The sequence below is a fragment of the Flavobacterium sp. ACAM 123 genome (assembly GCF_000264055.1).
Lineage (GTDB): Bacteria > Bacteroidota > Bacteroidia > Flavobacteriales > Flavobacteriaceae > Flavobacterium.
This window is the reverse complement of the sequence record NZ_AJXL01000004.1, coordinates 1-57,671: the sequence shown is the minus strand read 5'-3', so window position 1 is coordinate 57,671 and position 57,671 is coordinate 1. Positions and strand designations below refer to the sequence as shown.

The window sequence follows — 57,671 nt, the reverse complement described above, 5'->3', positions numbered from 1 at the left end:
CAGTCCGGCGATATCAACAACCGTCGATAGCGAACCTCCTCCATCGTCACGAACATCAAGTACAATTCCGTCTACATTTGCCATTTTAAGTCTCTCCACTTCTAATGCTATGTCTTTTCCAGCATCTCTCCCGTCTTTGTTTTCAAAATCAATGTAAAATTTAGGCAGATAAATCACACCGTATTTCAACCCGTCTTTCATAACAACGCTAGACTTAGCATAAGTTTCTTCAATCTCTACAACATCTCGAATAATAGAAATAACTTTAATCGTTCCATCCACTTTTTTCACAGTAAGACGAACTTCAGTACCTTTCGGACCTTTAATTTTTTTCACGACATCATCAAGTCGCATTCCCACTACATCTACAGGTAGTCCATTTCCTTGCGCCACTTTCATCACTAAATCTCCCGCTTCGAGCTGTTTTCCTCTCCACGCTGGACCACCAGAAATCAGTTCGGATATTTCGGTGAAATCGTTTTTCTTTTGAAGACGCGCTCCAATACCTTCTAATTTTCCACTAATGCTAACATCAAAACGCTCTTTTTCTTCAGGTGCAAAATAGTTGGTATGAGGGTCATACCCCGCAGTTATGGAATTGATATAAACTGAAAACCAATCATCTCTGTCCAAATCATTCATGAAACCAAAATATTCATCCAACGATTTTTTTGCGCTTTCACGTGTTTCTTTTTCTAATTCCGCAAAAGATTTATTTTTATCGTCATTAGAAGCTTCTTTTGCTGTTTTGTTAGCATCATCAAGATTAATTGTTTCACCGCCCTTAGCCTCTTCGGCTACATTCACATCTTCATTATCTTCAACTCCGTTATTTTTCTTCTCTTGAACTCTCAAGCGCTCCGTTAAAGAAGAAAGCGCAGATAATTTGATTTGCTTTCTCCATCTTTCGGTAAGTTCTGTAGTATTTTTTGCATAAGGTGCTTTATCATAATCGGTGTTAAAACTCTCATCTATCGAATAGTCAAAAGGAACATTCATAATCCCTTTATATATTGCTTTACTTTCTTCCATTCTTTTCATCAAACGGACATAAGTGAGATTGAAAAAAGTCAGATCTTTATTAATCAATTGATCATCTAATTCTGTTTCAAATTTTGAAAATTCATCAATGTCAGATTGCAGGAAAAATCGTTTAGACGGGTCTAAAGCCTGAACATAATCTTTATACAACCCCTTTGAAAAAGCATCATCTATAGTAGCAGGACTATAGTGTCCTTTTTCAAGCACAAACGTCAACAATTCTAATAGTAACTTGTCTTTATCAGGATTAGAATCAACCCCTGATTTCAAATTAAATGCAAATAATGTCGCCGATAGCAACACAATAACACCTAATATTTTATAATTTCTTTTCATAAAGTTAAGAATAGTATTCATCCAAATTTTTGAACTAAAGTACGGTAAAAACTATGCCAACAATCGTAAATTCTACCTAAATTTTTGTTAAAGGTATAAAAATGTTTTTTTTGTTTTCCTTTAATCTTTCAAGTTCATTAAATTTGTTTTCTTTGTTTTAAATATATAAATCAGCCTTATCTAATTTGCTTGCAAAAGTGACATTAAAGGCTCAAACAATAATAGAAATATGGCTACAGTGAAACCTTTAATTTTGATAACGAACGACGATGGCGTTTCGGCCCCGGGACTTCGGGCATTAATCGCTGTTATGGCAGAAATAGGCGACATTTTAGTTGTGGCGCCAGACAAACCTCAGAGCGGTATGGGTCATGCCATAACGACAAACAGCACCTTGTATTTAAACAAAATTTCGAAAGAAAATGATGTTATACAAGAGTATAGCTGTTCTGGAACCCCAGTGGATTGCGTTAAATTAGCGGTAAATGAAATCCTAAAAAGAAAGCCAGATTTATGCGTGTCAGGAGTAAATCACGGCTCTAACTCATCCATAAACGTCATCTATTCAGGAACGATGAGTGCCGCCGTCGAGGCAGGAATTGAAGGAATTCCCGCAATAGGATTTTCCCTTTTAGACTTCGAATGGAACGCTGATTTTGAAACTATGAAACCTTTTATTCGCAAAATCACTTTAGAAGTTTTAGAAAACAAACTGCCCAAAGGAGTTGTTCTAAACGTGAATTTTCCAAAATTGACAAAAGAAAACATTAAAGGAATAAAGATATGCCGCCAAGCCAAAGCCCGTTGGGTAGAAAAATTTGACAAACGACAAACACCACAAGGACGAGATTACTATTGGCTTGCTGGAGAGTTTGTAAACCAAGACAAAGGTGAAGATACTGACGAATGGGCTCTTGGAAACGGATACATTTCTGTGGTCCCAGTTCAATTTGATTTAACGGCCCATCATGCCACGCAAGAACTCAACACCTGGAAGTGGAATGAATGAAATAGCATTGTTAAAAGGATTTATACTTGGAATTATGGCATCTGCATTGGGTGCTTTTATTTTTATACTCTTGTTTTCCCCTTATAATTTTATATCGGGAATTCAAATTATGAAATCTCAGGGTTCACTTGGTAAATTAATTACGCTTGGTTCAATTCTTGACTTACTTCTCTTTGCTGTTTTATTAAAAATGAACAAAGATAGTATCGCGCGAGGGGTTGTATTGGCAGTGATTATTTTAACCGTATTGACTTTGTTTATTTAAAAATAACGACCGATTTGCTTGATTGATGAACATTCAATACCTAATTTTGAATACAGAAGTTTTTTTAAACTAATCCACACCCTCAAAAATGAAATATTACATTATAGCCGGAGAGGCGTCAGGCGATTTGCATGGTTCTAATCTAATGAAAGCTTTATATAGAAAAGATATTGATGCAGAAATTCGCTTTTGGGGTGGCGATTTAATGCAAAAAGTAGGCGGCACGTTAGTCAAACATTATCGGGAACTAGCTTTCATGGGTTTTATAGAAGTCCTATTTAACTTAAAAACTATCTTAGGTAATATTAAAATATGCAAAAGAGACATAGCTGAATCCCAACCTGACGTTATTATTTTTATTGACTATCCTGGTTTTAATATGCGAATTGCAAAATGGGCCAAAGAAAAAGGCATCCCAACACACTATTACATCTCACCCCAAATATGGGCTTGGAAAGAAAATAGAATTAATGATATCAAAAGAGATGTAGATAAAATGTATGTTATTTTGCCCTTCGAAAAAGCATTTTATGAAGAAAAACATAATTTCCCAGTACAATTTGTAGGTCACCCCCTAATCGATGCGATACAGAGCCAACCGGTACTAGATTCTTCCCTATTTAAGATCGAAAATCAGCTAGATGACAAACCTATAATCGCATTGCTTCCCGGCAGTAGGAAACAAGAAATAACTAAAATGCTTGGAGTGATGTTAAGTGTTGTAGAAGAATTTCCAGATTACCAATTTGTAATTGCGGGTGCTCCAAGTCAAGAGTTCTCCTTTTATGAAAGTTTCATAACTAACGGAAACATTAAATTCATCTCTAATAAAACTTATGATTTATTAAAAATAGCAACAGCAGCATTAGTGACTTCCGGAACGGCAACATTAGAAACTGCTCTTTTCAAAGTTCCAGAGGTAGTGTGTTACAAAGGAAGTTGGGCTTCGTACCAAATTGCAAAAAGAATTATAACCCTAAAATATATTTCCCTTGTCAATTTAATTATGGACGAGGAAGTAGTGACTGAACTAATTCAGCACGATTTTAACACGAAGAACCTCAAAAAAGAATTACATAAAATATTAGAACCCAACCATCGTGCCCAACTATTGCAAAAGTATGATTTATTAGAAAAAAAACTGGGGGGTACTGGAGCAAGCGAGCAAACAGCCAAGCTTATTGTTGCCGCCTTAAACTAACACTATTCACAATCGGTAGCGATTGAATACCTATAAGCCAAAGTCATTTGAAAAAGTCATTTTACCTACTATCATTAATTGCTTTATTTGCCTCTTGCAAATCTTCCTCCGTCATTACTAGCTCGTCTGCTGAAAACAAAAAGGAAAGTGCAAATCAAATTATTGACAAAATAATAAGCACTGCAACAGAAAACATTGGGGTTCGCTATAAAACGGCAGGCACAACAAAATCAGGTTATGATTGCTCCGGCTTAGTGTACTCGTGTTTTGGTTTACATGACGTCAAACTTCCTCGGTCATCTTATGAACAATCTAAAATAGGAATTGAATTAGGACAGAACCTAAAAAACGCGAAAAAAGGCGATTTGATTTTTTTTAAAACAAATAGAAGATCCCAAATTAATCATGTAGGAATCGTGACGGAAGTACATGACGGTGACGTACAATTTATCCATGCCTCTACTTCAAAAGGAGTCATTATTTCTTCTCTAAAACAAACCTATTACCAGAATACTTTTGTTCAATTAAATCGTATTCTAAAATAAAGCGCAAAATACTTTCCTTTTTCACTTAGCAAAAAAGACCTTTTTCAAATCCTAAATTAAACAAGTTATTTATTGTTAAAATTCTGTACTTTAGGACTATGAAAGTGCTACAGTTTCCTTTAGCGAGAATTACAATAGGCTTTGTGTTGGGGATTGCGATCCCCTTTTACATAAATCCAGATCCAGCAATCGTTTTTGGGTTGTTCGCTGCTGCTTTGTTGTTCTTTGTCACAAGTTATTTTTTACAAAAAAATATTCTTAAAGAAACCATGTGCTTTGGGTTAAGCACGTATCTACTAACCTTTTTGATAGGAGCTGTCACACTCCTTGTCCATACTGACTCTTATCAACAAAATAACTACAGCCACAATAGTAGTGTTTTTCAAAAACAGCAACTTTTGTCTCTCGTAGTGAGAGAAAAATTAAAAGGAAGCAATTCTAACGACCGCTATATTGCAGTCCTTAATCAAATTGGTTCTAAAAACAGCTCCGGAAAAATACTTTTGAATATTTATAAAGACAGCGTGCATCCTACATTTGAAACTGGAACTCTATTGCGCATAAAAGGAATGCTCTATAAAAATAAACTTCCTAATAATCCGAACCAATTCGATTATGGCGCCTACCTGTCTAAAAAACAAATCTATGCCCAACTTTACGCAGACACAGATCAGATCAGTGTTAGTAACACGTTTAAAAAAGATATCTGGTATTATGCTGCCAAATTACGAACAACCATTATTCATAATCTGGAGAAAAAAGAATTCCACAAGAAAGAATTAAGTGTGGCCATCGCACTAATTTTGGGTCAAAAACAAGATATTTCACCTGAAATTATCCAAGATTACCAATATGCCGGAGCCATTCATCTTTTATCAGTTTCAGGCTTACATGTAGGGTTCTTGTTACTATTTATAAACTTTATCCTTGCACCCATTCCCAATACAAAAAGAGGGGCAATACTCAAATTAAGTCTAATACTGTCCTCTTTGGCCGCTTTTGCACTAATCGCAGGTCTTGCACCTTCTGTGGTCCGTTCAGTAACCATGTTCTCTTTCGTTGCCATCGGGTATCAGTTGCGACGGAGTGTAAATGTCTACCATACGCTCTTAGTTTCAATACTGCTGATCTTACTTTTCCAACCTTCATTTCTGTTTGACGTTGGTTTTCAGCTGAGTTACATCGCTTTGTTTTTTATAATTTGGCTGCAACCGCTACTAACTTCCGTTTGGCAGCCAAAAAGCAAACCATTAAAATACATATGGGGAATTGTCACTGTTTCCTTTGCTGCACAAATTGGCACGATGCCCTTGAGCATCTACTATTTTCACCAGTTTCCTGGTTTGTTTTTTATCACTAACCTAGCAGTCATTCCATTACTGAGTTTCATAATGACATTAGGCGTCTTGGTTATGGTATTAGCCTCTTTTAATTATGTTCCTCTTTTTCTTTTAAAGCCGTTAGAATGGAGCATTCATTATCTTAACAAAATAATCAACTCGATAGCCTCATTTGAACAATTTATAATTCGGGACATTCCATTTAATACCTATCTACTACTCAGCTCCTACTTAATAATTACGGCGACTATAATTTGGTTCAAGAAACCTACTTTCAATAAACTTATTGTAGTACTACTGTCTGTAATAGCCGTTCAGGCTGTATATATGCAAACCAAGTGGAAACTACAAAACCAGCACGAATGGGTAATTTTTAATCTAAAAAGGAACACTATGATAACGGAGCGCAATGGAGCCAAGGTAACCCTATATGCAAATGACAGTATTATCAAGGCATCCCGAAACAATAGTGTTCTTAAATCGTATTTAACGGCTAATTTCAGTGTCTTGAGTAGCAAAGAAAAAATTAAAAATACCGCTTTCTTTAACAAAAATAGGATTCTTATTTTAGATAGTACCGGCATGTATCCAAAGGATTTACGTCCAAGTATAATTCTCCTCACGCAATCCCCTAAGATAAATCTGGACCGAATGCTGCAACTACTAAAGCCAAAAATGGTGGTGGCAGATGCATCTAATTATAAAACCATACCAAAAACATTAGGAAAAAGAGTTGTAGAAAAACAAAAAATCCCTTTTCACGCTATTGGTAGAAAGGGATTTTATAAACTAAATTGAGTACTATTTCTTTTTAAGAATTTGATTTGCGACAGCCAACCAAGCTGTGGCTCCGCCAGCAACATAACCGGTATTACCTAAACCTTCAAAATTTACTTTCCCTCCGGCATCTGTACCATTGGCAAAATAAATCGTTGGAAACCCTTGTATTCCGAAAGCTTGCTGCAATTCGTCATTCTGCTTTTTCACTTCAGGAGTTTGAGGAGTTCTCCTTGGATAATCTAACTCTACAAGAATAACGTTATCGACTGCCCATTTTGCAAATTCTGGTGTCAATAATACTTCTTTTTGCAATCTAATACACCATCCACACCAATCGCTGCCCGTAAAAAACATCATCAACGGCTTGTGTTCTTTATTTCCAATGGAAATAGCTTCTTTAACATTGGTATGCCATTTCAGTTCTTGTGAATGAAGCGTTTGCATCCCTATAAATAAAACGAATAGTAAAAGTATTTTTTTCATCTTTACTTCTTTTAACATGTCTATAACAAATATAATGCCTTAAAACTATTTTACACCATGCATTAACTTTTTCATAAGAGGTGATAATAGTATCATTATTAAACCCGCTCCAACGGGAACTATTGTAAAAATCATGAAAAAAGTCGATAAGCTATACTGGGCAGTAATTGTTTCGATCATTCCTCCCATAGAACCTGCCAGTTTATTACCCATTCCAATAAATAAATAATACACTCCAAACATAATGCCTATCCAAGCTGCGGGAACTAATTTGCTCACATAAGACAAGCCTACTGGAGAAATACATAATTCACCCAAAGTGTGAAATAAATAAGCCGCTATCAGCCAAAACATGCTTACTCTCACGACTGAGTCCGTATCAATACCCATACTTCCATATGCTAAGAATCCAAAACCTAATCCCAACAAGGTAAGTCCTAATCCAAATTTCATTGGACCTGAAATATTATATTTACTTTCCCACCATTTTGAAAAAGCCGGCGCAAAACCCACAATAAATAAAGAGTTTAAAATTCCAAACCATGTTGCTGGAACCTCTGTAGACTCAGCAGAATATTCTCTACCTACTTTCCATATTACGATACCCCATATTATTACAAAACTAACAGACAAAATAATATTACCCGTAGCGTACTTTTTGAAAGTTTGTTTAAACAATTTAATCAACACATAAGTAATAATGATCAAAGGGATAACTGTCAATAGTGCATCGGCAATTTTAAACAACGAGGCATTGCTCCCAAATAGCTTTCTTTGGGTAAATTTCTCCGCAAAGATGGTCATCGAGCCACCCGCTTGTTCGAATGCAGCCCAAAAGAACACGGTAAATACTGAAAAAATCAATACTGCAATAATTCGATCACGAACTACATTTGCAGGGGTATTCTCTGCCGACGCTTTTTCTTTCGATTTCTGCTTCGATGCAGCAGTTGGCTTCAAACCAATATCTCCAAATATATCCTGAGTAAAGTAAAACTGTAACATTCCGGACAACATAAAAACCCCTGCCAACCCAAAACCCCAACTCCAGGAAATTTTCTCCCCTATGTATCCACAAAGCATAATACCTAAGAACGCACCCGCATTCACGCCCATATAGTACATGGAATACGCACCGTCTTTTTTCTCGGGATGGTCATGATAGGCGTTAGAAATAATAGAGGTCATGTTGGGTTTAAATAAGCCATTCCCAATAATAAGAAACCCGATTCCAATATATAAAAACAAGGGTGTTTCTACTGCCATCGCGGCGTGACCCAAAGTCATAGCCAAAGCACCTAGCACTACAGCCCAACGATATCCCAAATAACGATCTGCTAAGAAGCCTCCGATTACGGGAGTGAAGTAAACCGACATAGTATAAGTACCATATAGCGCCATCGCATCCTCAATACTCCAAGCCCATCCTCCTTTTGCAAGTGACGATGTTAAAAACAACACGAGTAAGGCACGCATCCCGTAGTAAGAAAAGCGTTCCCACATTTCAGTAAAAAACAATACGAACAATCCTGCAGGATGTCCAAGAACAGGGTTTTTAAAAAACTCGTCGGTGGTATTTTGACTCATTTTATTTAAGTATTAGGGTAAATTTATTTTAAGCTATTATTTTTCGTTGTCTTCCGCACCATGAGTTAAACGATTTAAGGGCTTTAGCAGCACCATAAATATTCCTCCGATAATAACCGTAAATATTAAAATCCCTAAAAACACTGAATATTCACCAAGATCACTGGCAGATTCACCAATTATACCGGCCACTTTGTTCCCTAATCCTGTCGCTGCAAAATAAACTCCCATCATTAAAGAAGCATATTTTACCGGAGATAATTTTGTAATAAATGATAATGCTACAGGCGAAAGACAAAGTTCACCAATGGTATGAAACAAATAAGCCATAACTAACCATATCATACTTGAAGATCCTGATTTCTCAAACTCCATAGCAGCAAAAACCATAAATAGAAACCCGAAACCCATGATTATAATACCAATAGCCATTTTAAAAATAGAAGAAGCCTCTTTTCCTTTCAGCTTGCGCTTTGCCCAAAATCCAGCTACACCGGTTGCAAAAAGGATTATAAATCCTGCATTTAAACTCTGAAACATAACCGTAGGCACTTGCCAACCAAATAACATTCTGTCTGTTTTAGCATCCGTATATAAATTCATCAAACCTCCAGCTTGCTCAAACGCACCCCAGAAAATGATCACCATAATAAAAGACAACAACAAAACCACAAAACGATCTTTATCTTGTTGCGACGACAATTCTTTGTAAATCATCATCATTAAAGCTACTATTATCGTCAGAAATAGGAACAGTAAACCAAAAGCCCAACCTAAATTATACCATCCAAATAAGGATAAAGCAAAAAGCACTACGGTAAATAACAATTGAGTTTTAGACTTAAGAAGATCTCCAAAAAGACGCCCATAAGAAGACTCATCCACTTTATTTACTTCTTGCACTTCTAAATTACCAACATGGGTTAAATATTTTTGTCCCCAGATATACACAACAAGTCCTAAAAGCATGGCAATACCAGCTAAACCAAAGCCTGCATGCCAGCCCCATTCTACCACAACAAACCCAATTACCAATGTGGCTAATAAAGATCCTGTATTGATACCAATGTAGAAAATACTAAATCCTTTATCTCGTCGGATATCGCCTTGCGGATATAACCCTCCTACCATTGTTGAAATATTAGGCTTCAACAAACCTACCCCTAATATCACTAATCCTAACCCAGTATAAAAAGCCCAAGTATCTGTTAATACTAAAACACCATGTCCAATACAAAGGATTATCGCCCCTAAAAGAACGGCCTTTTTTTGTCCCAACAGCTTATCGGCGATCATTCCTCCAGGAATTGACATCACATAGACTAACATGGTATACCAACCGTATAATGCCAAAGCCTCTTGACTTGTCCATCCTAAACCTGCCCCTCTTGCATCATCCCCTAATGTTGAAGAAGTCATATACAAAACAAGTAATGCTCTCATTCCATAATACGAAAAACGCTCCCACATTTCTGTAAGAAATAATATAAATAACCCAATTGGATGACCAAAAAGATTCTTGTTTAAATGAGCGTCTGTAGTAGTTGTCGACATATAATTAAATTTGATTAATGTTAGTTTTTATTTGACTTCCTGCATTAATTTTCTAATTAGTGGAGAAACTACTATTAGTAGTAAACCAGCAATTAAAGCATATAATGCTAATTGATAATATCCTTCTGTATATCCCTGTAGCTTTGTGACTAAAGAGGCATTTTCATCCGGCGATGACATCCCCGCTCCAAGCAGTCCTGCAGCGTATTGCCCATAGGCACTTGCTAAAAACCACATTCCCATCATCATCCCCGATAATCTTTTTGGCGATAACTTTGTCATGATGGACAATCCGATTGGCGATAAGCTTAATTCCCCAAAGGTAATTACTAAATACGCCAAGGTAAAAACATTTAAAGAGGTTAAACCTTCCGCATCAGCAAAAAATCTGGTGTAATAAAACACATAAAAAGCAGCTGCTAAAAACAAGAAACCAATACCGAATTTTATGACCGTATTAGGTTCTATTTTCTTCTTTGCCATAGCCAACCAGATTAGCCCTACGATAGGACTAAAAATAATGACAAACAGTGAATTAGATGTATTGTTAACAATATTAGGATTGATTTCGAAAAACAACAAGTCATTATGCAAGTTGTCTTTTGCAAACAGCGCTAAAGAACCACCACTTTGCTCGTAAAATGCCCAAAAAACAATAGAGAAAAGAATGAATATAAAGGCGGCAATTAATTTTTTTCGTGACGCTTCCTCTTGCTCTTTAAAAGTTTCATATAAAAAATATAAAATAGCAAATGGACCAATGGCATACATGAAATAATCAGTATAATCGGTGTTTTTAATCATTATAAGAATAAGTGGAATGCTAAATAAAGCCCCTACATAAACAGCTACTTCCTTAGTAGTTCTTTTGGAAGAAGCCTGATCCAATAGCGGCGAATCCCCTATCGGCCCCAAGGAATGTTTCGTTATTATAAAAGTAACTAAGCCAATAACCATGACAATTGCAGCTGATAAAAAGGCATAACTCCAACCATAGTCAGGACTTGTTCCTAAATACACGCAAACAGCTCCTCCTAACAATGCTCCGATATTAATTCCCGAATAAAACAATCCAAAACCAGCATCTCTGCGACTGTCCCCTACTTTATATAGGTCCCCAACCATTGAAGAAATATTTGGCTTAAAGAAACCAGTCCCAATAATTGTAAGAGTAATTCCCAAATAGAAAAAATCTAGCGGAGAAGATGCGATTATCAGGTTCCCAAGAATCATGACGCTGGCGCCAAAAAGCAGTGATTTTTTAAAACCTAAAATCTTGTCGGCAAAGATCCCTCCAATAAAAGTAAAGGCATAGACAAAAGCTTGAATAGCCCCATATTTTAAATTCGCATCCCTATCTGATAAAGCCAAGCCCAAAATTTTATCTGCCATAAAAATGGCAAGCACCCCACGCATTCCATAGAAGCAAAAACGCTCCCACATTTCGACTAAAAACAAATACCATAATTGCTTCGGGTATTTGCCTTCAAAATTTTGAATTTCTTCTAACGTTGGAATCCTATTACGCATTTATGCTATTATAAGTTTTCTTTAATGAAATTAGTCATTTTTGTATATAATTGAATTCTCGTGTTCCCGCCGTAAATTCCGTGATTCTTGTCTGGATAAATTTGTGAATCAAACTGTTTATTCGCTTGAATCAATGCTTCTATCATTTGCATTGAATTTTGTAAATGAACATTATCATCTCCGCTACCATGAATCAAAAGAAATTTACCTTTCAACTTGTCTACATGGTTAATAGGTGAGTTTTCATCATAACCACTCGGATTTTCTTGTGGAGTCTGCATGTATCGCTCTGTATAAATACTGTCATAAAACCTCCAGTTTGTTACCGGCGCGACGGCAATAGCCATTTTAAAAGTATCATTCCCTTTGAAAAGGCTATTAGAAGCCATGAATCCACCGTAAGACCAGCCAAATATACCTATTCTGGACTTATCTACAAACGAATAATTTCCAATCACTTTTGCGGCATCTATTTGATCTTCCACTTCGTACTTTCCTAATTCTAATTGAGTCACTTTCTTGAAGTCAGCTCCTTTAAAACCAGTCCCTCTACCATCGACACAAGCTACTATATATCCTTGTTGCGTAAGCATCATAAACCAGTAGTCATTTGATGAATTCCATTGATTGGCTACTTGCTGAGAACCGGGTCCTGAGTATTGATACATAAAAACAGGATATTTTTTTGAGGCGTCAAAATCTTTTGGTTCCATTATCCATGCATTCAGTTCGTGTCCTTTTTCGGTTTTTAGAACAAAAAACTCTTTCTCAGGTAAATTGTAGTCTTTAAGTTTTGTTACCAATGCAGCATTATTCTCAATAACTTTTATTTGCTTTCCCGTTTTAGCATCATTTAACGAATAGGTCGTTGCTTGAGCACTACTTGAAAACGTATTGATATAATATTGGTAATTAGGGCTAAAAGTGGCGTCATTTGTTCCTATCTCGTTGGATAAAGCTAACTTACTTTTTCCATTCAGCGCAATTCTATAAATGGCTCGGTTGATTGATCCGTTTTCGGTAGATTGATAAAAAACAGTATTTGTTTTTTCGTCAAAACCATAATAAGAAGTTACTTCCCAATTCCCTTTAGTAACTTGGTTGCGTAATCTTCCGTTCTTGTCATATAAATAAATATGATTAAAACCGTCTTTCTCACTAGTCCATATAAAACTGTTGTCGTTTAAGAACGTAAGATTATCCGTAACATCAACATATGCTTTATCTTTTTCATTTAATACTACTTTTGTTGCTCCAGTAGTCCCATCTATAAATAACAAATCTAGGTTGTCTTGGTGGCGGTTTAACACCTGCGCTGACAAAACATTGGCATCATTTGTCCATTCCATGCGGGCAATATAAAAATCATTATACTTGCCCAAATTGATTTCTTTGGTCGCGGTAGAAGCTGCATCATATATATGTAAAGAAACCAGAGAATTCTTCTCTCCAGCTTTTGGGTATTTAAACGTTTCTACTGTAGGGTACAAATCCTTGTTAAACATTGACATGGAGAATTCCGGAACCTGACTTTCGTCAAAACGAATATAGGCTAACTTTTTGCTGTCTTTACTCCAGTCAAATGCTCTTACAAAAGCAAATTCTTCTTCATAAACCCAGTCCGTGATACCATTAATGATCGCATTTTTCTTGCCGTCCGTAGTAATTTGAGTAGTTGCCTTTGCAGCTAAATCATAAACATAAAGATTGTTTTCCTTAGCATAGGCGATGTTTTTTCCATCAGGAGAAAAAGTAGGTTCCTGCACCTGAAAATCGAACAGCTTTGTCAGTGCTTTTGTTGCAATAGTATATAAATAGTAGTCAGCAGTAAAAGAATGACGAAAAATTTGATTTGAATTGCATGCGATTAAAATCATTTTTTCTTCCCCGTCAAAAGTATAACTGTCAATCATGGGCATGCCTTCATGATCTTTAGTGTCTATTAAAGTGGCCATTTTATTAAGACTAGCAAAATCATACAAATCTATTTGCATTGTTCTAGAAGCGCGATCTACGTTCAATACTGTGTATTGATTTGTATTTTTCATGGACTGTAATTCATCCATTCCTTGGGCACGAAAGGCACCATTATATATTTGCTCTACTGATATTTTTTGTTGTCCTAAAACCGTAAAACACAAAAATAAAAATAACACCGAAAATTGTTTATACTTCATACTATTAATTTAGATGTAAAAATGAGACCAATTTTAGTGAAAAAATTACAATTACGGTTCATTTAATATGTTAAATATTCGAAACAATATTTAAGAGATCGCGTTAATGACCATAATTTAATGGGTATAAAAGCACTAAAAATGTATCTTTGCAGCTAATTACACTATAATACATTGAGAATGAATAAGCCCGTTGCAGGATTTTCAAAATTATCCAAAGAAGAAAAAATAAACTGGATTGCCAAGGAATACTTTTCCACTCCTTCAGAAGCCATTGCTTTACTGAAAAATTATTGGAATACAGATGAAAAAATACAGAAACTGCATGATGAATTCATAGAAAACACCATCACTAATTTCTATATTCCCCTTGGCGTAGCGCCAAATTTTCTAATTAACGGAAAATACAGTACCATTCCAATGGCTATCGAAGAGAGCTCCGTTGTTGCCGCCGCCTCTAAATCTGCAAACTATTGGTCTACCAGAGGTGGTTTTAAAGCAACGGTGATCAACACGGAGAAAATAGGTCAAGTACACTTTCTTTATAAAGGCGATCTTTCAAAACTGCAATTATTTTTTGCTCAAAACAAGGCGAAATTCTTTTCTGACACAGAAAGCATCACAAAAAACATGCAAAAAAGAGGCGGAGGAATTCTGGATATTGTATTACAGGACAAAACAGACTTGCTTCCCAATTATTACCAACTTCATGCAACTTTCGAAACCAAAGACAGCATGGGCGCTAATTTCATTAATTCCTGTTTAGAGCAATTTGCCAAAACATTAAAGGAAGAATCACAGCACTACGCATTGTTTTCAGAATCAGAAAAAGAAATAACGGTCATCATGAGTATCCTTTCCAATTATGTGCCGAATTGCACCGTACGTGCCGAAGTTTCCTGTCCAGTGAACGAATTAGCCGAAAAACACATCCTCGATCCACAAGATTTTGCCGAGCGCTTTGTACAAGCAGTTCAAATTGCCGAAGTAGAACCTTTTAGAGCCGTAACCCACAATAAGGGAATTATGAACGGAGTCGACGCGGTAGTGCTTGCAACAGGTAATGATTTTCGTGCCGTAGAAGCCGGAATCCATGCTTATGCAGCAAAATCAGGTCAGTACTCTAGCTTGTCTCACGCTACAATTGAAAACGGTATATTCACATTCTGGTTAGAAATACCGTTGGCCTTGGGAACCGTTGGCGGCCTTACAACGTTACACCCCTTAGTCAAGCTATCATTAGAAATGCTTAAAAATCCTTCTGCCAAAGAATTAATGGAGGTTGTTGCAGTGGCTGGTTTAGCACAAAACTTTGCTGCTTTGCGTTCCTTAACTACAACAGGTATTCAAGACGGTCATATGAAAATGCATTTAAACAACATATTGAACCAGTTTGGAGCAAATGAGGACGAGCGCATCCTAATTAGAAAACACTTCAAACACAATACAGTATCGCACAGCGCCGTTGCTGACTACATTAACAATCTAAGAAAGTAATAATTAAAAGCTAATCCCGCTATACGCTCCATCTTTACTTGATTAAAGCAATCAAGTAAAGGATACCGCTTCTATCGGGGTTACAAAAAGGAATACTGCCATAAATTCAGCATAAATGAAAGAAAGATTTTACAGTAACGGGAAACTTTTGATTACCGCAGAATACCTGGTTTTGGACGGAGCGACAGCCTTTGCATTACCTACTAAATTTGGACAGGACTTAATTGTCGAAAAAAACGCTAATCATAGCATCCACTGGAAAAGCTTTGATGCTGACGGCCAAATCTGGTTTGAAGACTGCATTATGTTTTCAGAAATCAAGAGTCCAGTAGTAGTAGAACCCGAAACTATCAAGACTACTTTACTGTCCATTCTTCATGAAGCATTTCTTTTAAATTCTGACTTTATATCAGAAGAAACAGGATATACCGTTACTACCCATCTGAATTTTCCTAAAAAATGGGGACTCGGAACTTCTTCCACCTTAATAAACAACATTGCACAATGGCTGCAAATTGATGCTTTCACACTTCTTAATAATAGCTTTGGCGGCAGCGGTTATGATATTGCCTGCGCCCAAAACAACTGCCCTGTTCTTTACCATCTTGAAAAAGGAAAACCTATTGTACAGAAAGTAACGTTCAAACCGGCCTTCTCGCAGCATATTTACTTTGTTTATCTTAATAAAAAACAAAGTAGCAAAACTGCCATTGCTACATACCAAAATAACAAAACCAAGAATTTAAATAAAAGTATTGATGCAATCAACAAAATAACACTTGAAGTTCTAAACGCTAACAGCCTTCCCGCTTTTGCGCAAGCAATAGAAAAGCACGAGTACAAAATGAGCACTATTTTAGAAATAACTACGGTTAAAGAGCTGTTGTTTTCTGATTTTAAAAGTCAAGTAAAAAGCTTAGGCGCCTGGGGTGGTGATTTTGTGATGGTTCTCTCTGAGTCAGATCCTACAGCCTATTTTAAAGAAAATGGTTTCGAGACTATTATCCCTTATGATGAAATGATATTAAGTTAATCGCTCTGTCATCGTTACTATTCTAAGAGACAACGTAGACCATTTATAACTCATGTTATAGATGGTCTACGTTGTCTCTTAACAAACCACGACACTACGTTCGTCTATCTGAACGCGTCTCAAATAGTACAACTGCTTGTTAACAAACTAAATTGGACTATAAAATATTATGATTGGCATAACTTATTAACAATCAACAACGGTCTCTTATGATGTCCAAAAGCAACCCAATTTAAAATAAAAAACCCGATACGATGTATCGGGTTTTTTATGAAATTAATAATTACTTAAAATAAACTAGTAATTAAATTGTTTTCTATTGTCTTCAATTGTTGCCTTATCTTTTAGCGCTGGCAAAACTCTGTTTACATCTCCAGCAGACTGTGCTTTAACTTTAGCTACATAAGGAGAAAAATCTTTTAAAGCCGGTGCTTTCAATGTGTTTCCGTTTTTCACAACATATACTCCAGTATTCCCTTCTATTGGTGCAGACATTTTATTTGCTCCCAAAGCGAATGCATTTCCAACAACTTTTGGCTCTAATCCAACACCAGTTAACGTTGGGTTCTCCATAGTCACATCCGTTGCTTGCAGGACAGTGGAACCTACTGCTTTAGCAACTGCTTCCATAGAATCCCCTGCCATTTTAGCTTTGATTAATTCCGCTTTTTTCTTGTTTTTAAGAATTGGCTCCACATAGGGTTTAGCTTGCGTTAAAGCTACTAAACCAGAATCATCAATAACTTTAACTCTTGCAATAACATGACCTACATTAGCTACTTCAAATCTCTTTATTGTACCAACCTCAGAATCATCTTCAAAAGCCCATCTTACAATAGATCTTTGAGTCCCTAACGGTCCAAAATTTTCATCCATCGCTTTAACACTAACTTCAGGAACAACTGTAAGACCCATCTCTTTTGCGACGGCACTGAAATCTTTTTCGGTTGCATCCATTTCAAATTTAGTGGCTTTTGTAAACGCTTTGTCTGACGTTGATTCTGAAGCTTCTAACTTTAACGCTACAGTTGCCAAACGAATACCATCTTGCTTATCAGCAACTTTAATAATGTGGAATCCAAAAGGAGTTTCCACTAAACCAATTGCACCAATACTGTTATTAAAAACAAAATCGTTAAATGGTTTTACCATTTGATTTTGGCTGAAATAACCTAAATCTCCACCTTGTTGAGCAGATGAATCATCCGAATTAGAAAAAGCCAACATCATGAAACTATCAGGATTTGCTTTTACCTGAGCTAATAAAATCTCCGCTTTTGCTTTCGCTTCTTCTTTAGTTCTTTGTTCTTTTTTATTTGGAACTTGTGTTCCTTCATAACTGATTAAGATATGACTTGCTTTTGCATTCACCCCTAATTTTTTACCCATCGATTTTGAAACAGCATAGTAGCTTCCAAAAACGTATGGTCCATAAACTTCTCCCGGAGCAAGATTAAATAATTGATCCGCATCAACAGCAGGCAAATCTTTCTTAGCGATATAAGTTGAATCGTAAGGAACATCTGAATTTCTATTTACAAATTCAATCGTGTTTTTAGCACTTCTGAATCCTGCCAAAGTATCATTTTTACCAGTTTCCTGATTGTAAACTACGCTTCCCCCTAATAATCCACTTATTCTTTCTTTGACTCCAGCCTCGTCTTCTTTTGAAGCTTCATCTGCAATTAAAACATATTCCACTTCGCGAGTTTCATCTGCTTTAAATTTCTTTTCATTTTTCTTCATGTAATCCATTATCTCAGCATCAGTTACTTTTACATCACTGTCCTTAATAGTGGAATATAAACCGGCAACATAAGCAAAATTTACTTTATTGGCTTCCATTTCATATTTCAACTTACCTTCACTCTGCGTCGTATAAACACCTGATTTTATCAAAGTGTTGTATATTTGATATTTAGCATTAAGCTCCGCATCCACTTCTCTGTCTTTTAGGAATTGTGCTTGCGCCGGATTTGCCTTAAAGTATTCTTTGAATTTTGCAATATCAAACATACCCGCAGCATTCAAGAACATTGGATTTTTGCCAATATTAGGATCTGCCTGTAACACTGCCAATAAATGCTTCTCTCCTACTCTTAAACCTAATTTATCAAATTCAGAAGTTAACAAAGCTACAGAAACTTCTTGATCCCAAACTCTGTTTGCCGCAGCTGTAGAAGTGATTCCTTGCTGACTTTTTTCAACATTGCTTACTTTGATTCTGAAATCTTCAAATGAAATATCTTTTCCATCGATGCTTCCCACATCTTTTGATGTACTGCTAAAGCCACCACTGTTGAATAAATCGCCGATGATAAATGCAAATAGTGCAAATGCGATTACCGCAATCATTAAAGCGGAACGTTGTCTAATATTTGATAAAACTGCCATTTTTATTGTTGTTAATTTTACATTCAGTTTGCGAAAATACAATTATCTACTTAATAATTATAATCGTACCGTTTTATTTTAACAAAAAAAATATTTTTACGAAATAAATCACTCTTTTACGGTTAATTTAACTAATTCAATTTTCTTATTTGTTGCCTCTTCTATTACAAAATGATACATACCAATGGTAATCACCTCCCCTTTTAACGGTATATCGTTCGTAAAATCAACTATAAAACCGCCCAAGGTCCCATAAGAATCGCTTTCAGGTATATTGAGCTTGTAGGCTTGATTCAGATATTCCACATCAAATCGAGCCGAAAAAAGATACGTATCATCCCCCAGTTCCTTTTCAATAAGTTCCTCATCTGAATCGTGTTCGTCTTCAATCTCTCCAAAAAGCTCTTCCACAATATCTTCAATAGTAATGATACCAGACGTCCCGCCATATTCATCCAGCACCACAGCTACACTTTTTCGCTTTTTAGTAAGCAAATTCATAACGTCTTTGATATAAATTGTTTCTGGAACAAATTCCACAGGAATAACTACCGCTTTAATGCTTTTTGGTTTCTTAAACAAATCAAAGGAATGTACGTAACCTATAATATCATCTAATGAATTTTGATACACCACTACCTTAGAGTACCCCGTTTCTATGAACAATTCTTTAAGTTCGGCTATAGAGTCAAATAAATCAATGGCTATCAGTTCCGTCCTGGGACTCATTATATCTCTGGCCTTAACCCCTGAAAACTCTAAGGCATTCTGGAACATTTGTATTTCTGAATCCACCTCATCATCATCTTCCACGCTACTCATTTGCTCCGTAATGTAGTTCCCAAGCTCCACTTTACTAAAATAAAGCTGTATCTGGTCCCCATCGGTTCTGAAGAATTTTTTCAGTACAAAATCAGAAACCCAGATTAAGAACGAGGAAATAAAATAAACCAGCACATAAAAAACATATGCTGGAAGCGCGAAAAATTTAACTAGCACATTGGCATAAATTTGAAAAAAAACTTTTGGTAAAAATTCCGCTGTTATCAGAACAATGAGAGTAGAAAGTACCGTCTGAATGAGCAAATTCAATAAATCAGAAAAATGATACCCTAGAGAATCAATCTTATTCACCAACAAATCACCCATAAAGAAACCATAAACCACTAACGCAATATTGTTCCCAATAAGCATAGCAGCAATGAATTTTGATGGTTTTTCAGTAAGTTTAGTGAGGATTTTCGAAAGAAAATTATCTTGTTTCTTCTCTATTTCCAGATAAATTTTATTCGAAGAAATGAATGCAATTTCCATCCCAGAAAAAAAGGCACTTAGTATTAGACATAATATAATAACACCAATTTCCATAGATTAGGATTGATTATTACGGTCTTGCATCTTCTTCGCATACTTTCTCCTGAAGAAAAACATAAAAATCGCCAGTCCGGCTATCATTACACTCAACCAAGGTGTAGCATCTGGATCATTCCATTTTACAATTGCCTCATAAATGAAATATAAAGCAAAAATAAGGTAAATGTAAGGCGTGTATTTTAAGTAACCCATAATATAATATTTGATATTTATTCTGCCGAATCAAATTCGCCAGTTAATCTTTGTGAATTGATAATCTTAAAATCTTTACTAAAATCTATTCCTTGTCCATTTGAAGATCCTTTTTCATCTGTAAATTTAAACCTTTTTTCAGTAAAAAACCACTCATTTTTTTGATCGTAGTACATTTGCTCCGTCTCGAGCATTTGACCTTTTTCAGAAACAATCTTTACTTTTCCCTGCAAATCAATTATACCAGTAACTTTATAAGAGATCGCATAATTTGAAGTCACGCGCGTCTTCTTACCTTTGTTATCATACAAAGTGACATCTATTCCCTTGGGAAATTCCGTAAAAGGAAAATCAATTGTAGAAAAGTCTAACATTTTAGGACTAAGTAAAACCACTTTTATAAACCCCGAATCAGTGTATTTTAAGTCCACATTATCCGCATCGCCGCTTGGTGTAAATTCCGTGACATTGATTTTTTGAACTTCTTTAAAATTACTTTCACACCCAAAAAACAGAGTCACAGCAAAAACTGTGACTAGGTTAAGTATTTTATGTCTTTTAAGTAAATTCATACGTCCATATTGGCAAATTGAAATGTATTGTGAAAGTTTATTATTGGAATTTCCTTTGTACGAACCACTTGTCATTTAGTGAAAACCCTATACTAATATTCGCGTAGTTTTCCTGAACTAGGTTGGACGATGTCGTTCCTCTTTTCCCCAATTCTAATCCAATATTTACATTTGAAAGAGTCCCCGATATTGGCAATCCAAATCCTAATGTTAGTCCCACATCATTTATAGATTCCCCATTAATAACAAGACCCGTTTTTTCATATTTCAAACCTCCTCGATAAACGATTCTTTTCAAATAATTTGAAAAAGAATTGTATTCTGGAATATAATACCCTCCTAAACTCACATTTCCGTACTTACCATAACCTACATTACTGAAATCATTATAAGTATTCGCTTGGCCTGAAGATTTTTGATAGGCTATTTTTCCACCAATCAACCACTTTTTTGATTCCCCAATACCTGCGCTTACTGTCAATTTACCAGGAAACTTCAAATTAACACTATTCCTTTGCTCTCCCAGAACATCTACAACCGCTAAATCAAATCCTAAATTATAAGCGACAGTCGCTATATTCCTTGTGTTTTGAGATGTCAAAGTATTATCAAATGCATAATTAACGCTGCTATAGACATTTAGTTTACTGTTTAGCTTCGCCTTGTACATCGCTCCAATATCAAAGTTGACTCCTGACAAATTAGCCGTATTACTCTCGCGAGTACCAACAGGAATATCTGTGATGAACTCTAAACTATTCGTTTCAATTTTCCCAAAATTATACTGCGCATCAGCCCCGATACTAAAATTAGGATTTATTTTATACCCAAGGCCAAGAAAGGCTTTATTCAATCCTCCTGAACCATTGTAGCGTCTGTTATTTGTATTGACATCTGCCGAAATTGATTCTATTTTATATCCTACAGAAGAATAAGGAATTAATCCAAATCCCACTCCTATTTTACCAAAAGGTAACCCAACCGCAAGGTAATCTAACGTTGTTCTTCTTGCATTTTCGCTTTCAGTACCTGATTTAAATGTAGTCGTATTATAAGTTCCTCCAAGAGCAAATGTGGTCATCTTTAGATTAGCAAAACTTGCAGGATTTTGTAAGTTGATATGAATACTATCTTGCTCTACAGCTACTCCTGCCATAGAACGATTTTCAACTGTTCCTTTAAATCTAATGTCTCCTATTCCATAATAAGAATAAGGTGACGCAGTCCCTTCTTGAGCAAAGGAAACTAATGACAAAAGCAAACAAGCGCTTACTACAATTTTTTAATTCATTTTTGATTTTATATTGAAATGTTTGATTCAGACTTTCTAAAAGAAAATTTGAATTGGCAAATATGGTATTTTTTAATCGTTTAGCCAAAAATTCTGTATCTCCACCCGTTAAAATTATTATAAAATTTGAATAAATAGTCCGATACTCATCAATGAAACCATCAATCTCATAGGCTAACCCATTTACAACTCCGGAATGAATTGATTCCTTGGTCGATTTACCAACTACCTCTTTGGGACTCTCCAAGGACAACAATGGCAACTTAGCAGTAAAGTCATGTAATGATTTATACCGCAATTGTAATCCGGGTGCAATCGCGCCTCCAAGATATTCGTCTCTCTCATTTATAAAATCAAATGTGACACAAGTTCCTGCATCGATGACTAATCGATTCTGCCCTGGAAACCGTAAAGTTGCCCCAGCAGCTAGAACCATCCTGTCAATTCCCAAAGTTTGTGGCGTTTCATAACCATTAACGAAAGGAAAGGAGTCATTATGAGAAACAAAATGAACTACCACCTCTTTTTCAAACTCCAAAAAAGACTCTTTTTCGATATTTCCAACCGATGCAACAACCAAATATGCAGTATTTGTAAAAATTTTTAAAATATTTTTAATGTTTTTTTGGAGCTCTTCTTTCACAAAAACAAAATGCCGCAAGAGGATATCCCCCTCAAAAACAGAAGCTTTAATTCTTGTGTTTCCCACATCAACTGTTAAAATCATAATTTGAATTTTGATTTTGCGAAGGTACGAATTGATTTTTTTAAAAAAATGTTTTGGATATACTAAAAATCATCCTATATTTGCACCCGCAATGAGCACGGTGCCTTAGCTCAGATGGTAGAGCAATGGACTGAAAATCCATGTGTCCCTGGTTCGATCCCTGGAGGCACCACTTTAAAACCCGAATAGAAATATTCGGGTTTTTTGTTTTAAAAATCTATTCTTTCATCATCTACATAGCATTCACGGTAATACATCTGACCTATTTTACGTTAGTGAGGCACATGATTTAAACGTCCGAGTAAAAATTCAACGAAAACGCAGCTACACAAATTCATATTCATAAATCGCTGTTGATGATATCTTAGTTTTAAAATTTGAATGCGACGAGAAAAAAATGCCTCCTTCCTAAAACCGTTCATTAAACAAATGAAAAGCAAAACGTTTACTAAGAAAATAATTCCTGACCCTTTAATACTAAATAATTTTTATTTCGAAAAAAACACATAATCCATCTATCTCAGGTTCTCCCGTCACGAAACATCGGTGTCGACGACTGCACACAACGCTTTAAAAACCAAATAGTTTAGACGCTTCTGGCTTCCGGTTTTTGTTTTAGAGCAAAAAAAAGAGCTAATGCTCTTTTTTTACTTCTCAGTTTGCTAACCCTATATTGCGTAGGGAATCTAACCTGTCTGAAACACAACCAAATAGAGTACAAAAGCTTAGCTATCAAAAGCAACAGTACCTTACAATTTATTAAACTCAAAACGCTGTCCACCCACCGATGCTTCATACATGAGCCCACCTTTCTGCATCGTATACACCATCACACCTTCAGCATACTTTATATTAGCAGAGGCTCCAGCAGTAACCGCTACTGCTGAAATTTGAGCGGCAAACTCAAATTGATTATTTTTAAACCGCTCCAGCTCAGTTTCCGACTCAAAAAAGATCACTTCCCGATACGCTTGTCCGCCTGCTTGGAACCCGATGCTCAGTTGCGACAGCTTTGCCATACCTACTAAATTATTGCGTTCATAGACAGCTCCGTTTCCAGCCGCTCCCCCTATAATAAATCCTGCCTTACCCACATTAGGAAATAAGACATAGCCATATGCTTCCTCAAAAAGTCCTCCCATGAGAGGATCCGCTTTAATGAATTCAATTTTTGCTGTCTTGCTGTCAGCAATAATTTTGTTCTTCTTAGCACGTGATTGCCCCACCATAGGCGATATGTTTATTGCACAAGCAATCATCACTATCCAAATAACATTTAATTTTTTCATAGCTCTCATTTTAAAATCGTTATCAAATAAACCAACTCAGAATACGAACACTTTCAATCATTAACTAAAAAGCGAAATATGGTTATTCAAATTTAAAATAAATTTCTTAAACAACAGTATAATAGTTTGATTTTCAATACTATAATTAATAACCGATGTGCTTAAAATATAAATACATTTCGACACAACACTACTACTTCCATTTATTTTTAAGTCGCAAATAAATTAACGCTGTTATGTACGCGTCACCAATTGCCGTATGTCGATCACTTTTTTGAATTTTAAAAATCCCGCATAATTCATCCAACCCAGAGTGTTGATCTTGCTGCAACCCTTTAAATTTTTGATACATCATATCAGTATCTATACTTCTGTTTTTGAGTTTCCCCAAACCCATCTTTTTTAATGCTTCATTTATCATTTTAACATCAAAACTCACATGATGACCCACAAGTACGGCATCCTTTATGAAGCCCAAAAATTGTATTATTGCTTCTACCTCCGTTATTTTTTCTTCTTTACCTTCCTTTAAAATCCCATGAATCGCAACTGTTTCTCTTTTAAAAACATCTTGTAGTAAAAACAACTCTAAATAATCCTTCACACGAATTGTGTTTTCATCAATACCGACAGCACCAATGGACAGAATTACATCCATTCGAAAATCCAATCCTGTAGTTTCCGTGTCAAAAGCCACAACCCGTTCCTCTCTAGTCTCTTTTAATTTAGCATCAAAACAAGACAAATAGCTTTGCCAAAATTCAGGATAGATTTTTTTATCTTTTTTAAACCAATTAAAAATTCCCATTTAAGTAAAATAAGTGAGTTGAAATCGAGTTTTGAGAATTTCCTGCACCTCGTGTATCGGCTGAAAAGCATTTTTAAGCTTTACCTTATCCAATTTTGACAATTTATTTAAGTCTAGATATCGTCCCGTGGAGTTACTAGCGAAACCTTCTTCGGTTCGAAATTTTTGCAATACAGAGAATGCCTCCGAACAAGCCTCATAAATCGCAGCGTTTTGCGGCTCTAAAGCTGCTAATTCTTTAAATCTTAAAAACGTATTGTTTAGCCCAATGATTTTTTGATTCAAACACAGCAATCTGGCCGCATCAATTAAAGGCATTAACCCACGACCTTTAACATCAAAACTATCTTTATATTCGCCATCTTTCTCTAATAAAAACTGCCTAAAAAAACCTAATGGAGGTGGACTTTTCATAGCATCTCCTCCTAAGTAAGCAAAGAAGATTTGATTATTATCTATATTTTTAAAAATAGCCTCCGTAATTGCGTCAACCAACGTTTTATCTCCATAAACAAAGTCATAATCAAAAAAAATGGAGCACATTAGAATCCCTTTCTCTCCCGGGCTGTGAATCCAAGTCACATACTGCTCCTTCCATTCTGTTACTGATTTGCACCATAAGGGATTACTGGCCATCATTTCAGCAGGACATAATTCATACCCGACTGTGCTTAATATGTGTATCACATTTTCCGCTAATCGAATAAAATATTTTTTAACCTCAACATATCTTTCAGCAGCTACATCTTCAAAAACCAAAGCATTATCTTGATCCGTCAATAGCAACTGTTCTTTTCTTCCCTGACTCCCTATATTTAACCACGCAAATCGAACAGGAGGTTGCTTTTTCATTTTTAAAATAGACAACTCAATCGCTCTTCTTGTAATGGACGTATTGATCTCCCCCGCAATCTGGCATATATGCGCGATAGGTATATTTTCATACAATGCATTCACAATCAATTTAGTTAGATTTTCTCTGATCGCTTTCAGTTCAACTGCAGTTCGTGCCCTTTTCGTTTGTTTTACAAGTACTCCCGGATTGTTAGCCTGAGCGGTAAAAACATCATGTTCAGAAATAATCCCTATAATTACTGATTGCGGAGTACCGTCTGAAGTCACACACAAATGACCAATATTATGCTGCATCATCAGCAACTGGATTTCAGCAACGGATCGGTTTGCAGGGACAGTAATTAACGGTGTTGACATAATTTGGTCCGCGGTATCGTTGATAGCAAATATTCCCGTAGCAATTTTAGAACGCAAATCTTTGTCGGTAATAATACCAATTGGCAATTGCTTCTCTTCAATAACAACGCTGCCTATTTTATACTTCACCATAATCTCAGCTATGCTTTTTACGGTTACTTTTCCGCTAGCCGTGATCGGGTTTTCAGTAAATGAAATGGGTTTGAAATACTGCATTGTAGTATCCTGTTCCTTATAAATCACATTTTCTGAAATCAATTTCCCCCTATTTTCTTTGTCATAAGGATTTCGCGTATTAGAAGCAAAGCTTTCCAATAAAAATGCTGAAACCTCTGGATTCCGAAAAACATAGGGTTTAAAAACGGCGATAGGAATAGCATAAACCAAACTTTCTTCATGAGCCATGGCGTCCATTAGATAATTATCCTTGGCAAAAAAAGGGCGCAGTCCCAGAATATCACCTTCATCACATTTGTCGATGAGAATTTGTTTTTCATCATAAGAAATCGACAGCCCCACCGCTCCATCCTTAACAACATAAAAAAAAGAATGCGGCTGATCATTAACATTAAAAAGCACTTGATTTTTCTCCAAGTAAACTACCTGAGATTCTTTAGAAATGGCAATCAAATCCGGCAAGCTAAGAACTTAAAAAAGGAGGATTTTTTTTTAAAAAATCAGCTATTCGCTCTGCTATTGAATTTTTCATAAACTGTTTATCATTAACTGAAATTACACAAAATAGAACAGATTTTGATCATAGACTAATTATACTCTGGAAAACCCAAAAGAAATAGCGCTTATAATTGCTGAAATTTTAACAAAACACTACTATAAATACGGCTTCAGTAAATTAACTGCTTTTTATTTACATTATTCTCTTAAAATAATTACTAATTTATTATATTTATGCAAAATTTATATACATGGAGATTTTAGCCTGCCCTAAATGCCAAGAAAATCAAATCATAAAAAGTGGTGTAATCAATAGTAAACAAAGGTATTTATGTAAAAAATGCAATTATTTTTTTACTGTTAATAAAATCGGAAAAAAGATAGATCAATACTACGTTACCAAGGCGTTACAACTCTATCTTGAAGGATTGAGCTATAGAGAGATTGAGCGTATTCTTGGGGTATCACATGTGACTGTTAGCAACTGGGTAAAGTCTTTTAATATACGTAAACCATCTCAAGGTAACTACCACCCCACCTATAGAATATTGAACCACTTAGAACTCGTAGCTTATATTAAAAACAAGGATTTACTGTCTGGCGCCGGCATGATAATAACTGAGCTAGGAGACAAGTTTATGCTTATAAAGTGGGAGCGTTTCAAAGATTAACTATAGTACTTTACACATAAATATATCTTACTTTTTTTTCTTAACAAAAAATTAGACTTTGGCACTCTAGAAACTAACCATTTCACTTAACCAAACTACTAATTAATTATGAAAAAATTTTATTTGATTACAGCAGTCCTGCTTTTATCTTTAAAAGGCTTTTCACAAGGCTCCCCTGATTATGGGGCCGGAATGAAATTTAACCTAAACGAGGATGGCTCGAAGTACCTTAGAGTAATATCTTGGGCGCAAATCTGGGGGCAATACAACTCAGATCGCCCGCTAGACGCCAACGGCAATGAACAAGCTGATCTGGATTTCAGCGTGAGGAGAGCCCGTGTGCTGGTATATGCACAAATTAATAAGGACTTTTTAATTCTAACGCATTGGGGACTTAACAGTCTAAACTCAGATACAATGAGTCCCACTGGATTAGGAGCTGGTTCACAAGTATTCATGCACGATGCTTGGGCTCAATACAGCCTTGGAAAAAACAATGCAATTGGAGGTGGATTACATTATTGGAATGGAATTTCTCGTTTGAATAACCAAAGTACTTTAAACCTGATGACACTGGACAACCAGAGACAATCATGGGCAACTTTAGGATTATCCGATCAATTTGCGAGACACATTGGAGTCTACGCTAAAGGAACTGTTGGAAAATTTCAATATCGCGTTGCCGTAAACGGTGCAGGAACTACTAATCTACAAGCAACTACAGTGCCTGCAAACAACGGTACAGCAACTTATACTGGTAAAAGATTATTAGGTTCAAAAGAGGCGGGAAGAACCTATGCCGGTTATTTTGAATATGGCTTTTTAGAGTCTGAGAGTAACTTTTTACCTTATAAAGTAGGGACTTATTTAGGAACAAAAAAGGTGTTTAATATTGGAGCTGGTTTCTTTTCACATCCTAACGGTTCTGTAATTGCTGATGCTGCTGGAAATTTAAGTGGCGAAAATGTTACTATTTTTGGACTGGATGCTTTTTATGATGTACCAGTAGGAACTCAAGGAGCGGCTCTTACCGCTTATGCCTTGTATCAAAACACAGATTACGGAAAAAACTACAGATTAGGTACCACTTATGAAACGGGATCAATGGTTCATGGGCACCTCGGTTACGTTCTCCCTGGAAAATCAAAAACTCGTTTTCAACCATATGTGTCTTATGATGAAAGACAAATAGATGCAATCAACGATAATGCTTCGCAATTGGGTATTGGCGCTAATGCCTTTTTTAGCGGTCATAATTCTAAACTAACTTTAGAATACCAAACTTTAAAATACGGAACAAATAAAGCAGTAAATACAGTCACGCTTCAAGCAATGATTTACCTATAATTCACTAACCTTTTTAATCCTATCTATCATGAGCGATAAACAAGACAACGCAACTGCGTATTGGAAGGAAAACCTAAGATACCTTCTGATATTATTAAGTATTTGGTTCGCTGTTTCCTACGGGGCAGGAATCCTTTTCAAACAAGCATTAGATTCCTTTAAATTAGGTGGCTTCCCACTTGGTTTCTGGTTTGCACAGCAAGGTTCAATTTATGTATTTGTCATCCTGATATTTGTTTATGTTCATTTAATGAACAAACTAGACAAGAAATACGGCTACGACGAATAATTTAAAAACGATTAAAAAAAATAAACATCATGGATTTACAAACTTGGACCTATATACTTGTTGGGGTTACATTTGCCCTCTATATTGGAATTGCAATCTGGTCGCGTGCGACCTCTACTAAAGAATTTTATGTTGCTGGTGGAGAAATTTCTCCATTAGCAAATGGTATGGCTACTGCCGCTGACTGGATGAGTGCTGCTTCTTTTATCTCTATGGCCGGAATTATCTCATTTGATGGATATGACGGTGCCGTTTACCTAATGGGATGGACCGGTGGATATGTATTACTAGCTCTTTTGCTAGCGCCTTACCTGCGAAAATTTGGAAAATTTACAGTGCCGGATTTCATTGGAGAACGTTACTATTCTAATAGTGCCAGAACCGTTGCTGTTATTTGTGCGCTAGTCGTTTCTTTTACCTACGTAGCGGGACAGATGCGAGGCGTAGGTCTCGTATTCTCTAAGTTTTTAGAAGTTGATATTAATACGGGTGTTATCATAGGTATGGTAATTGTTTTGTTTTACGCTACTCTAGGCGGTATGAAAGGGATCACTTATACCCAAGTAGCACAATATTGTGTTTTAATATTTGCCTTCATGGTTCCTGCGATCTTTATTTCTATACAAATGACAGGAAACCCAGTACCTCAAATCGGAATGGGAGGAACTGTTTTAGGAACTGATACGTATTTACTTGATAAGTTGAATGGTCTTTCTACAGATCTTGGTTTTGCAGTATATACTGATGGTACAAAATCAATGGTTGATGTCTTTGCAATCACACTAGCTTTAATGGTTGGTACCGCAGGATTACCTCACGTTATTGTTCGTTTCTTCACCGTAAAAAGAGTGAAGGATGCCAGAAAATCTGCTGGATACGCATTGATTTTAATTGCCATATTATATACGACGGCACCGGCAATTTCTGTTTTTGCAAAAACAAACTTAATTGAGACAGTTAACGGAAAAGACTATACTTCAATGCCAGCTTGGTTCACCAAATGGGAGAAGACCGGTTTATTGGCATTTGAAGACAAAAACGGAGATGGTAAAATTCAATATTACAATGACAAGTCTACAGATGCAGCGTTTTTAGCAGCTGAAGATGCAAAAGGAAATAAAGGAAGTGAGCTGACGATTGATAAAGACATCATGGTACTCGCTAATCCTGAAATTGCCAACTTGCCTAACTGGGTGATTGCATTAGTTGCAGCTGGAGCATTAGCCGCTGCCTTATCTACTGCTGCCGGTTTACTATTGGTTATTTCAGCTTCCGTGTCTCATGATATTATCAAAAAAATGATCAACCCAGATATTTCAGAAAAAGGGGAACTTTGGGCTGCTCGTGGAGCTGCAGCTGTTGCAGTGGTTATTGCAGGTTATTTTGGTATCAATCCTCCCGGCTTTGTCGCCGCCGTGGTAGCCCTCGCCTTTGGATTAGCCGCCGCATCTCTTTTTCCTGCAATCATCCTTGGTATTTTTGATAAGAAAATGAATAAAGAAGGAGCTATATCAGGGATGGTTATCGGACTTTTATTAATGCTTTTCTACATGTTGAAATTCAAATTTGGTCTTTTTGATGGTGGACAAGAAGCTGTTGCTAGTTTAAAAGATAGCTGGTGGTTTGGAATTTCTCCTGAAGGTTTTGGAACCATTGCAATGCTTGTAAACTTTGCTGTAGCATTTACAGTTAAAAGTTTTACACCAGCGCCTCCACAAGATGTTCAAGATATTGTAGAGCACATTAGAATTCCTTCTGGCGCTGGCGAAGCAACACATTAAAAATTATTAAATAAGTTATAAAAATTATTTTTAAACTATACAATCTCTACATTTTTTTGTAGAGATTGTATTATTTAACACCATGAAAAAAAGACACGAACAAAAGTTGGTTATCCTCTCAATGCTTTTATTATTAGCGCTGAATATACCGCTATTGCTGCTATTTGACAATTCAAAATCTTTTTTTGGCTTTCCAATTATCTACGTCTATATCTTTTCGGCATGGTTGTTCTCCATAGCGATCTCTTTCCTAATCATAAAAAAATATTATGAGTAGTATCGGTCTTTTATTGATTTTGGCTCTGTATGTATCGATTCCTTTTTACATAGCACATTGGGCAGAAAAAAGAAATAATTCTAAATGGACAACTAATCCGTATATCTATTCTTTTTCCTTAGCAGTATATTGCACCGCTTGGACTTATTACGGGAGCATTGGTGTTGCTGCACAATCCGGTTTAGGTTACCTACCAATCTATGTGGGCCCGATCATCATCATACCTACGTGGATGATTATCCTTAAGAGAATTGTCCGAATTTCAAGAGTTAATAAAATATCCAGTATTGCTGATTTTATTTCTTTGCGCTATGGCAATAGCCGATTTCTAGGAGCACTGGTAACTTTAATCTGTATTTTTGGAGTTTTACCCTATATTGCCTTACAACTTAAATCCATTTCAGACACCTTTAATATTGTCACCAATACACAATCGAGTTCCAATATTTTTAGTGACACCACCACTTATGTATGTATCGCACTCGCTTTGTTTGCCTCCTATTACGGGACAAAATATGTAGATGCTTCTGAAAAAAGGCGCGGCATTGTCACTGCAGTCGCGATGGAGTCTATTCTAAAATTAGTCTTCTTTTTAATCATTGGTATTTATGTAACCTACTTCGTGTTTGATGGTTTTGACGATATCTATGCGAAAGCAGCACTACTTGATAACTTTGATAAAAAAAATACTATTGGGGGACTAACGGAGGGAATGAATTGGTTTTTTCTTTGCGTTTTATCCATGTTTGCTATTTTTATTTTACCTAGACAATTTCACACTGCTATTGTTGAAAATAATAACGAAAAACACATTAGAACAGCACTATGGCTTTTCCCCTTGTATTTACTACTTTTTAATATTTTCGTTTTCCCAATTGCTTGGGGAGGCAATATCCTTTTTGACGGACAAGGATTAAATGCCGATACCTATTCTTTATTAATTCCACAATTTTTCAACAATAACACTTTGACCGTGATCGTCTTTCTTGGTGGGTTTTCGGCGGCAATTTCCATGATTATTATTTCGACCATTTCCTTATCCACCATGCTCAGTAACAACTTATTGATTCCCTATGGATTTGTAGGTTCATTAGAAAACACATCTCAAGAAAAAAACAATAAACGCATTTTAAATAGTAGAAAAATCGCTATTTTTTCATTAATAATTACAGCCTACTTCATCTACCGTTTTTTCGCTTTAGATTACTCTTTAGTTTCCATAGGATTGGTCTCCTTTGTCGTTATTGCGCAATTAGCCCCTTCTTTTTTTGGTGCTTTATTCTGGAAAAGAGGCTCTAAAAAAGGTGCTGTGACGGGAATTATTCTTGGTTTTTTTATCTGTTTTTATACCCTGTTACTCCCTTATGCTATAGGAATCACATCCACTTCCAGCACATTCCTTCAAGAAGGACCCTGGGCACTTGAGCTGTTAAAACCTTTCCAGCTTTTTGGACTAGATTATTTAGAGCCTATCCAGCATGCCTTTTTCTGGAGTATACTGTTTAACACGATGAGTTATCTCGCAGTTTCAGTGAGTTTCAAAGGGAATTATAGAGAGCGCAACTATGCTGAAATGTTTGTGGATATTGATAAATACATTACCAATCATGAGAATGCTTTTGTATGGAAAGGAACCGCCTACATCGCTGATATTCAAAAAGTGTTACAACGCTTCCTTGGCGAGGATAGGACAAAACGGGCTTTAAAAATTTTTAATCTAAAATACAATATCGACAAAAACATCAACACTGCCGATGCCCGATTTATAAAGTTTGCCGAGAATTTATTGACGGGTCATATTGGTACGGCTTCCGCCAAAATTTTAATTTCAAGTGTAATTCAAGAAGACAAAATTAGCCTTCCCGAAGTATTGCAAATCCTAGAAGAGTCGCAAGAAAATATTATTATCAACAAAAAGCTGACCGATACTTCAAAAGAGTTAAAGAAGATATCAGAACAGTTAAAACATGCCAATCAGGAGCTTATTAAAAAAGACCTCCAAAAAGATGAATTTCTAGACACCGTTACGCATGAACTCCGAACACCTATTACGGCGATACGTGCGGCAACCGAAATACTTCATGACGACGATGACGAAATCCCAAATGAGGTAAGAAAACAATTTCTAAAAAGTATTATATCCGAATCAGATCGACTGAATCGACTGATTAATAAAATTCTGGATTTAGAAAAATTTGAAACAGGTAAACATAAGATTTACCTATCAAAAAACGACATATCGAAGACCATAGAAAACACGATTGATTCCGTTAGCCAATTAATAAAGAATCAAAAAATTAGGGTAGTATTCGATGAGACTCCCCATGAAATAAAGGCATTTTATGACGAAGAAAGGATCGTTCAGGTAGTTCACAACTTATTATCAAATGCCATAAAGTTTTGCTCTGAAACCGATGGGGAAATCTCGATTACGATATCTGAGAATGACAAAGATATAGCAGTCCGCATTCACAACAACGGTAAAGGAATAAAAGGAGAAGAGTTTGAACCCATATTTGATAAGTTTTATCAATCTCGAAATCAAAATGTAAAAAAACCTGTGGGAAGCGGCTTAGGGCTTGCCATTTGCAAACAAATCATAGAACATCATAAAGGGAATATTTGGGTCGAAAGTACACTCGGAAATGGTGCGACATTTATTTTCACATTACCCAATTACAATACAACTGAGAAATAATAGCCATGAAGAAAATTTTAATTGTAGATGATGAACCCAATATTGTTATGTCACTCGAGTATACATTCAAGAAAAATAATTTCGAGGTTTTTATCGCACGTGACGGACAAGAAGCATTAGACATTCTAGAAAAACAACTTCCAGACGTTATCATCCTTGATGTAATGATGCCCATGGTTGACGGATTTGCCACATTGGAAAAAATAAAAAGTGACGAGCGATTACAACATTGCAAAGTTATTTTCTTATCGGCAAAGAATAAGGAGAAGGACATTGAAAAAGGACTTTCGTTAGGAGCAAATCTCTATGTGACAAAGCCCTTTTCATTAAAAAAATTAGTAGAACAAGTGCAGCAATTAATTCAATAATTTAGAATAGCCATATCATGAATTACAACGAATATTACTCAAAAAGTATCACTAATCCGGTAGAATTCTGGAAAGAACAAGCAAATGCAATCCAATGGTACAACAAACCTGAAATTACCTTATCAGAAGATGAGAACGGCTATCCTTTATGGTACAAGGACGGTGAATTAAATTTATGCTATCTCGCATTAGACAAACACATTGAGGACGGCTACGGTGATCAAGTGGCATTTATCTATGATTCACCAGTGACACAAACCATCACAAAATACACTTTTTTAGAGGCAAAAACTGAAGTGGCAAAACTCGCTGGAGGGATGCAATCCTTAGGATTAAAAAAAGGGGACATCGCAATAATTTACATGCCAATGATTCCACAAGCAGCCTTTACAATGCTAGCTTGTGCTAGAATTGGCGTCACCCATTCGGTAGTGTTTGGAGGTTTTGCGCCACATGAATTAGCAATCAGAATAGACGACTGTAAACCTCGCCTGATTATAACTGCCTCCTCCGGCATAGAAGTGGACAAATTAATCACTTACAAACCGTTAGTAGATGAGGCTATTGCCCTGGCCACCCACAGACCCAAAAAAGTCATTGTATTTAACAGAAAATTAGGAGCCAGAATTCCATTTAAAAAATACGATGTAGATTATAATGCTATAGTCTACGGCTCTGAAGAAACCCCTTGCGTACCTCTTAGCGCTACTCATCCCCTATATATTTTATATACTTCAGGAACAACCGGAAAACCAAAAGGAGTGGTTCGTGACACTGGTGGCAGCGGTGTTGCCCTAAAATTTTCGATGCAAAAAATATACAACATACAAGAAGGGGATGTTTTTTGGGCAGCATCGGATATGGGCTGGGTAGTAGGCCACAGCTTTATCGTTTATGGTCCTTTGATCAATAGAAACAGTACTGTCATTTTTGAAGGGAAACCTATAAAAACTCCCGACGCCAGTACCTTTTGGAGAATTATTGACGAACACAAAGTAAACGCAATGTTTACGGCGCCAACCGCTATTCGCGCCATTAGAAAAGAAGATCCAAATGGAGATTTCATAAAAAAATATGATCTGAGTTCTTTGAAAACGCAGTTTTTAGCCGGAGAACGGTGTGATCTTGCTACTTTAGCGTGGTATAACCAACATATTCCCATTCCGGCAATTGACCACTGGTGGCAAACTGAATCAGGATGGCCGATGATAGCGAACATGTTAGGAGTGGAAGCTTTACCCATAAAACCCGGTTCTGTGGGTAAGGCCGTTTGTGGTTATGACATTAAAATATTTGATGAAGAAGGGAATGAAGTACAAGCAAATCAACAAGGGTATGTGGTGATAAAACTCCCACTGCCTCCAGGAACACTGCTCGATTTATGGAAAGATAATCCCCGGTTTAAGGCGGGCTACTTAGAACAATATCCCGGCTATTACTTTTCAGGTGACGGAGGGTATAAAGACGAGGAGGATTATATTTATATCACCGGAAGAGTCGATGATGTTATCAATGTTGCAGGACATCGGCTTTCAACGGCTGAAATGGAAGAAATAGTTGCTTCACATCCGTCAGTAGCAGAATGTGCTGTTATTGGAATAAACGATGCCCTGAGAGGACAAATACCTCTTGCTCTAGTAGTTACTAAACTAAACGACGAAATAGAACATTTTCAATTAGAACATGAAATTACCCAGGTTGTACGACAGCAAATAGGTGCTGTCGCTTCCTTAAGAAATGTAGTTATCGTAAATCGGTTACCAAAAACCCGTTCCGGTAAAATTTTACGAAAGCTCATGCGAAGTATCGCAGATGGGGAACAGTTTCAAATCCCATCGACAATAGATGATGAAACCATTATTGAAGAAATCGAAGCCGTTTTAATAAAATATGAAATCGGTGCTTTTAACAAAAAAAATACGCTAAACAACTAAATACACCCAACAAACTATGAGCCGTTATAAAATTAATAATCTAGAAGAATACTTTAAAGAATATAAAAAATCAGTTCGTGAACCACGTAAATTTTGGGACAAAATTGCTTCCGAAAATTTCACTTGGTATCAAGAATGGGATAAAGTGGTTGATTTTAATATGGCGGAAGCCGATATAAAATGGTTTGTAGATGCTAAAGTAAACATCACCAAAAACTGTATTGACAGGCACCTTGCTAAAAAAGGAGATAAAACTGCCATCATTTTTGAACCGAACGATCCAAGCGAAGAAGCATTGCATATTTCCTATACTGAATTGCACCAACGCGTTTGTAAAATGGCAAACGTATTACGGAACCAAGGAGTAGAAAAAGGAGATCGCGTTTGTATCTATTTACCAATGATTCCTGAACTGGCGATTGCCACTTTGGCCTGTGCCAGGATTGGAGCTATCCACTCTGTTGTTTTCGCCGGATTTTCAGCATCAGCGGTGGCCACTAGGATAAATGATAGTGATTGTAAAATGGTCATCACTTCAGATGGTGGCTATCGCGGAAACAAAACGATTGACTTGAAAGGAATAATTGACGAGGCATTAGAAAACACTCCTTGCGTTGCTAACGTATTAGTGGTAAAAAGAACCAACGGCAGCATAAACATGAAGGAAGGACGTGACCAATGGTTGCAACCGCTTTTAGATGCCGCCTCAGACAATAATACGGCAGAAATCATGGATGCCGAAGATCCTTTGTTTATACTCTACACTTCCGGCTCAACCGGAAAACCAAAGGGAATGGTACATACTACAGCAGGATATATGGTATACACAGCCTATACTTTTAAAAATGTATTCAATTATGAAGACAACGATGTTTTCTGGTGTACCGCAGATATTGGCTGGATTACTGGACATTCCTACATTCTCTACGGTCCTTTATTGAACGGAGCGACAACGGTAATTTTTGAAGGAGTTCCTTCTTATCCTGACTACAGCCGTTTTTGGGAAGTTATTGTTAAACACAAAGTAACACAATTCTATACGGCGCCAACTGCAATTCGTGCTTTGGCAAAAGAGAGTTTAGATTATGTACAAAAATATCAATTAGATACTTTAAAAGTTATCGGTTCTGTAGGAGAGCCTATAAATGAAGAAGCTTGGCATTGGTACAATGACCATGTGGGCGATAAACGATGTCCCGTAGTCGACACTTGGTGGCAAACAGAGACAGGAGGCATTATGATTTCACCAATTCCTTTTGTGACTCCTACAAAACCAACCTATGCTACGCTACCATTACCAGGAATCCAACCCGTATTAATGGATGAAAAAAGAAATGAAATAGAAGGCAATCAAGTAGTGGGCAGCTTATGTATTAAATATCCTTGGCCAGGAATTGCCAGAACCATTTGGGGTAATCATCAGCGCTATAAAGAAACCTATTTTACTGCCTTTCCAGGAAAGTATTTCACTGGTGACGGCGCTTTACGTGATGAAGTGGGGTATTACAGAATTACGGGGCGTGTCGATGACGTTGTTATCGTATCGGGCCACAACCTGGGAACCGCTCCTATCGAAGATGCCATTAACGAGCATCCAGCAGTTGCGGAATCAGCGATTGTAGGTTTCCCTCATGACATCAAAGGGAATGCATTATATGGCTTTGTCATTTTAAAAGAAACAGGGGAATATCGTGACAGAGAAAATTTAATCAAGGAAATTAATCAACAAGTTTCTAACCAAATTGGGCCTATCGCCAAGTTAGACAAGATTCAATTTGTATCTGGTTTACCTAAAACACGTTCAGGTAAAATTATGCGTAGAATCTTGCGTAAAATAGCGGAAGGTGATTATTCTAATTTTGGAGACACCTCTACTTTATTGAATCCGGAAATTGTGGGAGAAATAACGAACGGGAAAATTTAATTTATTATTGAGTTTAATCAATTGAGAAACTGCTTCATTTATGGGGCAGTTTTTTTGTATAAAAAAAAAGCTGCCTTTTGAGGGACAGCTTTTTCAGAAATAAAACCAAACATTATTCTTTTATAAATTTCATCACTTGAACTTCATTGTTTTCATTTAATGCTTTCACGATGTACAGTCCTTTACTCAAATCGCTAATAGCAAATAGAGCATCTTTAGAATGACTTGCATCAAAACTTTTTACTAATTGTCCTGCCATTGAAAAAACCTGAACTTTAGTGGTATTTGTATTTAAAGTAAAGTAATTAGAAGCTGGATTAGGATACAAATAAATACTAGATGTGCCTTCATATTTAGCTATTGCTAATGAAGCCACTTTGTTTCCATAAACTCTAAACCCTCCTGCCTCAATAGTAATGGGTGCCGAAGTATCCGTTACATTAATAGTGGTATTGTCCATCAGATTATACCACGTACCAGTATATGGAAAACCAGTAGCGATAGCCTTAGCAGTTACATCAAAATTGCCAAGTACTAAAACATCCTTAAGTTGTGTATTTGCCAGAGCAGTATTTGTTATTTTAATCGTTTGCGATAAGGACGAACTATTATTTACTGTTGCCGTCCCTATAAAAACGGGCTCCGTTGTTTTCAAGCTAATCATCTTTGTCCAATCTGTATAAATTTTACTTCTACTGTTGTTAGCTACCCAATTATTTTCCCATTGTGGTTGTGGTTTTGTATCTAACTTACAATCTCCAGACGTAGCGTCATTAGGCGTATTTACCGTTCCGTTCTTACAACTAAATATAGAAGTATCCCATCCTAATTCTCCAAAATGGTATATCATTTTTGGTCCTGGAACCAATAAAGAAACGGCTCCAATAGCTGACATTCTTGACAAGGCAACTTCTAAAGTTTTTACATTATGAGCCGGATTTGTATTATTACCGTATTGTAGGTTTTTATACATCAAACGTTCTTCATCATGGCTCTCCGCATACCCCATCAATCTATTAGCTGTAAATCCACGACTGGCACTTGTCATTCTGGAAATGTTTGCAGGATAACCCATCGATAAGTCGTTATAATTATCCGTCATTTTACCCCACATCATAATTCCCTTACTTGGAGATTCAGCAATTCTGTAATTAGCCCATTCTTGTTCCTCTGTATTACCTCCTAAATGTTCAAAAATAACATAGTGCGTTGGATCCAAGCTCCACGAATAATCTGCATACTTTTTCAATAAATCTACTCTATCTTGTTGGTAAGAATTAGTGCAACTCTCATCTGAAGCTGTACAGTTTTGTGTAAATCCTTTAGTTAAATCCCAACGGAAACCATCAATTTTATATTCTTGAATCCACTGCTTTATTACTCGTTTCACATAATTCTGTGTTCCCGGTAATTGGTGATTAAAGTCTTCTCCTACGTTATAACTGTGTTTAGCAACCGTATTAAAATAAGGGCTTTCAACTGTTGGAGATCCCCAACCGTCACCATCAGGGTCATTCATCCACATTCTCACCATCGGGTTTCTTCCGAATGCATGATTCAGGGCAACATCAAGAATTACCGCAATGCCGTTTTGATGGCAAACATCAATCATTTCTTTAAGCTTACTCGAGCTCCCGTAAAACTTGTCTAAAGCCATGTGAAAAGACGTATTATACCCCCAGCTTTCATTGCCTTCAAATTCCATTACCGGCAACAACTCAATCGCGTTGATCTTTAAATTCTTAAAATAATCGATTCTATCAATTATACTTTGGTAATTTCTACCGGCATCAAAATCTCTGACTAATAGTTCGTAAACCACTAGTTTATCTTTTTCTGGCTTCACAAAATTTGTGCTGGCCGCACTCCAAGCATAAGGTGTTTGTCCAGTTTGTAAAACCGTCACTTCTCTTTCTTGTCCTACTGGATAAACAGGCATATTAGGATAACTTGCAGCTGGAATACCGCCATCATCATAAGGTGATAAAACCAATGTAGAATAGGGATCTGAAGTTTTCACCAATGCAGGAGAATTAGCAATTGGCGTTGTTTCTCCTACCCAATATTGATAGGTATAGTTAACTCCCGACGTCAAACCTGTTAGTTCCAACCAAAATTTCCCGGATATCGGGTCTTTTTTCATCGAATACGTATTTGAAGGCTTCCAATCGTTAAAACTGCCCGCAACATATATAAAGTCTTTGAGCGGAGCATCGACTACTAAAGTGGCTTTGGTAGCATCTGAAGTATTATAATTGATACCATCTAATAAACCAGATGGCAGTGCGGCCGAAACCGCTCCTGGATTTACGATCACGGTAAATTTCTTAACTATCGTTGTACCAGCTTGTGTCACTTCCAGTTCATAATTTTGATTGGAAGTAATATTGGTATGGTTAAAACTATAATTTGCTGTTGTTGGATTGGTATCAATACTACTGCCATTTGATTTTAAGTTATAACTGGCATTTCCACCGGTATTATTTGCCGCAATATTCAAACTTCCTCCAGAAGCAATAATGGTAGAACTATTTTGCGAAGGAGAAGTCAGCGTTACTTGAAAAGCACCAACCTCAGCATAGCTGTCCTGTGATTTTTTATCTCCTGTTCCATCTTTAGCTTTAATAAGATAGCCTATTCTACCTAATCCATTTCTACTATAAAAAGCATTGGGTGTGAAAGTAAATCTATAAATATCCGCTCCAGCGGTGTATGTGAATTTATTTACTTCATTAGAATTTGTCCATGAGCCGTTAGTTGGACAATCGCGACTGTCTGCATCATTTATATCATAAGACCAAGCCCACAGATATAAAGAATGATCCGTAATTCCCCACGCAACTTCATCTACAGTATTCCCATTTATAGTAATCGTTATTAAAGTAGTTTCTTCAAAGGGATTTGGACTGATGGAACTCGTTATTGTTTGCTGTTGTGCAAAAACTCCAATTGACAAGAAAAACAGTATTAAAAGTATAGTTTTTTTCATGATATATATTCCTTAATAATTATAAAAAAGGGCTGCCCATAAGACAACCCTTTCAGTATTCAAAAAATATTAATTTTTTGTAAGCGAATATTTGTAGTTTCTTGGAGAGCTTAAGTCCAAGGTAATTGTATAGTTCCCTGCAGATGGAACTTTGATGTTATCTCCGCCATATTCCATTGTACCATTTGCTCCAGTATCACCAAGATTATAATCCCATGCGTTATTAGCTCTAAATTTCATTTCTTTTGCTGTTAGATTAGCCGTAAGGGTCCAGACTTTTGTAGTTTTATCATAAGTCATTGCAGTACTGTTATCCCAACCTGCAGGAGTTCCATCACCAATGATTCCCCATGCAGTTTTAGTAGCTGAATATGTCAATTTTTCAGTATCCACTACGATTAGATAATAACCTGCAGCAGGAATCTTAAGATTATTTGGTCCAGATGCTAGGATAGTACCAGGAGTTGCTCCGGCAGCATATTCCCCTTTCCACTCTGGGAAACTTGTGAATTTGTATTCAGAACCAGCATCATTAAAGTTTATAAATCCTTCAAAATCCACTTTACCATATGCTGAAGCAGACAATTGTGGGGATGTAGCAGGATCCCAGTCATTTGGATATCCAGATGCTTTTGCATAGCCACCAGGAACCCATAATTTAGGGTTTTCAGTTGTATATGGAGTAATAACTATTCCAACTACATTAGAGACCATTACTTCAGTTCCAACAGTAGATTTTATTCTTATTTCAAATTCAGATGGAGCAAAAGGAGTGCTATTTAATGCTAATGCTGCATTATTCATAGTTTCAACCGATACTGACGCTTGGTTTTCTGATTTTCTAGAAGCTAAATCTTTTGGAGTTTTAAACGCATTTCCTTTTTTGTCGATTTCAATCGTGTAAACAACTTCTACAGCACCGCCATAATTAGCGGATTTCCAGGTAAAACGTTCTGCTTGTGCCGTTGCATTTGCAGGAGAAAGTACATAAGCCGCACCAGATGTTGGAGCTGTTAATACGGGAGAATCAACTCCTTCGATAACAGGTCTGTCTTGAACATCTTCTACGCTGCAAGACAAAGCAACTACCGCGAATAAGGCAATTATTGATTTAGTTATATTTTTCATTTTTATAAATTTTTAAAATTATTAATATCCTGGGTTTTGTTGTAAATTACTATTTGATGCTAAAGCTGTTGCAGGAATTGGGAATAAATCTCTGTAAGACTGTGTTGGAGATCCTCCAGCCACATTTCCTTTCCAAGGCCATAAGTAACTTCCTCCAGAAAATTTACCAAAACGAACCAAATCCGTTCTTCTGTGTCCTTCCCAGTGTAGTTCTTTGGCTCTTTCGTCAAGAATAAAATTCAAAGTAAGATCCCCTTGAGTTACTGCCGGTCCTTTGGCTCTTGTTCTTAAAGCATTAACGTATGTTGTGGCAGTAGCTAAACTTCCACCTGCACCTCTTACAGCACATTCTGCATACATTAAATAAGCATCCGCCAAACGGAAAATAGGAAAATCAGCATCTGAAAAATCTCCTGTTTTATCCGAACCTTGTTTACCATTCACATCTACATTTCTAAATTTTTGAATAGCATATCCATCCGTGAAATTTGCAATATTTTTGATTTCCTTAGTTTGTCCGTCTTTATAAAATTGTCCACGCGTATCTGTTGTATTTGCAGCAAATTTATCGACAAATGAAGAAGTAGTTCTTAAACCGCTCCACCCGCCGTTGATTCCAAATTCAGCAGCTTTCATGGTTCCCCCAACCGGTGCATGTGTTAAGAATGTAGTTCCACCGTACGTTTGCGTGCGAAGACCATCAAAAGCAATAGCAAAAATAAATTCATTTTGCGCTCCATTTTTATCATTATCAGCTAAAAACAATTGATTGTAATTAGTGTGTAATTTATAAGCCGAACCCGTAATTTTTGTAATTAAAGGAACTGCGTCTGTATAATGATCTGTACCAATGTATACTTTTGCATTCATATACAAATTAGCTTGTAACATCCAAGCAGCAGCTTGATCTACACGAAATGCTTCGTTCGATTTTGGCGCTTTTAATAAGGGTGTGATCGCTGTCAATTCTTCATCAACAAATTGGTACAATTCTGCTCTTGTCGCATATTCAGGATAAAAGAAAGTACTTGGAGAGTTTTCAGTTACTAAAGAACCTCCACCAAACATATCAATTACATGCCAGTACGTCATCGCTCTTAAGAAACGAGCTTCTGCTCTGTATGTAGCAATTTCTGCCTTCAAAGTAGCGTCAACTCCCCTGCTCGCTAATTTCTCATCTGTAGTTTGTCTTAAAAACTCGTTACAGTTTACAATTTGGAAAGAGTAACGTGCATAAACGGCAGTTACAAAACGATCCAAAGAAGTCCATGTTTGAGAATGAAGGTCTTTTATTGTTCCGTCATTCCAGGCAATAACTGCTTCATCAGTCGTTAATTCCTGTAACAACCAATACCCTCTTATGTACTGGCTTTCCCCTTCATCTATTCCTGAAATATCAGCAGAACCAGCAGGTCCCGATTGTCCTGTAGTTGAAAAACCGGCATATAGTTTTGCTAGATTTTGTTTATAGGAAGCTGCGTCAGTAAAAAATTGTTCTCCAGGAATAGCATTTCTGCTTTCCGGTGCTTGGTTTAAATCATCAGTACATGATGGAAATAAAAACGCCATCAGCAACAATGAAATACCCAATAATTTTATTTGTGTCTTTTTCATTTTTCTTTTTGTTTGTATTAGAAATTAACGTTTAAACCTAATGTAAAGATAATAGGTCTAGGATACAAAGTATTATCAATACCACCAGAAATTTCTGGATCTAAACCATCATATTTAGTAATAATTAGAACATTTTGAGCTGACAATGTCATTTTCACTAACGAAGATGAATTGGGTTTTTGATTAAAAGTATATCCAACACTCACATTATTTAATTTAATAAAAGAAGCGTCTTGCACATAATAATCAGAATGCAATTGAAGGTCACTAGCCTTTTCAAAACGAGTTTCCAAAAGATTTGCCACACCATTAGACAAATCTGTTTGTCTTAATAATACATTGATATCCGTTCCAAAATTAGAATCCACATTGTTGTACATATAATTACCCCAAGATCCTCTCCATTCCATTGTAAAATCGAATTTTTTATAACTTACACTTGTATTGAACCCGTAAAAAACATCTGCAGCCGGTTTATGAAAACGGTATTTGTCTTGTTCATTAACGATTCCGTCTTTGTTTCTGTCAATAAAAACTCCGTCAAGTGGTTTTGCGTCAGCGCCATATGCTTGCTCATACACATAGAATGAACTTGGTGCATATCCTACTTGATGATTTTGTATCGTATTCCCTGTTCCTCCGGCAATTCCACCAACATTAATACCAGGAGTATTAGGTTGAGTAGTAGTCAACTTGGTGATTTTAGAGTTTTGAAAAGTAACGTTTCCACCTATTCTCCATTCTACATCATTCGTACGAACGGCGATAACTTCAGCTAACAATTCAATACCTTTATTCTCTATTGTCCCTACGTTGTAGTTGTCAAAATTTGAAAATCCAAAGAAAGATGGATTTTGAGTGTACAACAATAAATCCTTAGTCGTTCTTTTATACAAGTCAACACTTCCTGTTAATCTGTTATTGAATAAGCCATAATCAAGGCCCGCATTAAATGTGGTCGTTTGCTCCCATTTCAAGTTACTGTTATACGGTTGAGGTCTAAAAGTAGAATAAAATGAATTCCCAAATTGATATTGAGCCGTGCTATTAGAAATTAGATACAACGGAATTGAAGGATAACTTACCCCAATATCCTGTTGTCCGGTAATACCCCAACCTCCTCTAAGCTTTAACATAGAGATACTGGCTACATCTTTCAAGAAACTTTCTTCATTCAGTTTCCAAGCAACTGCAACTGCAGGAAAATTTGACCAGCGGTTTGCTTCTGTAAATCGTGACGTTCCATCACGTCTGTAGGATGCTGTAATAATATATTTATCAGCAATCGTGAAATTTGTTCTGGCAAAGAAAGATTGTAAATTCACACGCGAAGGAACTGGAACAGCAGGAACGGTTCTGTTGTTTTCAAAATTAAAAGAAGATCCATCATTAATATCTCTAAAATCCTGATACGTATATCCACCCGTCACATCAATTTGTGTATTAATCGCGTCTACCTTCTCATTGTAGTTTAAATACAAATCCATTAATTTATTAAATCTTGAGCCCGTATTTTCATAGGTGTTATTGAATCCTGAACCATTAATACCGTTAAGATAATTAGCAGCGGTACCACCATAAGATCTTCCACTCAATTCATCATAACCAAAGTTAGCTACCGCTTTCAATTCTGGTAAAAAATGCATTTTATATTCCGTTTGAATATTTCCAATACTTCTGTATGAAGTACCTAAATTATCAAACTGCTCAATTAATGAAACAGGGTTTCTTCCTGCTAACTGATTAATTACAGTAGGTGAAGTATACCATTGGAAAAAAGTACCATCAGCATTTCTAACCACTTGCGAAGGGTCAAACGCAATACCTGCCCCAATTGCCCCTCTATTACTATAATTACTTTTTATTAAAGAGGTGTTGTTATTCAATTCAATCTTTAAATGCTTATCTAAAAAATTTCCAGTTACACCAACTCCTAGAGTCGTTCTTTGCATGTTATCTCTTTTTAAGATACCATTCAAATTAGCATATCCAACAGATGCTCTGTACACAACATTATCAGTCCCACCGCTTAAAGCGATATTATGATCTGTACCAATAGCTGTTCTGAAAATTTCATCTTGCCAATTCGTATCAGCAGTGCCTAATAAAGCTACTTGAGCAGCAGTACCGTTAGCTGTGACAAAATCTTTAAATTGATTTGATTTTAAAGCATCTACTTTATTAATAATTTCAGAAACTTGAAGGTTTCCATTGTAACTTACTTGCATCTCTCCAGCTTTCCCTTTTTTAGTTGTAATAATAATTACCCCATTAGAAGCACGAGATCCATAAATAGCTGTTGCCGACGCATCTTTTAATACAGTAATCGATTCTATATTATTTTGATTGATAGTCGTCAATGGATTTCTTCCTCCATTAATCCCACCAGCCGCAACTGGAACATTGTCAATCACATATAGAGGATCGTTGTTTGCTGATAATGAAGAACCGCTTCTAATTCTGATTGTAGCACCTTCGCCTGGAGAACCTCCTCCATTAATAACTTGCAAACCAGCTACTTTTCCTTGAATCATTTGATCTGCAGAAGTTACCGGCCCTTTATTAAAATCTTTAGATGTCAATACGGTCACAGCTCCTGTTGCATCTTTTTTCTTAACGGTCCCGTAACCCACCTGGATTATCACTTCACTTAATAGATTTGCATCTTCCTCCAGAGCAACCGTTACTACTTTTTGACCATTATAATCAATGACTGAATTTTTATAACCAATAAAAGAAAATACGATTTTACCGCCTTTCTTAGCACTTGGCAATTGAAATTTCCCATCAAAATCTGTTGAAACGCCATTTGTGCTACCTTGTACATTTACATTTACTCCCGGAATGGGCTGTCCTGATGCTTTATCAAGAACAGTTCCACTAAGAGTATTCTGAGCCAGAATACTAAAAGGAAGTAATAGTACTAAAAATAACAACTTTTTATAAATTGTTTTCATACTTTTTGTTTAAATTAATTTGTGTTTGAGGTTGTGTTTTTAACTTTTAATTTTACTTCGAGTGCTAAAATTATATAAAAATTAAGACCTTTAACAAACTGGCAACTATATTAGTTCACGAAAACGTAATAGTGTTGAAAACTTTATTTATTAACCATTAAATTAAGGGTTAAATTGCCATTAATAAAAACAAAACCTACCTTTATTACGAAAATAAAAATTATCAATTTCACACATATGAAAAGGAAAGTAACGCTTAAACAAATCGCAAAAGAACTTGACGTTTCCATCTCCACGGTTTCAAAATCACTAAGAAATAGTCCAGAAATCGGGGAAGATACCCGACTAAAAGTACAGGCTTTTGCTAAATTTTACAATTACAGACCCAACAATATTGCCTTAAGTTTAAAGAACAGAAAAACAAAGACCATAGGAATAATTATACCGGAGATTGTCCACCATTTCTTCTCCACTGTCATCAATGGAATCGAACAAGTTGCAAACGAAAATGGCTATAGCGTTATCATCTGCTTATCTGACGATTCTTTTGATAAAGAGGTTCTTAACATGGAAATGCTTGCTAACGGAAGTATCGACGGATTCATAATGTCTCTTTCGAAAGAAACCCAATTTAAAGGTGATTTTCATCATATTTCAGAAGTTATCGACCAGGGTATGCCCGTTGTCATGTTTGACAGAGTAACTAATGAAATTCTTTGTGACAAAGTCATCATCGATGATAAAATGGCTGCCTACGAAGCAGTGCAAAGTCTTATCGATAAAGGGAGGAAAAAAATAGCTCTTGTCACCACCGTTGATTATGTAAGTGTGGGGAAATTGAGGACAGATGGCTATATAAAAGCTTTATTGGATAATGACATTCCTTTTAATGAGAATTTAATTATTAAAATAGAAGATGTAGATACTTGCGAAATAATAATTGGGCAATTATTAGAAGATAAAGCTATTGACGCCGTTTTTGCGGTGAATGAACTTTTTGCGGTAACCAGCATAAAAACAGCCAACAAAATAGGCGTTAATGTACCGAAAGACTTAGCAGTAATCGCTTTCACCGACGGGATTATTTCGAAATACTCCACGCCTACTATTACTACCGTGAGTCAAAGCGGTATAAAAATGGGGAATCGAGCAGCAAAAATGTTGATCGACAGATTGGAATCAGAAGAGGAACATGACGAGGAAGAAAACTACAAAACGGAAGTAATTGAAACCCATCTCATTGAAAGAGAATCTACTTATTAGGTTTGAAATAAAATGTACCCCTAAAAAAAACATACTTTCTATTAATCTTCAAGATCTCAAGTTATACCTCATCGCTCTAATCTTTAACTCCCTTCCTCTAATTTAGGTCTTTTTCCTATTTTAAGAATCACTACAACCTTGTAGTGAAAAAAGTTGCTTTTTATTTACATCCAAAAAATGAAAAAATAAAATAAATTTTTATATTTGACCTGATCAAAGCTTTTACTTTTACTTCGAAAATAAGTTTAGTTTTGATAAGCATAGCGCTTATCGTTAATATATAAATTACGATAATGGAAAAGCGTAAATTAAGTTTCTGGCAAATTTGGAACATGAGTTTCGGATTTCTGGGGATTCAAATGGGTTTTGCCTTGCAAAATTCAAATGTCAGTAGAATATTTCAGACTTTAGGAGCTAATATTGATGACATCCCTATTCTATGGGTGGCTGCGCCTATGACTGGCTTAATTATCCAACCTATAATCGGTTATTTTTCAGACAGGACTTGGACAAAATTAGGAAGAAGAAAACCTTATTTTTTAGCAGGCGCTATTTTAGCTTCGGCAGCATTATTTATAATGCCCAATTCTCCTGCTTTATGGTTTGCTGCTGGAATGCTCTGGATCATGGACGCTTCTATCAATGTTTCGATGGAACCATTCCGTGCTTTTGTAGGCGATAACCTTCCGGAACAACAGCGTACAATGGGGTTTGCCATGCAAAGTTTTTTTATTGGAATTGGCGCTTACTTCGCATCAAAACTACCGTTAATTTTTACCTATTACGGAGTTCAAAACACGGCTCCCCTTGGTATTATTCCAGATTCAGTTAAATACTCCTTTTACTTAGGGGGAATTGTTTTTATTGTTACCGTTCTATGGACGGTTATCACCTCCAAAGAATATTCTCCTGAAGAGCTGGAAGCTTTTGAAAAACACAAAGAAACCACTTTCGTAAAAGAAGAATTTTCTCCTGAGTGGTATGTTAATAATGGAAAATCGCATTTGACTAAAGGAATTTTATTTCTGATTTTAAGTGTATTATTTTCAGTTGTGATCTACCATTACGACTTAAAGAAGGATTTGTATGTGCTATCACTCGGACTTATTGGTTTAGGGGGATTAGCGATGTTAGTTTCCGGTATAATGCAAAAAAATAATACAACTGCCAATGGATTTGTGACCATCATGAATGATTTTCAATTTATGCCAACAATCATGAAACAACTGGCATGGGTTCAATTCTTTTCTTGGTTTGCGCTTTTCTCTATGTGGATTTACACAACGCTGGCGGTTACACAGCACATTTACGGCACGACAGACACTACGTCTGAGGCATATAACACGGGGGCGAATCAAGTAGGTGAAATGTTTGCCAATTATAATTTAATTGCGGCACTTTCCGCTTTTTTATTGCCGCTATTAGCGAAATATACAAGTAGAAAATTTACGCATTTTGTTGCATTAGTATGCGGTGGGCTTGGTCTAATCTCTATCTATTTCATACAAGAACCAACAGCCTTCACCATGGAATGGCTTCCAATGATTGGTGTTGGAATTGCTTGGGCCAGTATCCTTTCTGTTCCCTATGCCATGTTATCCGGTTCATTACCTTCAAACAAAATGGGCTATTACATGGGCGTTTTTAACTTCTTTATCGTAATCCCTCAACTTGTGGCTGCCTCCATTTTGGGGTTTTTAGTTTCTCAATTTTTTAACAGCGAACCTATTTATGCCCTTTTAATTGGTGGGGCTTCGATGATTCTTGCCGGAATTATTTCTCTTACCATTACTGACGAATCAAAAATTATAATAAATGAATAAGAAAGCATTCATCTTCGACCTCGACGGAGTAATCGTTGACACCGCCAGATATCATTTCTTGGCGTGGCAAAAAATTGCAAATGAATTAAATATTGATTTCACATTAGAACATAACGAGCTATTGAAAGGCGTAAGCCGGGTACGCTCTCTGGACATCATTTTAGAGATAGGCAAAGTAGAGGCTACGCAAGAAGACAAAAACAAATGGCTAATTCAGAAAAACGAAGAATACCTGACGTATTTAGTGGATATGGATCAAAGCGAACTATTACCTGGCGTTTTATCAATGCTACAACACTTAAAAGAAAAAAACCAAGCGATTGCTTTGGGATCAGCCAGCAAAAATGCAAGACCTATTCTGGAGAAAACGGGAATCAGACATTATTTTGATGCCATTGTAGATGGGAATGATGTAACTAATGCAAAACCAGATCCAGAAGTATTCTTGATTGCAGCTAAGCTATTAGGCGTAAATCCCGAGAATGCGATAGTTTTTGAAGATTCTGTAGCAGGAGTTCAGGCTGCCAATATTGGCAAAATGACGAGCATCGGCATAGGAGAAGAATCGATTTTATATGAAGCTAAATACATATTTAAGGATTTTACCCAAATAGAAAAAGGCTTTATAGCCTCTTTAATAAATTAGAAAAGGAGTTAGTTAGAGAATGAGATAATTCTCAAAGTTCGAATCAATAATAAAACCAATTAAGCAATGATCTAAATGCTTAATTATCTAATTGAAATAAAATGAACCAAGATTATATAAAACCAGACAATTGGTCCATCATTGAAGAAGGATTTGCTGCAGAAAGCGTAAAGTCATCTGAAAGCCTCTTCAGTATAGGGAACGGTGCAATGGGACAGCGCGCCAATTTTGAAGAAAATTATTCAGGCGATACCTTTCAGGGAAGTTATATTGCAGGAATATACTATCCGGATAAAACTAAAGTGGGATGGTGGAAAAATGGCTATCCCGAATATTTTGCCAAAGTTTTAAATGCGCCAAACTGGATTGGAATCGACATTGAAATAAATGGCGAAAACTTGGACTTAAATACCTGTACAGAAGTTAAAAACTTTCGTCGCGAATTGAACATGAAGGAAGGCTGGTACAATCGTTCCTTTATAGCAACGCTTCAAAACGGCACCCAGATAGCGGTCAATATCCGCCGTTTCCTCTCTATCGTTTTAGACGAAGTGGGAATCATTAACTATGAAATCACTCCTTTAAATAAGGATACTAAAATAATTTACAAACCTTATATTGATGCAGGAGTAACTAATGAAGACGCCAACTGGGATGAAAAATTCTGGGAACCACTTGAGGTAAAAAAAGCTGCGAATGAAGCATTTGTGACCGCTCAAACTTTCAAAACTCACTTTGAGGTCACTACTTTCATGCAAAATAGCATTTTAGAAAATGGAGTGAACGTGCATATTTCGCCCTCATCAATAGATACCACTTCAGATAAAATTCAATTTGAATATGATGTCCTAGTTGCGCAAGGTCAAAAATCATCAATCCAAAAAATTGGGGGATATACGGTTTCTTTAAATCATAAAAACACGCTTTCTGCTGCTGAAAAAGTAATCCAATCTGCTTTAGCTTTGGGCTACGATCAATTATTGGAAGACCAAAAAGAAGCTTGGTCAAAAATCTGGGAGATGTCTGACATCACCATTGAAGGCGACGTAAAAGCACAACAAGGAATTCGCTTTAATATCTTTCAACTCAACCAAACTTATTTAGGAAAAGACAGCCGATTGAACATTGGACCAAAAGGATTTACCGGTGAAAAGTATGGCGGATCCACTTATTGGGATACTGAGGCCTATTGTATTCCTTTTTATATGGCTACAAAAGACCAACAAGTGGCGCGTAATTTATTAACATACCGTTACAATCACCTTGAAAAAGCAATTGAAAATGCTGAAAACAATCTAGGTTTCAAAAACGGAGCTGCACTTTATCCCATGGTTACGATGAATGGGGAGGAATGTCACAATGAATGGGAAATCACACATGAAGAAATTCATAGAAATGGAGCAATCGCTTTTGCTATTTTTAACTACTATCGCTTTACCGGCGATTACTCTTACATTCCTGAAAAAGGACTGGAAGTTTTAATTGGTATTGCTCGCTTCTGGCACCAAAGAGCTAATTTTTCTAAAGATAAAAATCAATATGTAATCTTAGGAGTGACTGGACCTAATGAATATGAAAACAACGTAAACAATAATTTCTATACCAACTTTATTGCAAAATGGTGTATTGATTATACGTACGAACAGCTTCAGAAAGTTTCGATGGAATTTCCGTCTGACCACAAGCGTATTATTGAAAAAACAAAACTAGCTGAATCTGAACTAAAGGAATGGAAAAAGGTAGCTGATAACATGTATTTTCCAGTCTCTGCAGCCTTAGGGATATACTTGCAACAAGATGGCTTTTTAGATAAAGATTTAGTTCCCGTAAAAGACATGGATCCGGCACAAAGACCAATTAACCAAAAATGGTCTTGGGACCGAGTATTGCGATCTCCATATATCAAACAAGCCGATGTGTTGCAATGCTTTTATTTCTTTGAAGAACATTTCTCTAAGGAGGAATTGAAACGCAACTTCGAATTTTATGAATCCTTTACCGTGCATGAAAGCTCGCTTTCTCCATGTGTACATTCCATACAAGCTGCTTCATTAGACAAGATGGATATGGCATATACTTTTTACTTAAGAACGTCCCGTTTAGATTTAGATGATTACAACAAAGAGGTGGAAGAAGGTTGTCACATTACCTCTATGGCTGGAACGTGGATGAGTATTGTGGAAGGTTTTGGTGGAATGCGCGTGAAAAACGATACGCTGAATTTTTCTCCAAAAATCCCGAAACAATGGGAAGGTTATTCCTTTAAAATCAATTTTAGAAACCAAATTATAACGGTTGCAATCACCCATTTCGAAACTACTTTTTCTGTGGACGGAACTAAAAACCTGACCATTGTTGTTAATGGAGAAAATGTTACCGTATCGCCAAACAATCAGGTTGCAATAACACAAAATTAATTGTAAAGAACTTGTAGCCTACTCTTTCACTTAATAAAAAGCCCAATATAGCTTACACGCAATCCCAATATCTATTGGGATTGTTTAATTGATTTAGATGCTACTTTCAACTTGGTTATCACTAAATCGAAAATAATACAAACACATTTCGAGTAGTCGTCTTTTTCGCTTCATTACTTGAAAATAATTAAATAGTAATCATTATATCCGTAAATATGAATAAATTTACCTCAGTTTCATTAGGAAATACAGCTTTAATAAAAAGTATAACCTTCATTCTCTTTTTTATGTCTCTAACCATAAATGCACAAATCGACAGGGTCGAACCACCATTCTGGTATGCCGGAATGCATAATCCCGAATTAGAGATTTTGTTTTATGGTAAAAACATAGCGCAATATGAAGTCACAACTTCCAATTCAATCGCCATCACCAACATAAAAAAAACAGAGAATCCGAATTATTTATTTGTTACCATCAACACTAAAGATGATGCTGCTACCGAAATTATCTTTTCGTTCAACAAGAATAATCAAGTTGCTTTTACACATAAGTACAGCTTAAGGAAAAGGAGAGAAAAATCTGCAGAACGTAAAAGCTTCGACGCGTCAGACATGCTCTATCTTATTATGCCTGATCGTTTTGCAAATGGCAATCCAAAAAACGACAACGATGCCGCTACAAAAGAAAAATACAATCGTGATTTACCCGGCGGAAGACACGGTGGAGACATTCAAGGGATCATAAAAAACTTAGATTACATTTCTTCTCTTGGAGCAACGGCGATCTGGAGTACACCTCTTTGTGAGGACAATGACAAAGCGTACTCCTATCACACCTATGCTCAATCTGACGTTTATAAAATTGATCCCCGTTTTGGGACGAATGCTGATTACGTGCGTTTGGCCTCTGAGATACACAAAAAAGACATGAAATTAGTTATGGACTATGTTGTCAACCATTGGGGAATTGAACATTGGATGATGAAAGATTTACCAACACAGGATTGGATTCACCAATTTGAAAACTATACGCAAACGAATCATAAACGCTCTACGATAAACGATAGTAATGCCTCAAAAATAGATACTGAAATTTGTCTTAATGGTTGGTTTGTCAATACAATGCCCGATTTAAACCAATCGAATCCTTTAGTATTAAACTACCTAAAACAAAATGCTATCTGGTGGATTGAGTACGCAGACTTGGATGGTTTCAGAGTTGACACCTATAACTATTCTGAACCCGCAGGAATTGCATCTTGGACAAAGGCAATCACAGACGAATACCCCAATTTTAATATTGTAGGCGAAATCTGGATGCACAGCCAAGCACAAATGGCCTATTGGCAAAAAGACAGCAAAATTGGTGCTATAAAAAACTACAATTCTTACCTGCCAAGTGTTATGGACTTCACGTTACACGATGCTATTGGCACCGTTTTTAATGAAGATGACGGATCTTGGGACAAAGGAATGGTGAAAGTATATGACAATTTTGCCAATGATTTTTTATATCCGAACATTAATAATATTATGGTTTTTGCGGAAAATCATGATACGAACCGCATCAATGAGGTCTATCAAAATGATTTTAGAAAATACCAGATGACCATGGCTTTAATAGCGACTGTTCGCGGAATTCCACAATTGTATTACGGTAGCGAAATTGGCATGAGCGGTGATAAAGACAAAGGAGATGCTGACATTCGTCAAGATTTCCCTGGAGGATGGTTAGGCGATGAAAACAATGCCTTTACGAAAGAAGGCCGTACTTTTGGCCAAAATCAATATTTTGACTTTACTTCTAAACTATTCCAATGGAGAAAAACTAACGAAGCAGTACATTTTGGTAAAATGACGCATTATATTCCTGAAAACAATGTCTATGTTTATTTCAGATATACAGAGCACAAAACGGTCATGGTGATGATGAACAACAGCAACGAAACCCGAACAATCCAAACTTCCCGTTTCCAGGAAAGCATAAAAGCATACACAACAGGAAAAGATATTCTAAGCGACTTGACTTTCGACATTTCTAAAGAAATTATCTTAGAACCTAAGTCAGTTGTAATTTTAGAATTACAATAAAGCAGCGAGAAAGGGTGTACCAACTAAAAAATAATCAAAGATCCTCCCAAATTAAATCCTCGTACTCTGTAGTGAAAAATTAGAACCGACAGGTACGATCCACTAAAGTGTATCGTTTTAAGTACCTTTACCAGCAATAGATTAAATCAAAAATCAGCTATACAATAATGACAAAATATTCAAACGCACTTCTGCTATTAATCCTCGCCCTTCTTGTGGGTTGCACAACAACTCAAACAGTTTCAGAAAAAAAAACCAGAAAAAAAGTGCCCTTTGTTTGGGAAGCGGCTTCTGTCTATTTCTTAATGACGGATCGTTTCAATAATGGAGACAAATCAAATGACGTCAATTTCAACAGAAGAAAAACTACCGGAAAACTGCGCGGTTTTGAAGGAGGGGACATTAAGGGAATCACAAAAAAAATTGACGAAGGCTATTTCGATAAATTAGGAATCAATGCTATTTGGATTACACCAATAGTAGAACAAATTCATGATGCCGTAGATGAAGGTACCGGATTAAGCTATGCTTTTCACGGGTATTGGACAAGAGACTGGACGGCTTTAGACCCTAACTTTGGAACAAAAGCAGACTTGGCCAACTTAGTCAAAAAAGCACATGCGCACGGAATACGAATCGTCCTTGATGCGGTAATCAATCACACCGGGCCCGTTACAGAAACTGACGTTGTGTGGCCCAATTACTGGGTGCGCACCAGTCCGGTTTGCGATTATAAGAACTATCAAAATACTACGGAATGTACGCTAGTGGCTAATCTTCCTGATATCAGAACAGAGAGCACACAGAATGTTGACCTCCCTCCTTTTTTGATCGAAAAATGGAAAAAAGAAGGACGTTATGACCAAGAAATGAAAGAATTAGATGCTTTTTTCAAACGTACTGGTTATCCAAAAACACCGCGTTACTATATCATCAAATGGCTGACAGACTATATCGCTGATTATGGAATTGACGGATACCGTGCTGATACCGTGAAACACGCGGAAGCAAGTGTCTGGGCGGATTTTAAAACCCAAAGCGAATTTGCATTTGCCACTTGGAAGAAAAAAAATCCAACAAAAGTATTAGACAACAACCCTTTTTACTCCATCGCCGAAGTCTACAACTACAACATTAGTACCGGTAAAAATTTTGATTTTGGAGATAAAAAAGTAAATTATTTCGAAAATGGCTTTAACAGCATGATCAATTTTGAATTCAAATATGACGCCCAACAAGACTATGAATTTATATTCTCAAAATACTCTTCGATTCTAAACGGGGAGTTGAAAGGAAGCAGTGTTCTGAACTACTTATCATCTCATGATGACGGTGGCCCCTTTGACGCCAAAAGAACCAAAAGCATCGAAGCAGGTACAAAACTATTACTTTCTCCGGGAATTGCTCAAGTATTTTATGGTGATGAAAGCGCCCGTTCTCTAGTAATTGAAGGAACTCAAGGAGACGCCACCTTACGTTCATCTATGAATTGGGATGCCATTAAAAAAAATCCGGAAACAAAAAAAACGCTTTCGCATTGGAGAAAACTAGGGAAATTTCGTAAAAACCATCCTTCTGTAGGTGCTGGTGTACACAAAGAAATTTCAGCGCAACCTTACACGTTTTCCAGAACCTATTCTAAAGAAACCTATACAGATCAAGTATTCATTGGATTAGATTTGCCTACTGGACGGAAAGTACTGGACGTCTCCGCTGTGTTCCCCGACGGAACGCGAGTTAGAGATGCCTATTCCGGAAAAGTCGACGAAGTCTCTCGAGGAAAAATTAAAATTAGAACTGATTTTGACATTGTATTACTGGAAAAAAGATAAATATCTATCGCTATATGAAAAGCACGAATCGATTCCGGTTCGTGCTTTTTTATTTTAGTTACCTTTGTAAAAAATCAATCCAATGCTAAAAATAGGTCATCGAGGTGTCAGAGGTTATGAACCTGAGAATACCCTTATTGGTTTTCAAAAAGCAATTGATCTGCAAGTAGACCTAATTGAATTAGATGTGCATTTAAGTGCGGATGGGGAATTAATGGTGATTCATGACGAGACCATTGATCGAACAACTAACGGAAAAGGGGCCGTAAATCAGTTTTCAGTATTGGAACTGAAACGATTCCTAATAGAAAAGGGGCAGCATATCCCGACTTTAACCGAAGTATTAAACCTCATTGATCAACGTTGCGATGTTAATATTGAATTGAAAAGCTATGAAACTGTCGGCAAAGTAGTTGATCTCATCGAAAAATTCATTGCGGAAAAGCAGTGGAACTACAGCCAATTTGTGGTTTCCAGTTTTGATTGGACGGCCTTGCAACAAGTTGCTCTCTTGAATTGGGAGATACGCATTGGTGTGTTAACTGAAACGGATTTAGATCTAGCTTTGGCTTTCGCCAAATTTATTCAGGCAAAATCAATTCATCCGCATTATCATTTGTTGACCGTAGAAAATACAGCTCAATTACAAGAAAAAGGATTTGCAGTTTTCCCTTGGACGGTTAACGAGCCAGAAGACATAAAAAAAAT

General features: G+C 36.4%; 41 protein-coding genes and 1 tRNA gene (1 of these 42 running past the window's edge). 23 read left to right on the top strand and 19 right to left on the bottom strand.

Annotated features, from left to right (window positions below; translation table 11 throughout):
• Positions 1-1,398, bottom strand: the 5' portion of a protein-coding gene (locus A3SG_RS0101420) for a carboxy terminal-processing peptidase (protein ID WP_029596545.1). Its footprint begins 873 nt before the window's first position; only the first 1,398 of its 2,271 coding nucleotides appear in the window; the start codon lies at positions 1,396-1,398; its stop codon lies off the left edge, out of view.
• 208 nt (positions 1,399-1,606) lie between these two features.
• On the opposite strand from A3SG_RS0101420, the gene surE reads away from it, so the two are divergent.
• The 5 genes from surE (at position 1,607) to A3SG_RS0101395 (ending at position 6,535) form a co-directional block, all read left to right on the top strand.
• Complete coding sequence (surE, locus tag A3SG_RS0101415) at positions 1,607-2,386, top strand: 5'/3'-nucleotidase SurE (protein WP_016988226.1); 780 nt, start codon at positions 1,607-1,609, stop codon at positions 2,384-2,386.
• Positions 2,346-2,651 (top strand): hypothetical protein, encoded by a 306-nt coding sequence (locus A3SG_RS0101410; RefSeq protein WP_232226236.1) that lies wholly within the window; start codon positions 2,346-2,348, stop codon positions 2,649-2,651. The genes surE and A3SG_RS0101410 overlap by 41 nt, the downstream gene beginning before the upstream one ends.
• An 88-nt stretch (positions 2,652-2,739) precedes the next feature.
• Positions 2,740-3,852 (top strand): lipid-A-disaccharide synthase, encoded by a 1,113-nt coding sequence (gene lpxB / locus A3SG_RS0101405; protein WP_016988224.1) that lies wholly within the window; start codon positions 2,740-2,742, stop codon positions 3,850-3,852.
• Between the two features lie 47 nt (positions 3,853-3,899).
• Positions 3,900-4,397, top strand: coding sequence for a C40 family peptidase (locus A3SG_RS0101400; RefSeq protein ID WP_016988223.1), 498 nt, complete (start codon positions 3,900-3,902; stop codon positions 4,395-4,397).
• Between the two features lie 98 nt (positions 4,398-4,495).
• Positions 4,496-6,535, top strand: a complete 2,040-nt coding sequence (locus tag A3SG_RS0101395; protein WP_016988222.1) for a ComEC/Rec2 family competence protein — start codon at positions 4,496-4,498, stop codon at positions 6,533-6,535.
• Positions 6,536-6,538: 3 nt separating this feature from the next.
• Here the strand turns inward: A3SG_RS0101395 and A3SG_RS0101390 are convergent, their stop codons facing one another.
• The 5 genes from A3SG_RS0101390 to A3SG_RS0101370 are packed head-to-tail and all read right to left on the bottom strand — an operon-like array spanning position 6,539 to position 13,848.
• Positions 6,539-7,000: a thioredoxin family protein gene (locus tag A3SG_RS0101390; protein WP_029596544.1), complete on the bottom strand. Its 462-nt coding sequence runs from the start codon at positions 6,998-7,000 to the stop codon at positions 6,539-6,541.
• Between the two features lie 45 nt (positions 7,001-7,045).
• The gene (locus A3SG_RS0101385) at positions 7,046-8,587 is read right to left on the bottom strand and encodes a peptide MFS transporter (protein WP_016988220.1); all 1,542 of its coding nucleotides are present in this window, start codon (positions 8,585-8,587) and stop codon (positions 7,046-7,048) included.
• Between the two features lie 36 nt (positions 8,588-8,623).
• Complete coding sequence (locus tag A3SG_RS0101380) at positions 8,624-10,141, bottom strand: peptide MFS transporter (RefSeq protein ID WP_016988219.1); 1,518 nt, start codon at positions 10,139-10,141, stop codon at positions 8,624-8,626.
• Positions 10,142-10,168: 27 nt separating this feature from the next.
• Positions 10,169-11,671 (bottom strand): peptide MFS transporter, encoded by a 1,503-nt coding sequence (locus A3SG_RS0101375; protein ID WP_016988218.1) that lies wholly within the window; start codon positions 11,669-11,671, stop codon positions 10,169-10,171.
• 8 nt (positions 11,672-11,679) lie between these two features.
• Positions 11,680-13,848, bottom strand: a complete 2,169-nt coding sequence (locus A3SG_RS0101370; RefSeq protein WP_016988217.1) for a S9 family peptidase — start codon at positions 13,846-13,848, stop codon at positions 11,680-11,682.
• Positions 13,849-14,028: 180 nt separating this feature from the next.
• Here A3SG_RS0101370 and A3SG_RS0101365 point away from each other — a divergent pair, with 180 nt between their 5' ends.
• Both A3SG_RS0101365 and A3SG_RS0101360 read left to right on the top strand, forming a co-directional pair.
• Entirely contained in the window at positions 14,029-15,345 is a 1,317-nt protein-coding gene (locus A3SG_RS0101365; protein WP_016988216.1) for a hydroxymethylglutaryl-CoA reductase, degradative, read from the top strand.
• A gap of 115 nt (positions 15,346-15,460) precedes the next feature.
• Positions 15,461-16,378 carry a GYDIA family GHMP kinase gene (locus A3SG_RS0101360; protein ID WP_016988215.1) on the top strand — a complete coding sequence of 306 codons (918 nt, stop codon included), beginning with the start codon at positions 15,461-15,463 and terminating at the stop codon, positions 16,376-16,378.
• A gap of 297 nt (positions 16,379-16,675) precedes the next feature.
• Here A3SG_RS0101360 and A3SG_RS0101355 read toward each other — a convergent pair whose 3' ends face one another.
• From A3SG_RS0101355 to A3SG_RS18775, 6 genes are all read right to left on the bottom strand, one after another.
• Positions 16,676-18,772 (bottom strand): peptidylprolyl isomerase, encoded by a 2,097-nt coding sequence (locus A3SG_RS0101355; protein ID WP_016988214.1) that lies wholly within the window; start codon positions 18,770-18,772, stop codon positions 16,676-16,678.
• A gap of 108 nt (positions 18,773-18,880) precedes the next feature.
• Entirely contained in the window at positions 18,881-20,140 is a 1,260-nt protein-coding gene (locus tag A3SG_RS0101350; protein ID WP_029596543.1) for a hemolysin family protein, read from the bottom strand.
• 3 nt (positions 20,141-20,143) lie between these two features.
• On the bottom strand, positions 20,144-20,338 hold the full coding sequence (locus A3SG_RS0101345; RefSeq protein ID WP_016988212.1) for a DUF6526 family protein: 195 nt from the start codon (positions 20,336-20,338) through the stop codon (positions 20,144-20,146).
• Between the two features lie 17 nt (positions 20,339-20,355).
• The gene (lptC, locus tag A3SG_RS0101340; RefSeq protein WP_029596542.1) at positions 20,356-20,910 is read right to left on the bottom strand and encodes an LPS export ABC transporter periplasmic protein LptC; all 555 of its coding nucleotides are present in this window, start codon (positions 20,908-20,910) and stop codon (positions 20,356-20,358) included.
• A 40-nt stretch (positions 20,911-20,950) separates the two neighbouring features.
• Positions 20,951-22,165 (bottom strand): membrane protein, encoded by a 1,215-nt coding sequence (locus A3SG_RS0101335; protein ID WP_016988210.1) that lies wholly within the window; start codon positions 22,163-22,165, stop codon positions 20,951-20,953.
• On the bottom strand, positions 22,095-22,928 hold the full coding sequence (locus A3SG_RS18775) for a type III pantothenate kinase (RefSeq protein WP_016988209.1): 834 nt from the start codon (positions 22,926-22,928) through the stop codon (positions 22,095-22,097). The genes A3SG_RS0101335 and A3SG_RS18775 overlap by 71 nt, the downstream gene beginning before the upstream one ends.
• A 99-nt stretch (positions 22,929-23,027) precedes the next feature.
• Here A3SG_RS18775 and A3SG_RS0101325 point away from each other — a divergent pair.
• A tRNA-Phe gene (locus A3SG_RS0101325) sits at positions 23,028-23,100 on the top strand.
• A 577-nt stretch (positions 23,101-23,677) separates the two neighbouring features.
• On the opposite strand, the gene A3SG_RS0101320 is transcribed toward A3SG_RS0101325, so the two are convergent.
• The 3 genes from A3SG_RS0101320 to A3SG_RS18770 all read right to left on the bottom strand — a co-directional run bounded on the left by A3SG_RS0101320 (position 23,678) and on the right by A3SG_RS18770 (position 26,876).
• A complete protein-coding gene (locus A3SG_RS0101320; protein ID WP_232226235.1) occupies positions 23,678-24,157 on the bottom strand; it encodes a YSC84-related protein in 480 nt (159 codons plus the stop codon).
• 253 nt (positions 24,158-24,410) lie between these two features.
• Complete coding sequence (locus A3SG_RS0101315; RefSeq protein ID WP_016988207.1) at positions 24,411-25,025, bottom strand: PolC-type DNA polymerase III; 615 nt, start codon at positions 25,023-25,025, stop codon at positions 24,411-24,413.
• Positions 25,026-26,876 (bottom strand): DUF294 nucleotidyltransferase-like domain-containing protein, encoded by a 1,851-nt coding sequence (locus A3SG_RS18770; protein ID WP_016988206.1) that lies wholly within the window; start codon positions 26,874-26,876, stop codon positions 25,026-25,028.
• A 287-nt stretch (positions 26,877-27,163) separates the two neighbouring features.
• Here A3SG_RS18770 and A3SG_RS0101305 point away from each other — a divergent pair, with 287 nt between their 5' ends.
• The 8 genes from A3SG_RS0101305 (at position 27,164) to acs (ending at position 38,201) form a co-directional block, all read left to right on the top strand.
• Complete coding sequence (locus A3SG_RS0101305) at positions 27,164-27,583, top strand: helix-turn-helix domain-containing protein (protein WP_016988205.1); 420 nt, start codon at positions 27,164-27,166, stop codon at positions 27,581-27,583.
• 108 nt (positions 27,584-27,691) lie between these two features.
• Positions 27,692-28,930, top strand: coding sequence for a hypothetical protein (locus tag A3SG_RS0101300; protein ID WP_016988204.1), 1,239 nt, complete (start codon positions 27,692-27,694; stop codon positions 28,928-28,930).
• A 28-nt stretch (positions 28,931-28,958) separates the two neighbouring features.
• Entirely contained in the window at positions 28,959-29,219 is a 261-nt protein-coding gene (locus A3SG_RS0101295) for a DUF4212 domain-containing protein (protein WP_016988203.1), read from the top strand.
• A 29-nt stretch (positions 29,220-29,248) separates the two neighbouring features.
• The gene (locus A3SG_RS0101290; RefSeq protein WP_016988202.1) at positions 29,249-31,000 is read left to right on the top strand and encodes a sodium:solute symporter family protein; all 1,752 of its coding nucleotides are present in this window, start codon (positions 29,249-29,251) and stop codon (positions 30,998-31,000) included.
• Positions 31,001-31,269: 269 nt separating this feature from the next.
• Positions 31,270-33,975 carry an ATP-binding protein gene (locus A3SG_RS0101285; RefSeq protein WP_016988201.1) on the top strand — a complete coding sequence of 902 codons (2,706 nt, stop codon included), beginning with the start codon at positions 31,270-31,272 and terminating at the stop codon, positions 33,973-33,975.
• 5 nt (positions 33,976-33,980) lie between these two features.
• Positions 33,981-34,343, top strand: coding sequence for a response regulator transcription factor (locus A3SG_RS0101280; RefSeq protein WP_016988200.1), 363 nt, complete (start codon positions 33,981-33,983; stop codon positions 34,341-34,343).
• Positions 34,344-34,360: 17 nt separating this feature from the next.
• Complete coding sequence (locus A3SG_RS0101275; RefSeq protein WP_016988199.1) at positions 34,361-36,277, top strand: AMP-binding protein; 1,917 nt, start codon at positions 34,361-34,363, stop codon at positions 36,275-36,277.
• Positions 36,278-36,293: 16 nt separating this feature from the next.
• On the top strand, positions 36,294-38,201 hold the full coding sequence (gene acs, locus A3SG_RS0101270) for an acetate--CoA ligase (RefSeq protein ID WP_016988198.1): 1,908 nt from the start codon (positions 36,294-36,296) through the stop codon (positions 38,199-38,201).
• Between the two features lie 112 nt (positions 38,202-38,313).
• On the opposite strand, the gene A3SG_RS0101265 is transcribed toward acs, so the two are convergent.
• The 4 genes from A3SG_RS0101265 to A3SG_RS0101250 all read right to left on the bottom strand — a co-directional run bounded on the left by A3SG_RS0101265 (position 38,314) and on the right by A3SG_RS0101250 (position 46,889).
• On the bottom strand, positions 38,314-41,190 hold the full coding sequence (locus A3SG_RS0101265; RefSeq protein WP_016988197.1) for an alpha-amylase family glycosyl hydrolase: 2,877 nt from the start codon (positions 41,188-41,190) through the stop codon (positions 38,314-38,316).
• 69 nt (positions 41,191-41,259) lie between these two features.
• Entirely contained in the window at positions 41,260-42,318 is a 1,059-nt protein-coding gene (locus A3SG_RS0101260) for a SusE domain-containing protein (protein ID WP_016988196.1), read from the bottom strand.
• A 21-nt stretch (positions 42,319-42,339) separates the two neighbouring features.
• The gene (locus A3SG_RS0101255) at positions 42,340-43,932 is read right to left on the bottom strand and encodes a RagB/SusD family nutrient uptake outer membrane protein (RefSeq protein WP_016988195.1); all 1,593 of its coding nucleotides are present in this window, start codon (positions 43,930-43,932) and stop codon (positions 42,340-42,342) included.
• 17 nt (positions 43,933-43,949) lie between these two features.
• A complete protein-coding gene (locus A3SG_RS0101250; protein ID WP_016988194.1) occupies positions 43,950-46,889 on the bottom strand; it encodes a SusC/RagA family TonB-linked outer membrane protein in 2,940 nt (979 codons plus the stop codon).
• A 237-nt stretch (positions 46,890-47,126) separates the two neighbouring features.
• Here A3SG_RS0101250 and A3SG_RS0101245 point away from each other — a divergent pair, with 237 nt between their 5' ends.
• The 7 genes from A3SG_RS0101245 to A3SG_RS0101215 all read left to right on the top strand — a co-directional run.
• The gene (locus A3SG_RS0101245) at positions 47,127-48,152 is read left to right on the top strand and encodes a LacI family DNA-binding transcriptional regulator (protein ID WP_016988193.1); all 1,026 of its coding nucleotides are present in this window, start codon (positions 47,127-47,129) and stop codon (positions 48,150-48,152) included.
• Between the two features lie 293 nt (positions 48,153-48,445).
• Positions 48,446-49,975, top strand: a complete 1,530-nt coding sequence (locus A3SG_RS0101240) for an MFS transporter (RefSeq protein ID WP_016988192.1) — start codon at positions 48,446-48,448, stop codon at positions 49,973-49,975.
• Entirely contained in the window at positions 49,968-50,621 is a 654-nt protein-coding gene (gene pgmB / locus A3SG_RS0101235) for a beta-phosphoglucomutase (RefSeq protein ID WP_016988191.1), read from the top strand. Before A3SG_RS0101240 ends, pgmB begins: the two co-directional genes overlap by 8 nt.
• A gap of 101 nt (positions 50,622-50,722) precedes the next feature.
• Complete coding sequence (locus A3SG_RS0101230; protein WP_016988190.1) at positions 50,723-53,038, top strand: glycoside hydrolase family 65 protein; 2,316 nt, start codon at positions 50,723-50,725, stop codon at positions 53,036-53,038.
• Between the two features lie 215 nt (positions 53,039-53,253).
• Complete coding sequence (locus A3SG_RS0101225) at positions 53,254-55,131, top strand: glycoside hydrolase family 13 protein (protein WP_016988189.1); 1,878 nt, start codon at positions 53,254-53,256, stop codon at positions 55,129-55,131.
• Positions 55,132-55,298: 167 nt separating this feature from the next.
• Positions 55,299-56,963 carry an alpha-amylase family glycosyl hydrolase gene (locus A3SG_RS0101220; RefSeq protein ID WP_016988188.1) on the top strand — a complete coding sequence of 555 codons (1,665 nt, stop codon included), beginning with the start codon at positions 55,299-55,301 and terminating at the stop codon, positions 56,961-56,963.
• 82 nt (positions 56,964-57,045) lie between these two features.
• Positions 57,046-57,671 (top strand): glycerophosphodiester phosphodiesterase (locus tag A3SG_RS0101215; protein ID WP_016988187.1); only part of this gene is annotated, 626 nt, incomplete at its 3' end.

Coding starts and splice junctions, on each gene's coding strand:
- surE (WP_016988226.1), top strand. CDS start 1,607: ATGGCTACAGTGAAACCTTTAATTTTGATAACGAACGACGATGGCGTT.
- A3SG_RS0101410 (WP_232226236.1), top strand. CDS start 2,346: ATGCCACGCAAGAACTCAACACCTGGAAGTGGAATGAATGAAATAGCA.
- lpxB (WP_016988224.1), top strand. CDS start 2,740: ATGAAATATTACATTATAGCCGGAGAGGCGTCAGGCGATTTGCATGGT.
- A3SG_RS0101395 (WP_016988222.1), top strand. CDS start 4,496: ATGAAAGTGCTACAGTTTCCTTTAGCGAGAATTACAATAGGCTTTGTG.
- A3SG_RS0101390 (WP_029596544.1), bottom strand. CDS start 7,000: ATGAAAAAAATACTTTTACTATTCGTTTTATTTATAGGGATGCAAACG.
- A3SG_RS0101385 (WP_016988220.1), bottom strand. CDS start 8,587: ATGAGTCAAAATACCACCGACGAGTTTTTTAAAAACCCTGTTCTTGGA.
- A3SG_RS0101380 (WP_016988219.1), bottom strand. CDS start 10,141: ATGTCGACAACTACTACAGACGCTCATTTAAACAAGAATCTTTTTGGT.
- A3SG_RS0101375 (WP_016988218.1), bottom strand. CDS start 11,671: ATGCGTAATAGGATTCCAACGTTAGAAGAAATTCAAAATTTTGAAGGC.
- A3SG_RS0101370 (WP_016988217.1), bottom strand. CDS start 13,848: ATGAAGTATAAACAATTTTCGGTGTTATTTTTATTTTTGTGTTTTACG.
- A3SG_RS0101365 (WP_016988216.1), top strand. CDS start 14,029: ATGAATAAGCCCGTTGCAGGATTTTCAAAATTATCCAAAGAAGAAAAA.
- A3SG_RS0101360 (WP_016988215.1), top strand. CDS start 15,461: ATGAAAGAAAGATTTTACAGTAACGGGAAACTTTTGATTACCGCAGAA.
- A3SG_RS0101355 (WP_016988214.1), bottom strand. CDS start 18,772: ATGGCAGTTTTATCAAATATTAGACAACGTTCCGCTTTAATGATTGCG.
- A3SG_RS0101350 (WP_029596543.1), bottom strand. CDS start 20,140: ATGGAAATTGGTGTTATTATATTATGTCTAATACTAAGTGCCTTTTTT.
- A3SG_RS0101345 (WP_016988212.1), bottom strand. CDS start 20,338: ATGGGTTACTTAAAATACACGCCTTACATTTACCTTATTTTTGCTTTA.
- lptC (WP_029596542.1), bottom strand. CDS start 20,910: ATGAATTTACTTAAAAGACATAAAATACTTAACCTAGTCACAGTTTTT.
- A3SG_RS18775 (WP_016988209.1), bottom strand. CDS start 22,928: ATGATTTTAACAGTTGATGTGGGAAACACAAGAATTAAAGCTTCTGTT.
- A3SG_RS0101320 (WP_232226235.1), bottom strand. CDS start 24,157: ATGGTGGGGCAATCACGTGCTAAGAAGAACAAAATTATTGCTGACAGC.
- A3SG_RS0101315 (WP_016988207.1), bottom strand. CDS start 25,025: ATGGGAATTTTTAATTGGTTTAAAAAAGATAAAAAAATCTATCCTGAA.
- A3SG_RS0101305 (WP_016988205.1), top strand. CDS start 27,164: ATGGAGATTTTAGCCTGCCCTAAATGCCAAGAAAATCAAATCATAAAA.
- A3SG_RS0101300 (WP_016988204.1), top strand. CDS start 27,692: ATGAAAAAATTTTATTTGATTACAGCAGTCCTGCTTTTATCTTTAAAA.
- A3SG_RS0101295 (WP_016988203.1), top strand. CDS start 28,959: ATGAGCGATAAACAAGACAACGCAACTGCGTATTGGAAGGAAAACCTA.
- A3SG_RS0101290 (WP_016988202.1), top strand. CDS start 29,249: ATGGATTTACAAACTTGGACCTATATACTTGTTGGGGTTACATTTGCC.
- A3SG_RS0101285 (WP_016988201.1), top strand. CDS start 31,270: ATGAGTAGTATCGGTCTTTTATTGATTTTGGCTCTGTATGTATCGATT.
- A3SG_RS0101280 (WP_016988200.1), top strand. CDS start 33,981: ATGAAGAAAATTTTAATTGTAGATGATGAACCCAATATTGTTATGTCA.
- A3SG_RS0101275 (WP_016988199.1), top strand. CDS start 34,361: ATGAATTACAACGAATATTACTCAAAAAGTATCACTAATCCGGTAGAA.
- acs (WP_016988198.1), top strand. CDS start 36,294: ATGAGCCGTTATAAAATTAATAATCTAGAAGAATACTTTAAAGAATAT.
- A3SG_RS0101265 (WP_016988197.1), bottom strand. CDS start 41,190: ATGAAAAAAACTATACTTTTAATACTGTTTTTCTTGTCAATTGGAGTT.
- A3SG_RS0101260 (WP_016988196.1), bottom strand. CDS start 42,318: ATGAAAAATATAACTAAATCAATAATTGCCTTATTCGCGGTAGTTGCT.
- A3SG_RS0101255 (WP_016988195.1), bottom strand. CDS start 43,932: ATGAAAAAGACACAAATAAAATTATTGGGTATTTCATTGTTGCTGATG.
- A3SG_RS0101250 (WP_016988194.1), bottom strand. CDS start 46,889: ATGAAAACAATTTATAAAAAGTTGTTATTTTTAGTACTATTACTTCCT.
- A3SG_RS0101245 (WP_016988193.1), top strand. CDS start 47,127: ATGAAAAGGAAAGTAACGCTTAAACAAATCGCAAAAGAACTTGACGTT.
- A3SG_RS0101240 (WP_016988192.1), top strand. CDS start 48,446: ATGGAAAAGCGTAAATTAAGTTTCTGGCAAATTTGGAACATGAGTTTC.
- pgmB (WP_016988191.1), top strand. CDS start 49,968: ATGAATAAGAAAGCATTCATCTTCGACCTCGACGGAGTAATCGTTGAC.
- A3SG_RS0101230 (WP_016988190.1), top strand. CDS start 50,723: ATGAACCAAGATTATATAAAACCAGACAATTGGTCCATCATTGAAGAA.
- A3SG_RS0101225 (WP_016988189.1), top strand. CDS start 53,254: ATGAATAAATTTACCTCAGTTTCATTAGGAAATACAGCTTTAATAAAA.
- A3SG_RS0101220 (WP_016988188.1), top strand. CDS start 55,299: ATGACAAAATATTCAAACGCACTTCTGCTATTAATCCTCGCCCTTCTT.